Origin of the sequence: Delftia sp. Cs1-4 (assembly GCF_000214395.1) — a bacterium.
GTDB classification, from domain to species: Bacteria; Pseudomonadota; Gammaproteobacteria; order Burkholderiales; family Burkholderiaceae_C; genus Comamonas; species Comamonas acidovorans.
Window position 1 is genome coordinate 4,118,794 of the sequence record NC_015563.1, and the last position, 57,537, is coordinate 4,176,330.

46 protein-coding genes (2 of these 46 cut by a window edge) are annotated in these 57,537 nt (G+C 67.8%); 21 read left to right on the top strand and 25 right to left on the bottom strand.

All coding sequences use genetic code 11. The features are described from left to right. The 3 genes in view from DELCS14_RS17965 to DELCS14_RS17975 are tightly spaced (at most 20 nt apart) and all read right to left on the bottom strand, a layout consistent with a single transcriptional unit that may run on beyond the window. On the bottom strand, positions 1 to 808 hold the beginning of the coding sequence (locus DELCS14_RS17965; protein WP_013802938.1) for a hybrid sensor histidine kinase/response regulator. It extends 2,450 nt beyond the left edge of the window; the window shows 808 of its 3,258 coding nt (coding positions 1-808); the start codon lies at positions 806 to 808; the stop codon falls past the left edge of the window. A 20-nt stretch (positions 809 to 828) separates the two neighbouring features. Further along, a complete protein-coding gene (locus DELCS14_RS17970) occupies positions 829 to 2,040 on the bottom strand; it encodes an EAL domain-containing response regulator (RefSeq protein WP_013802939.1) in 1,212 nt (403 codons plus the stop codon). A gap of 4 nt (positions 2,041 to 2,044) precedes the next feature. Continuing rightward, positions 2,045 to 4,357 (bottom strand): ATP-binding protein, encoded by a 2,313-nt coding sequence (locus DELCS14_RS17975; RefSeq protein WP_157158298.1) that lies wholly within the window; start codon positions 4,355 to 4,357, stop codon positions 2,045 to 2,047. A 353-nt stretch (positions 4,358 to 4,710) separates the two neighbouring features. Between DELCS14_RS17975 and DELCS14_RS17980 the strand changes: the two genes are divergently transcribed. Further along, complete coding sequence (locus tag DELCS14_RS17980; RefSeq protein ID WP_228676788.1) at positions 4,711 to 7,080, top strand: Ig-like domain-containing protein; 2,370 nt, start codon at positions 4,711 to 4,713, stop codon at positions 7,078 to 7,080. Positions 7,081 to 7,114: 34 nt separating this feature from the next. On the opposite strand, the gene DELCS14_RS17985 is transcribed toward DELCS14_RS17980, so the two are convergent. The 9 genes from DELCS14_RS17985 to DELCS14_RS18025 form a co-directional block, all read right to left on the bottom strand. Continuing rightward, positions 7,115 to 7,432: a DUF3325 domain-containing protein gene (locus DELCS14_RS17985; RefSeq protein WP_013802942.1), complete on the bottom strand. Its 318-nt coding sequence runs from the start codon at positions 7,430 to 7,432 to the stop codon at positions 7,115 to 7,117. Continuing rightward, positions 7,425 to 9,098 (bottom strand): PepSY-associated TM helix domain-containing protein, encoded by a 1,674-nt coding sequence (locus tag DELCS14_RS17990; protein ID WP_013802943.1) that lies wholly within the window; start codon positions 9,096 to 9,098, stop codon positions 7,425 to 7,427. Before DELCS14_RS17990 ends, DELCS14_RS17985 begins: the two co-directional genes overlap by 8 nt. Before the next feature lie 17 nt (positions 9,099 to 9,115). Further along, positions 9,116 to 9,394 carry a hypothetical protein gene (locus DELCS14_RS17995; protein WP_013802944.1) on the bottom strand — a complete coding sequence of 93 codons (279 nt, stop codon included), beginning with the start codon at positions 9,392 to 9,394 and terminating at the stop codon, positions 9,116 to 9,118. A gap of 113 nt (positions 9,395 to 9,507) precedes the next feature. Then, on the bottom strand, positions 9,508 to 11,226 hold the full coding sequence (locus DELCS14_RS18000; protein WP_013802945.1) for an FMN-binding glutamate synthase family protein: 1,719 nt from the start codon (positions 11,224 to 11,226) through the stop codon (positions 9,508 to 9,510). Positions 11,227 to 11,363: 137 nt separating this feature from the next. Beyond that, complete coding sequence (hxsA, locus tag DELCS14_RS30100; protein ID WP_013802946.1) at positions 11,364 to 12,005, bottom strand: His-Xaa-Ser repeat protein HxsA; 642 nt, start codon at positions 12,003 to 12,005, stop codon at positions 11,364 to 11,366. Further along, a complete protein-coding gene (gene hxsC / locus DELCS14_RS18010) occupies positions 12,002 to 13,135 on the bottom strand; it encodes a His-Xaa-Ser system radical SAM maturase HxsC (RefSeq protein ID WP_013802947.1) in 1,134 nt (377 codons plus the stop codon). The genes hxsA and hxsC overlap by 4 nt, the downstream gene beginning before the upstream one ends. After that, on the bottom strand, positions 13,135 to 14,598 hold the full coding sequence (gene hxsB / locus DELCS14_RS18015; protein WP_013802948.1) for a His-Xaa-Ser system radical SAM maturase HxsB: 1,464 nt from the start codon (positions 14,596 to 14,598) through the stop codon (positions 13,135 to 13,137). The genes hxsC and hxsB overlap by 1 nt, the downstream gene beginning before the upstream one ends. A gap of 273 nt (positions 14,599 to 14,871) precedes the next feature. Then, positions 14,872 to 16,353, bottom strand: coding sequence for a HAMP domain-containing sensor histidine kinase (locus tag DELCS14_RS18020; RefSeq protein WP_013802949.1), 1,482 nt, complete (start codon positions 16,351 to 16,353; stop codon positions 14,872 to 14,874). Between the two features lies 1 nt (position 16,354). Beyond that, on the bottom strand, positions 16,355 to 17,071 hold the full coding sequence (locus tag DELCS14_RS18025) for a response regulator transcription factor (RefSeq protein ID WP_012204915.1): 717 nt from the start codon (positions 17,069 to 17,071) through the stop codon (positions 16,355 to 16,357). A 168-nt stretch (positions 17,072 to 17,239) separates the two neighbouring features. Between DELCS14_RS18025 and msrB the strand changes: the two genes are divergently transcribed. From msrB to DELCS14_RS18060, 7 genes are all read left to right on the top strand, one after another. After that, positions 17,240 to 17,740, top strand: coding sequence for a peptide-methionine (R)-S-oxide reductase MsrB (gene msrB / locus DELCS14_RS18030; protein WP_013802950.1), 501 nt, complete (start codon positions 17,240 to 17,242; stop codon positions 17,738 to 17,740). Between the two features lie 16 nt (positions 17,741 to 17,756). Continuing rightward, positions 17,757 to 19,586, top strand: coding sequence for a cytochrome c biogenesis protein DipZ (locus DELCS14_RS18035; protein WP_013802951.1), 1,830 nt, complete (start codon positions 17,757 to 17,759; stop codon positions 19,584 to 19,586). 34 nt (positions 19,587 to 19,620) lie between these two features. Then, positions 19,621 to 20,370 carry a peptide-methionine (S)-S-oxide reductase MsrA gene (gene msrA, locus DELCS14_RS18040; protein WP_013802952.1) on the top strand — a complete coding sequence of 250 codons (750 nt, stop codon included), beginning with the start codon at positions 19,621 to 19,623 and terminating at the stop codon, positions 20,368 to 20,370. Positions 20,371 to 20,441: 71 nt separating this feature from the next. Then, complete coding sequence (gene chrA / locus DELCS14_RS18045) at positions 20,442 to 21,800, top strand: chromate efflux transporter (protein ID WP_013802953.1); 1,359 nt, start codon at positions 20,442 to 20,444, stop codon at positions 21,798 to 21,800. 12 nt (positions 21,801 to 21,812) lie between these two features. Continuing rightward, entirely contained in the window at positions 21,813 to 22,640 is an 828-nt protein-coding gene (locus DELCS14_RS18050) for an AraC family transcriptional regulator (protein WP_013802954.1), read from the top strand. An 84-nt stretch (positions 22,641 to 22,724) separates the two neighbouring features. Then, positions 22,725 to 23,411, top strand: coding sequence for a phenylalanine--tRNA ligase beta subunit-related protein (locus tag DELCS14_RS18055; protein WP_013802955.1), 687 nt, complete (start codon positions 22,725 to 22,727; stop codon positions 23,409 to 23,411). Positions 23,412 to 23,730: 319 nt separating this feature from the next. Continuing rightward, a complete protein-coding gene (locus DELCS14_RS18060; RefSeq protein WP_013802956.1) occupies positions 23,731 to 25,890 on the top strand; it encodes a TonB-dependent siderophore receptor in 2,160 nt (719 codons plus the stop codon). Between the two features lie 54 nt (positions 25,891 to 25,944). Here DELCS14_RS18060 and DELCS14_RS18065 read toward each other — a convergent pair whose 3' ends face one another. Then, positions 25,945 to 26,895 (bottom strand): transglutaminase family protein, encoded by a 951-nt coding sequence (locus DELCS14_RS18065; RefSeq protein WP_013802957.1) that lies wholly within the window; start codon positions 26,893 to 26,895, stop codon positions 25,945 to 25,947. 227 nt (positions 26,896 to 27,122) lie between these two features. On the opposite strand from DELCS14_RS18065, the gene DELCS14_RS18070 reads away from it, so the two are divergent. After that, positions 27,123 to 27,809, top strand: coding sequence for a GntR family transcriptional regulator (locus tag DELCS14_RS18070; protein WP_013802958.1), 687 nt, complete (start codon positions 27,123 to 27,125; stop codon positions 27,807 to 27,809). Positions 27,810 to 27,821: 12 nt separating this feature from the next. Here the strand turns inward: DELCS14_RS18070 and DELCS14_RS18075 are convergent, their stop codons facing one another. Genes DELCS14_RS18075 through DELCS14_RS18085 form a run of 3 tightly spaced genes read right to left on the bottom strand, consistent with a single transcriptional unit; the run spans position 27,822 to position 32,063 of the window. After that, positions 27,822 to 28,241 (bottom strand): heme-binding protein, encoded by a 420-nt coding sequence (locus DELCS14_RS18075; RefSeq protein ID WP_013802959.1) that lies wholly within the window; start codon positions 28,239 to 28,241, stop codon positions 27,822 to 27,824. 37 nt (positions 28,242 to 28,278) lie between these two features. Further along, a complete protein-coding gene (locus DELCS14_RS18080) occupies positions 28,279 to 31,365 on the bottom strand; it encodes an FAD-binding and (Fe-S)-binding domain-containing protein (RefSeq protein ID WP_013802960.1) in 3,087 nt (1,028 codons plus the stop codon). Positions 31,366 to 31,373: 8 nt separating this feature from the next. Then, positions 31,374 to 32,063: a GntR family transcriptional regulator gene (locus DELCS14_RS18085; protein ID WP_012204897.1), complete on the bottom strand. Its 690-nt coding sequence runs from the start codon at positions 32,061 to 32,063 to the stop codon at positions 31,374 to 31,376. Between the two features lie 158 nt (positions 32,064 to 32,221). On the opposite strand from DELCS14_RS18085, the gene DELCS14_RS18090 reads away from it, so the two are divergent. The 4 genes from DELCS14_RS18090 to DELCS14_RS18105 all read left to right on the top strand — a co-directional run bounded on the left by DELCS14_RS18090 (position 32,222) and on the right by DELCS14_RS18105 (position 36,750). Continuing rightward, entirely contained in the window at positions 32,222 to 33,463 is a 1,242-nt protein-coding gene (locus tag DELCS14_RS18090) for an aminotransferase class V-fold PLP-dependent enzyme (RefSeq protein ID WP_012204896.1), read from the top strand. Between the two features lie 105 nt (positions 33,464 to 33,568). Then, a complete protein-coding gene (locus DELCS14_RS18095; protein WP_013802961.1) occupies positions 33,569 to 34,606 on the top strand; it encodes a tripartite tricarboxylate transporter substrate binding protein in 1,038 nt (345 codons plus the stop codon). An 11-nt stretch (positions 34,607 to 34,617) separates the two neighbouring features. Beyond that, on the top strand, positions 34,618 to 35,214 hold the full coding sequence (locus DELCS14_RS18100; protein WP_013802962.1) for a tripartite tricarboxylate transporter TctB family protein: 597 nt from the start codon (positions 34,618 to 34,620) through the stop codon (positions 35,212 to 35,214). 27 nt (positions 35,215 to 35,241) lie between these two features. Further along, on the top strand, positions 35,242 to 36,750 hold the full coding sequence (locus DELCS14_RS18105) for a tripartite tricarboxylate transporter permease (protein WP_013802963.1): 1,509 nt from the start codon (positions 35,242 to 35,244) through the stop codon (positions 36,748 to 36,750). 10 nt (positions 36,751 to 36,760) lie between these two features. Here the strand turns inward: DELCS14_RS18105 and DELCS14_RS18110 are convergent, their stop codons facing one another. From DELCS14_RS18110 to DELCS14_RS18140, 7 genes are all read right to left on the bottom strand, one after another. Beyond that, positions 36,761 to 37,978 carry a Fic family protein gene (locus tag DELCS14_RS18110; protein WP_013802964.1) on the bottom strand — a complete coding sequence of 406 codons (1,218 nt, stop codon included), beginning with the start codon at positions 37,976 to 37,978 and terminating at the stop codon, positions 36,761 to 36,763. Positions 37,979 to 38,072: 94 nt separating this feature from the next. Then, complete coding sequence (locus tag DELCS14_RS18115) at positions 38,073 to 39,116, bottom strand: transporter (RefSeq protein ID WP_012204892.1); 1,044 nt, start codon at positions 39,114 to 39,116, stop codon at positions 38,073 to 38,075. A gap of 145 nt (positions 39,117 to 39,261) precedes the next feature. After that, the gene (locus DELCS14_RS18120) at positions 39,262 to 39,879 is read right to left on the bottom strand and encodes a hypothetical protein (RefSeq protein ID WP_013802965.1); all 618 of its coding nucleotides are present in this window, start codon (positions 39,877 to 39,879) and stop codon (positions 39,262 to 39,264) included. 108 nt (positions 39,880 to 39,987) lie between these two features. Further along, on the bottom strand, positions 39,988 to 40,707 hold the full coding sequence (gene pdeM, locus DELCS14_RS18125; RefSeq protein ID WP_043796313.1) for a ligase-associated DNA damage response endonuclease PdeM: 720 nt from the start codon (positions 40,705 to 40,707) through the stop codon (positions 39,988 to 39,990). Positions 40,708 to 40,723: 16 nt separating this feature from the next. Further along, positions 40,724 to 43,612 carry a ligase-associated DNA damage response DEXH box helicase gene (locus tag DELCS14_RS18130; RefSeq protein WP_013802967.1) on the bottom strand — a complete coding sequence of 963 codons (2,889 nt, stop codon included), beginning with the start codon at positions 43,610 to 43,612 and terminating at the stop codon, positions 40,724 to 40,726. Between the two features lie 44 nt (positions 43,613 to 43,656). Then, positions 43,657 to 45,348, bottom strand: a complete 1,692-nt coding sequence (locus DELCS14_RS18135) for an ATP-dependent DNA ligase (protein WP_013802968.1) — start codon at positions 45,346 to 45,348, stop codon at positions 43,657 to 43,659. Next, a complete protein-coding gene (locus DELCS14_RS18140) occupies positions 45,345 to 46,385 on the bottom strand; it encodes a ligase-associated DNA damage response exonuclease (RefSeq protein WP_013802969.1) in 1,041 nt (346 codons plus the stop codon). Before DELCS14_RS18140 ends, DELCS14_RS18135 begins: the two co-directional genes overlap by 4 nt. Positions 46,386 to 46,574: 189 nt before the next feature. Between DELCS14_RS18140 and DELCS14_RS18145 the strand changes: the two genes are divergently transcribed. Next, positions 46,575 to 46,832: a DUF2789 domain-containing protein gene (locus DELCS14_RS18145; protein WP_012204886.1), complete on the top strand. Its 258-nt coding sequence runs from the start codon at positions 46,575 to 46,577 to the stop codon at positions 46,830 to 46,832. Between the two features lie 9 nt (positions 46,833 to 46,841). On the opposite strand, the gene DELCS14_RS18150 is transcribed toward DELCS14_RS18145, so the two are convergent. Next, positions 46,842 to 47,768: a TauD/TfdA family dioxygenase gene (locus DELCS14_RS18150; protein ID WP_343299543.1), complete on the bottom strand. Its 927-nt coding sequence runs from the start codon at positions 47,766 to 47,768 to the stop codon at positions 46,842 to 46,844. 222 nt (positions 47,769 to 47,990) lie between these two features. Between DELCS14_RS18150 and DELCS14_RS18155 the strand changes: the two genes are divergently transcribed. The 5 genes from DELCS14_RS18155 (at position 47,991) to DELCS14_RS18175 (ending at position 53,293) form a co-directional block, all read left to right on the top strand. Further along, the gene (locus DELCS14_RS18155) at positions 47,991 to 49,223 is read left to right on the top strand and encodes a SpoIIE family protein phosphatase (RefSeq protein WP_013802971.1); all 1,233 of its coding nucleotides are present in this window, start codon (positions 47,991 to 47,993) and stop codon (positions 49,221 to 49,223) included. A gap of 9 nt (positions 49,224 to 49,232) precedes the next feature. After that, the gene (locus tag DELCS14_RS18160; protein WP_013802972.1) at positions 49,233 to 49,805 is read left to right on the top strand and encodes a SiaB family protein kinase; all 573 of its coding nucleotides are present in this window, start codon (positions 49,233 to 49,235) and stop codon (positions 49,803 to 49,805) included. 68 nt (positions 49,806 to 49,873) lie between these two features. Further along, positions 49,874 to 50,275, top strand: coding sequence for a DUF1987 domain-containing protein (locus DELCS14_RS18165; RefSeq protein WP_012204882.1), 402 nt, complete (start codon positions 49,874 to 49,876; stop codon positions 50,273 to 50,275). Next, positions 50,275 to 51,015 (top strand): GGDEF domain-containing protein, encoded by a 741-nt coding sequence (locus tag DELCS14_RS18170; protein ID WP_012204881.1) that lies wholly within the window; start codon positions 50,275 to 50,277, stop codon positions 51,013 to 51,015. The genes DELCS14_RS18165 and DELCS14_RS18170 overlap by 1 nt, the downstream gene beginning before the upstream one ends. Positions 51,016 to 51,043: 28 nt before the next feature. Then, positions 51,044 to 53,293 (top strand): EAL domain-containing protein, encoded by a 2,250-nt coding sequence (locus tag DELCS14_RS18175; protein WP_013802973.1) that lies wholly within the window; start codon positions 51,044 to 51,046, stop codon positions 53,291 to 53,293. 35 nt (positions 53,294 to 53,328) lie between these two features. On the opposite strand, the gene DELCS14_RS18180 is transcribed toward DELCS14_RS18175, so the two are convergent. Further along, on the bottom strand, positions 53,329 to 54,816 hold the full coding sequence (locus tag DELCS14_RS18180) for a PLP-dependent aminotransferase family protein (protein ID WP_224986001.1): 1,488 nt from the start codon (positions 54,814 to 54,816) through the stop codon (positions 53,329 to 53,331). A gap of 232 nt (positions 54,817 to 55,048) precedes the next feature. On the opposite strand from DELCS14_RS18180, the gene DELCS14_RS18185 reads away from it, so the two are divergent. Next, positions 55,049 to 55,921, top strand: a complete 873-nt coding sequence (locus DELCS14_RS18185) for a carbon-nitrogen hydrolase family protein (RefSeq protein WP_013802975.1) — start codon at positions 55,049 to 55,051, stop codon at positions 55,919 to 55,921. A gap of 91 nt (positions 55,922 to 56,012) precedes the next feature. Beyond that, a protein-coding gene (locus DELCS14_RS18190) for an ornithine decarboxylase (protein WP_013802976.1) crosses the window boundary here: on the top strand, positions 56,013 to 57,537 show its 5' portion. 1,379 nt of this gene lie beyond the right edge of the window; the window shows 1,525 of its 2,904 coding nt (coding positions 1-1,525); its start codon is at positions 56,013 to 56,015; its stop codon lies beyond the right edge, outside the window.

Genomic DNA, 57,537 nt, shown 5'->3' on the forward strand with positions numbered 1-57,537 from the left:
GGATGGATCTTTCTATGGCGCTGATGCGCTGGCGGCTGAAAAGGATGGCAGCGTAGATCGGGCTTGTGGCGGCTTCGTCGCCGGCATCGATATGGCTTGAAAAGCCGGCTGCGACCATGCCGATCATCTTTTCCGGGAACTGGGGCGACCGGAACCAGACGATCTCCTGCGCCGGCGCCGTGGAGCCGGCGCCCGGCCGGGCATCGGCGGCCCTGGCCCGCAGATGCGCCTTGACGGCCGCAATCGTGCTGTCGAACATTTCCTGCGTGACGCTCTCGTTGCCGATGGGCACGTCGATGGCCGGCACGCCGATGCTGATCGCCCCATCCTCCTTGGTGAAGAAGGCAGCGGCTGCAGGGAAGTAGGAGCCTGCCCAGAAGGAGGAATAGCCCGCGGCCAGGGAGCTGCCCAGCGAGAAAAGCCGGTCCGGGAGCGTGTCGCAGGCCGCGCGCGCAGAGCATTGCAGTGAAAAGGGAATGCCGCCGATGGCCTCGCGGCCACGGAACATGCGGTAGTCCGCCTGCGCAGGAGCGGGCACGTCGACGATGGTGGCTACTCTCTGGTCCGGCAGCGCTTTCCAGGACTCGTTGCGGCCCTTGAGCCGCCGAAGAAAGATCTCCTGCTCGTCCAGCGAGCCGACGATGGCGGAGAAGTTCAAGGCCAGGCGGCCCTGCTCCTGCTCGAAGATCCTCTCAGAGCCCCACAGCAGCACGGCGATGAGGAAGATCGCAAGGGGAAGCACTCCAAACAGTACCCGGTTCTGCCAGCGTGTGGTGCGTGTGATCTTGCTGAACGGGGAGTCGGGCATGGACGCCTTGCGTGCTTGTGTCAGGTGGGGTTGCCTTGGTGTCGGGGTTCGGATGCCAGCATAAGGGCAAATTCGCTGGCGGGCACCGCGGCGGACAGCAGATATCCCTGCACGCAATCGCATCCGATGCTGCGCAGCAACTCCAGGTCCTGGGTGGTCTCCACCCCTTCCGCCGTCACCGTCAGGCCCAGTTGCCGCCCCAGCTGCACCGACGATGTCAGGGCCGCAGTGCGCACCTCGTCACCCGCGGCGCCGGCCACGAAGGCCCGGTCGATCTTCAATTCGGTGAAGGGCGTGGAGATGAGGCTGTACATCGAGCTGTAACCCCGCCCGTAGTCATCCTGGGCCAGGCCAAAGCCTTTGAGCCGCAGGCGGCTCGCGCACATGTAGTAGTTGGCAGGTATGCCGACGGCCTGGTCCTCCAGCAGCTCGAACGTGATGTTCTCCGCAGCGATGCCGCACCGGGCCGCCATGCCGTGCAATTCATCCGGCAGGCCAATATCGTCCAGCAGCGGTATCGGCAGGTTGACGGACACAGGCACGACATGTCCGGCACTGCGCCAGGCCAGGTGCGCTGCCATGGCGTCTTCCATCATCCGCACCAGCAAGGCATGGTCCAGGCCATGGAACCGGATGGCTGACATGAACGAGCCCGGCATCATGAAGCCGAACTGCCGATCGTTCCAGCGTGCCAGCGCTTCCACACCGACGGTGTGGCCCGTGAGCAGGGATTTCTTGGGCTGGAACCAGGCCTGTATGGTTTTCTCCTCCAGCGCCTGGATCAGGTGTGCCTTGGCGAAAATCGGCCGTTCCTTGATGCCTGGGGCGCTTTTCCTCTCGTAGGCACGCAAGGACCTGAGTTGGCTGGCCAGGACCTGGACATGGTCCGCACCGAGCGGCTTTTGAAACATCCCGACGACGGAAAAGCCGGACTCCTTGGCCATGAGACTGACACTGTTCATCAACCGGCGCGAGCAGGAGCTGGATATGACGAGCATGGGATGCAGGCCGCGCTGGCTCAGTTCATTGATGAACTGCAGGCCGTCCATGTCGGGCATTTTCAGGTCGGTGATGACGAGGTGGAATCCGCCATCGCGCAGCATTTGCAGGGCATCGCGTGCGTTGCAGGCAATGTGCGTGTCCACGATTCCCGCCTCCATGAGCAGGCTGCGCGTGTGCTCGCAGCACAGGGCGTGGTCGTCAAGAATGAGTACTTTGAATGTCGACAGCATGGGATCAGTTCCTGCATTGCTTGATGTGGTTCAGGGTGGTGCGCAGCACCGCCAACGTGAATGGCTTGCACAGCAGGCTGTCGAAGCCGGCCGGCAGTCCGTCGCCCTGCCCTTGCGCCTGCGTCTGCGTCTGCGGCTGCGGCTGCGGCTGCGCATTGGCCGTCAGCCCGACGATCGGGCGGCCGTAGCCACGCTTTCTGAGCGCACGCGCCAGGGCCAGGCCGTCCAGCAGCGGCATGTGCAGGTCGGTGAGAACGGCGTCGAATTCGAGCAGGCCGGGCATGGACAGCGCGTCCTGTCCATTGCTGGCCTGCTGGACCTCGCAGCCCAGCACCTGCAGTTGCTCTCGCAGGATGATTCTGTTGATGGGGTTGTCCTCGACGATGAGCACACTCAGCCCCATCGGCTCGTGGACCTGGGGAGCGGCGGCGTACAGGTCAGGGCGCGCGCCCGGCGCAATGCCCTGCTGGGCCATGCCCAGCGCCTGGCCCACGGCCAGTACGCCAGGCATGCTGGTTTCCCACACACGGGCCTGCAGGGTTTCGCGGGGGACCTCGCCCGGCGCCAGCGCCAGAACGCATTTGCCCGTCCATTGCGGACGGCGCACCGACCGTGGCCAGGCTTGCACCAGCACCGCCTGTTCATTGGGACCCTGCACCTGCTCCCGGTACGGCTGGGCCATCGCGCCCCAATGCCGCAGCCAGGCGCACAGGTTGTGCACGACTTCCGGAATGGCGCCATCCACGTAGACGGTGTGCGGCAACAGGCTGGGCACTGCCTCATAGCCTGCCGCGCTCTCGCGCGGCAGGCGCAGATCGAATGACACGCAGGTCCCCAGTCCCGGCTGGCTGGCGGCCGTCAGCCGCCCGCCCATCTCCTGGCTGAGGCGCAGGCAGATGGACAGTCCCAGGCCCGCGCCCTGGACCTGCTGCTGCGTGGCCGCATGGGCACGGAAGTACGGGTCGAACAGGAAGGGCTGCTGCTCCGGCTCGATGCCGATGCCGGTGTCCTGCACCTGGAACCGCAGGTCGGTGCCTTCCTCGCTTTCGCCCATGACCTGCAGGCGGATGGCCACATGGCCGGAGAACGTGAACTTGATGGCATTGCCCACCAGGTTGTCCAGGATCTGCCGCAGCCGCAAGGCATCGCCCACCAGCAGGGGCGGCGTTTTCACATCGGAGACGGCATACAGCTGCAGCCCCTTTTGCTCGGCACGCGACAGCAGGCCCGCGGCCACGCTGTCGAGCAGTTCGGTGGCCGAGAACGCATGGGCCTCCAGTTGCAGCCGGCCCGCCTCGATGGCCGACAGGTCCAGGCTGTCGTTGACGATGCGCAGCAAGGAGGCCGACGCCTGCTGCATGGCCCCCAGGTATCGGGTCTGTTCGGAAGGAGCCCTGGACAGCGCCAGCAGCTCCAGCGTTCCCAGGATGCCAAAGAGCGGCGTCCGTATTTCATGGCTCATGGTGGCCAGAAACTGCGTCTTGGCCTGGCTTGCCGATTCGGCGCGCAGCTTGGCATCGACCAGCGCTGCCTGCGCCTGCCTGAGCGCCGTCACATCGCTGACCAGGCAGAAAACCACCGGCTCGCCTGCGTGGCTGGTGTGCGTGGTGCGGACCTCCACCAGCCGACCGTCTCCCAGCACCAGCTCGCGCCGGCCCTGCTGCGCGCCCGCGGCAACGGCATGCTCGAACCACGAAGAATCACTGCACACCCACTGCCGCGCCAGTCCGTTGGACAGCAGCAGGCTGCGATCGCTGCACCGCACCAGCGCCAGGCCCACGGGGGCCGTGTCCAGCAGCTTTCGGCAGAGCGCATCACCGGCGGCGCAGGCGCCTGCCCGGCTCCAGGCCGAAGCCGGCACGCTGCGGCGCAGCCGGCGCACGCACCATGCAAGTGCAGCCATGAAGGCAAGTCCCAGCGACACGGACCCCAGCAGCAGCCAGACATGGGCCCTGACCAGCTGCCGCGCGGGCTCCCAGCGGCCTGCAAGCCATCCGGCGTTGTTCGCGGATTTGCGCAGCAACAGGGATTCGGGAAGCGCCCGGCCTGCCTGCATCAGTGAATGGAGCGGCCCGGGCTGGCCCTGCGGTGCGCTGGCGCGCCACGGCCAGGCATAACCGGCTTGCGTGTGGATGGCTGCGTGCGTGGCCCCCACCGCAGCGTCCAGCAGCAGGAAACATCGATCCATGAAAAACAACTGAATGTCTCGCACGGGCACATGGCCGAGGCTGCGCGACGGCGTCGCCGGGGCGGCGTCGTCCCTGCCGCCGTGACCGGCACAGGCCAGCATGGCCATGATCGCCAGTGCAAATGCCATCAAGTCACGCCGTGCCAGGGACAGGCACAGCCTGTGTTGTATCGATCTGGAAGAAAACAAGAGAGCTTGAAACTGGCGCATTGCCGAATCTTAGAAATCAAAGGGCGAATTTGGACTAAGAATTTTCTTAATACTGAAACCTCTTGCACGCCGCCTCTCCAAAGAGCGATTTCAAGCATCGATCCGCCATCGGAAAATCGTCAAATCTCTTTGAAAATGCCATTATTCCTGTCACTTTAAGAAAATTCTTAAACCAATATTCCGATGCCCTGGAGATCATTGCCGGATTGATTCATCGACGAAGGCTGCTCCGTTTCTGACCACCCCTGTGATATTGCACACAGACTTCGCGCATGCAGAATGCCAGCGCTATTTCACGTCCTGTATTGCGCAATATCCAGGATGCGTTTCGGCAGCCTCTTTCAGGGAAAGTAAAAATGGCAATGAGGATATACAGGCAACGATTCACTACCAGGCCGGCAAGCAGGCCGCTGCGCCTGCTCGCCCTGGCGTTGCTCTTGCAAGGCTGTGTCGCCACGGCCCATGCATGGACCGTCGTGGTGGACAGCGCCGCCGACGCAAGCGGCCCGTGCGCCAGCACTGGCCTGGGACCCTGCTCCCTGCGCGACGCCATCACCTACGCCAACGCCAACCGCAACAAAGGGGGCGACAACCGCATCGAGTTCAGCATCGGTGCGGGGGGAGAGCAGACCATCGTCACCCAAAGCAACTGGAATGGCAGGCTCATGCAGCCCATTGCACCGGCCACATCGCTCACGGTGGACGCCAGCACGCAACCCGGCTATGAGGACCACTTGCCACGCCGCCCCCTGATCACGCTGCAGGCAGGCAGCTCCGAGTTCGGTATAGGACTTGAGCTGGCAGGCGCCATCACGGTGCGCGGTCTGGCGATAGGCGGCTTCAGCACGGCCCTGACGGTGACAGGCGACGGCAACACCGTGCTGGGCTGCCATATAGGCGTTGACGCATCGGGAACGGTCGCCATGGGCAATCGCAGCAACATTATTGTCAACTCCGGCAACCGCAACCGCATCGGTAATCTGGATATTGGCGGACGAAATGTCATTTCCGCGGCGGAAAATTCCGGAATATGGCTTTCCTGGCCGGGCGTCGGTACAGGAAACATCATTCAGGGAAATTACATAGGCACCGATATCACCGGCAATGTGGCCCTGGGAAACCAGGGAAATGGCATCAGCGTGGCATCCGAATTTACCGACACGCTGATCGACAGCAACCTCGTCTCCGGCAATGTCAGGGAAACCGGTGGTTCATCCGGGATTTCCATTTCCGGCTCGCACACGCTGGTGACCCGCAACCGTGTCGGGACCAATGCAGCCGGTACGGCCATGATTGCCAACAATGGGCCAGGCATTGCCGTATTTTTTTCGCCGAAAGGCGGACATCGCATTGGCACAGGCCCTGAAGACGGCAACCTGGTTGCCGGAAACAAGGAAACGGCCATTGAATTGAATGGAAACTACGCCGCACGCAACTCGAATACCCTGATTGCCGGGAATATCGTGGGAACCAGCCTGGATGCCAGCACCATGCTGCCCAATCAATGGGGCATCGTCATCAAGGATTCGGACGAGGTGACCGTGCGCGGAAACATCGTCGGTGGCAGCAAGGCGTCCGGCATACAGTTCCAGGGCGCCGGCAAGAACAACCTCGTGCAGGGCAACTACGTGGGCGTCAGTCCCCAGGGAACCGCCCTGCCCAATGGGGAAGGCGTTTCCTTTTTCCAGAAGGCCCATGACACCCTGGTCGGCGGTGACGACGCGGCACATGCCAACGTGATTGCGCACAACAGGCTGTTCGGCGTGGGATTGCGGGGGGACGAAGTCAAGGGCGTCTCCATGCTCGGCAATGCCATCTACGGCAATACCGAGGGAGGCATCGCACGAACCAGCCTGGCCAACGGAGATCCTGCCGATCCGGTGCTGCTCACGGTGACGCCCGACGGCCTGTCCGGCACGCTGGACAGCGTCGCCAACGAGAGCATGCGCATCGAGTATTTCTCGACGCCCAGGCTGCCCGACGGGCTGGTGGAGCGCGCCGCCGGCAAGGTTCTGCTGGGCTCGCAGACCGTCACCACCGATGCCTCCGGCCATGCGCCCTTGGCGTTCAAGGGCGCCATGCCCCCGGGCGACCAGGCCGCTGTCACGGCGACCGCCACCCGGATTTCCACCGGCGACACCTCACGCTTTTCCAACGCAATGGCGGCCAACGCCGCCCCCGTGGCGCTGCCGCAAGCCGTCACGACGCCGCAGGATACGGCGCTGTCCATCACCCTTGCCGGCACGGACTTCGAGTCGGACCCGTTGCGCTTCGAGATCACCACCGGCCCCGCCCATGGCGGCATCAGCGGCTTCGATCCCCAGACGGGCACGCTGGTCTACACGCCGGCGGCCGGCTACTCCGGGCCCGATACCTTCGCCTTCACGGTATCCGACGGGCACCAGAGCGCTGCCGCACCGGCATCCGTGTCCATCGAGGTGGTCGCTGCCGATCCTCCCGATCCGGGCCCGGGCACCGATCCCGATCCAGATCCCGACCCCGGTCCGGGCACGGACCCAGGGCCCGGTCCCGGCCCCGGAAATGTCCAGGCCGTTCCCGGCCTGGGCAAGGGCGGCATGCTGGCGCTGCTGTGCTGCATGGCCTATCTGGCCAGCCGCAGGATGAGGAAAAGGCAGGCCTGAGCCTGCAGCGGGCGCAGAGGTCCCCGCAAAATCGTCAGGCCGGCAGCCAGCGTAGCCAGCTCGGCCGCCAGGTCAGCGTGAAGGCAATGGCCAGGGCGGCGGCGGCCAGCGTCATGATCCAGACCAGGGAGGCCATGGAGGCATGGTCCACCGCCAGGCACAGGCCCAGCGAGGCGGCCAGGCCTGAGGCGCCCAGCCAGCGCAGCAGCCTGACCTTGCCATCGGGCTGGGGCATGTCGCCGTGCACCTGCTCCCAGTGCACGTCCTTGGCCAGCGCAAACCAGCCCATGCCGGCCAGCGAGGCCGCAAAGGCGGCGGCCAGCAGCAGTGCGTCCATCAGTCCCTCAGACATGGGCCACCTCCGCGGCGCGCGAGGGCATGGCGGGCACGGCGCGCGTCTTGAGCTTGCGCGCCACCACCACGGCCAGCACGGCGCTGGCCAGCATGAACAGGTCCACGCCGGCCACCGGCCAGTAGCCCGCGCCCAGGGTCTTGAACAGGTGGTCGCCCGTGGTCAGCCAGTTCAGCAGCACGGCCGTGACGGCCATGGCGGCCACGGCCCAGCACTGCTCGCGCCATGCGGGGTTGGGCAGGCCCCGGGCCACGGGGGCGCTGCGCACAAAGGCATGCGCCATGGCCAGCAGCCAGGCGGCCCAGAAGAAATAGCGCTCCATGTCGCCCCGGCCCGGCCAGCCCTGGGGCATGGCCTCGGGCAGCAGGCGATTGGAAATCAGCATGCCCAGGGCGGCCACCAGCATGCCGGTGACGGTGGTGACGGCCAGGGCATCGACCACGCGCGCGCCCTGCACGCCTTGCTTGGCGTGCTGCTTCTTGCGCTTTTCCACGAAGAAGACGAAGCCGGTGGCAATACAGGCGCAGCCGGCCAGGCCTCCGAGCACGTACAGCCAGCGCAGCAACCAGTGGCGGAAGTGCTGCAGGTGCAGGCCGGTGAGGAAGGTGTTGAGGCTGTCCACGGCCGTGCGCGGCGGGTCTTCGCGCAGCAGCGCGCCGGTGCTGGCCTTGAAGTGGATGCCCTCGCCCGTGAGCGCGATGCGGTCGGTGCCGGCGCGGTAGACGCTGACGTAGCCATTGGCATCGCCCACATGGGTGACGGACAGGAAACCCACGTCGCCGGCCATGCCCTTGGCGGCCCAGCGGCGCTGCGCCTCGGCCACCATGGCGTCCACCGAGGCCACGGGCGCGGCCACGCCGGCGCGGTCGTGCGGCAGGCCGGTTTCCTCGGCCTCCATTTTTTCGTGCAGCTCGTGCAGCGGCTCCAGCTGGGTGTGGGTGATGGGGAAGTAGATGCCCGCAAAGATCACCAGCCCCGTGAAGGCGAAGAAGAAGTGGAAGGGCAGTGCCACCACGCCCGTCATGTTGTGCAGGTCCAGCACGCTGCGCTGGGTGGCCTTCTTCGGACGGAAGGTGAACAGCTCGCGGAAGATCTTGCGGTGCATGACCACGCCGCTGACCAGGGCCACCAGCATGATGAGTGCGGCAAAGCCCACGATCCAGTAGCCAAGGCCCATCCAGTTGAGCGTCAGGCTGTAGTGCAGCGGGTAGAAGAACTGGCTGCCGATCTTGAGGTGGTCGTCCGGCAGGGACTCGCCATTGCGCGGGTCGATGGTGCGCATGGCCCAGATCAGGGTCTCGGGCTTCTTGGCGTTGGCCACCTCGTAGCCGGCGAACAGGCCCAGCACCGGGTCGCGGTGCGTGGTGTAGGCGCCCCAGCGCTGGGGCGTGTCGAAGCGCTCGGGCAGCGGGCCGTTGACCTCGCCGCGCATGGCCTCGCGCGCCTGGGCGTTGGGCTGCATGGACTCGAAGACCGGCTTGAGGATCTGGTCGTACGAGGGCATGGGCGTGGGCTCGAAGCGCGAAGCCGGAATGGCCCAGCGGTCGATCTCGCGGTCGAACACCGACAGCGCGCCAAAGAAGAACGCGGCCATGAGCACGAAGCCGAGCACCAGCCCGAACCAGGTGTGCAGCCAGGCCATGGAAAGGCGGAAATTCTGGAACATGGGAAGCGATCTCCGGATCAGGGCAGCAGCATCTGCTGGAGCAGTGATGCGCAGCCGGTCATGACAATGCCGCCACCGGCCAGCACGGCCCAGACGCGCGGGAGGCTCTGCGCCGCAAAGGCCCAGAGGAACACCGTCAGAAACACCAGGAAGCCGAGGATGTAGCCCAGATGCTCGGCATCGTGGAACTCCATTCCGGCGGCAAACATCAGCACCACGCCCAGGGCGATGAAGCCCCAGGTGAAGGCATAGCCGCCGAAGACGGCAGCCGCAATGCGAACCAAAATAGTTTTCATTTACACAGAAAAATACAGTTGTGCACCAAGTTCTCGGGGCGCATTATCCCCGAGGGTTGTTAAAACCTGTAATCGGCTGTGGTCTGTGGCGCCTGTCTATCTGCGTGGCGGCTCTAGGCAGCCTGGCCCGCCGCCTGCGCCTTGGCCTGCGGCGCAGAAGGCTTGAGCGTGGGCGGCGCGAACTGGAAGGTGTGGGCGCTGGCGCCCGGCCAGTAGAGCTTGAACACGTTGTGCTGCTTGTCCAGCGGCCCCAGCAGCGCGCCGGGCTCCACGCGCAGGACCAGGTTGGCCAGCTGCCGCACCTCGGTGTCGGAGATGCGCCGCACGATGTGGTGGGCCGTGATGTCGCAGGGGTGCTCCAGGCCCGCAGCCTGCACCAGTTCCTGCAGCGCATGCAGGGTCTTGTCGTGGAAGTTGGCCACGCGCGTGGCCTTGTCGGGCACGACCAGGGCCTTCTGGCGCGCCGCGTCCTGCGTGGCCACGCCCGTGGGGCAGTGGCCGGTGTGGCAGTTCTGCGCCTGGATGCAGCCCAGGGCCATCATGAAGCCGCGCCCGGCGTTGCACCAGTCGGCGCCCAGCGCCATCATGCGCGCGATGTCGAAGGCCGTGATCACCTTGCCGGCCGCGCCGATCTTGATGCGGTGGCGCAGGCCCACGCCGATCAGCGTGTTGTGCACCAGCAGCAGCCCTTCCTGCAGCGGCACGCCCACGTGGTCGGTGAACTCCACCGGCGCCGCGCCCGTGCCGCCCTCGGCGCCATCGACCACGATGAAGTCGGGCGTGATGTCCGTCTCCTGCATGGCCTTGACGATGGCGAACCACTCCCAGGGATGGCCCACGCAGAACTTGAAGCCCGTGGGCTTGCCGCCCGACTTCTCGCGCAGGCGGGCGATGAAATGCATCATCTCCACCGGTGTCTTGAAGGCGCTGTGGCTGGACGGGCTGATGCAGTCCACGCCCACGGGCACGCCGCGCGCGGCGGCGATCTCGGGGGTGACCTTGGCGCCGAGCAGCATGCCGCCGTGGCCGGGCTTGGCGCCCTGGCTGAGCTTGATCTCGATGAGCTTGACCTGCGGGTCGGTGGCGTTGGCGATGAATTTTTCTTCGTTGAAGCTGCCATCGTCGTTGCGGCAGCCGAAGTAGCCCGAGGCCACCTCCCAGATCAGGTCGCCGCCGTGCACGCGGTGGTGCTGGCTGATGGAGCCCTCGCCCGTGTCGTGCGCAAAGCCGCCCATCTTCGCGCCCTTGTTCAGCGCCAGGATGGCATTGGCCGACAGCGCGCCAAAGCTCATGGCCGAGATGTTGAAGATGCTGGCGCTGTAGGGCTGGGTGCAGGGCGAGGCGCCTTCATCGGCGCAGCCGATGGTGATGCGGAAGTCATGCGAGGCCAGCCTGGTGGGCTGCATGGAATGGTTCACCCATTCATAGCCCTGGGCCGTGACATTGAGCTGCGTGCCCAAGGGGCGGCTGTCCGGGTCGCCCTTGGCGCGCTGGTAGACCAGGGAGCGCTGGGCGCGCGAGAACGGCAGCGCCTCATGGTCGGACTCGATGAAGTACTGGCGCATCTCGGGCCGGATGAACTCCAGCAGAAACCGCAGGTGGCCGATGATGGGGTAGTTGCGCAGCACCGAATGGCGCACCTGGGTCATGTCGCGCACTCCCAGCAGCGCCAGCGCGGCGCACACGCCAAAGCCCAGCCACCACCACAGCCCTCCCCACACCAGCGCCGCCACCAGCAGCCCCGCGCTGCCGACCAGGCTCAGGCAGAACGTGGTGTAGCGCAGCGGCACCCATGCGGGCAGGCGATGAACCGGGGAGGCAGACGTTGACATGGCGTGGGTCCTTGGGGGCGTGTTGACGATCTTGTGCATGCCGCGCCGTCGAGGGCGCGCTGTGCACAAGGGTAACGCAGCGACGCCGCGAATTCCCCGGCATGGCCGGCATCCTGGGCCGGAGCCGCCGACACACCTCAATTGACAGCAGGAATCCCCATGGCGTTGAGCGTGGGCGTCGTCATCGTGCCGGTTCTCTGCAGCCCCTTGAGGTCCTGGAAGTAGCGCAGAGCCGTGCGCGTTCCCTCGTTCATTACCCCGTCAATCGGCCCGTCATAGAGACCAAGGTTCTTGAGTTTGATCTGCACCCTCATGATCTGAAGCCGCAGCTTCTCGGGGTGCGTCAATTCCTCGCGTGACGACGCTGCCCCGGTAGTGCCTGGATAGGTCTGTGGTGCTTTGCTGGCGCCCGGAGTGTCCACCAGATGATTGGAAGTGGTGCCTGAGGATGGCGCATAGCGAGAAGGAGCGGGTGCCGAGTAAGCCGGTGCAGGCACAGGGCTGGGCGCCACATACGCCGGAGCCCGGTAGCTGGAGCTGCTGCCGCCAGAGCCTGAGTAGTGCGAACTGTGGCTTGAATGGGAACGATGGCTTGAATGCGAGCGGTGGCCCGCAAAGAGATTGTCCATTTCCCTGTTCAATGGGCGCAGCGGAACAGCGCCAGGGCCTTCCAGAGGCTCCAGCTCAACCGCCGTTGCAGGCGCGGCCGACAGGCTCTTGGTTGCCAGCAGCGGCAGTCCCGCGACGAACAGCGAGATGTTGCGGATAAATTTGCTCATGCGGTTACCTCGATAGCGTCCAACGCCTTCAGCGGCGCTGGCTTCCAGCCTTTCTCATGCCATGCAAACAGACCCGCGCAGCGGGACTTCACTGCGCATTCCGTGCACTCCGGGGCATATACGTTCTTCCAGTCGGAGATGCTGCGATGCGCGAGCGGCCACAGCGGCCTTGGCAAGACACAGAGCGGCAAATTCATGAACAGTTGGGGGACGCCATGCCGGCGAAGCACACGCGACGATTGCTCAAGGGTTGCGCCCCAATCGCTTAGATCCACTTCGCACAGCTGTCGATTGGCCAACGCAAAACCTGTCGGCTCGCAGCCCATCCATGCCAGTTCATTCACGAACGGCAGGTTGCGACCGATGAAGCCTGCCAACTCGGGAAGGATCTCCAGCACGGGCTCTATCAGTACGGTTCGCAACTGCACCTGTTGTCCATGGTCTTGAAGCGCCAGCAGGCCCGCGATTGTTTCGTCGAATGCGCCAGGAGACTGCACCACGAAATCATGGACAAAGTCCGCGTGCCCATAGAGTGGAATCAACCAGCGCACGGTCGTGTCCAGGCCGTCCAGGATGCTCGCTGCGGTTTGTGCATTGCTGAACAAGCGTCCATTGGTCAGGACTTCCACGCGCGTTTCGGGCAAATGGGCAGCAATGGCATCCAGAACACGCCTAAGGCCATGGCCCAGCAGCAGCGGCTCCCCTCCCGTCAGTCCCAGCACCCTTGGGGCGCGGCGCAAATGGCGGATGGCGTCAATCGCCTCATCCACCAGCCAGCTGTCATCCGCTGTTGTCGGCGGCTGCGAGCACATGAGACAGTAGCTGTTGCAGCGGTTGGTCATGAACAGCGCATGGTGCGAGTCTGCCTCTCTCAACAGCACCACAAGCTCGGCTCTGCTGGCATGCGGGACCACGACATCTCCGGCCTGCAGATCGCAGGCCTGCACCCAGCAAAGATTGGACAGGCCTGACTTTCCCAAGTCATCCACGCAGCGTCGCTCCTGCTCCGACTGCACAAGGACGAGAAAGCGCAAATGCGGCAACCACTGTGCCGCCACATCCTTGAAGCTCACCACCCGGTGCACCACAGGCTCGCAGCCCGGCTGCAGCAATGCCTTTATCCGGCGCATCAGGCCGCCCCCTCGCCGACAGGCTGCGCCCAGCGGTGCAGCAGATCCTGGCATGGCTCATCGGCGCCATGCAAAAGCCTGAACATGGCGTCGAACAAACCCATGTGACGCTGGCAATGCTCGGTGTCCTCGGCCGGCACCAACAACTTGCCGAACTGCGCCTGTGCGTCCACAGGATTGGGCGCACAGAACATGCTGTAGGCGCATTCGCGGCACGCCGCCATTGCCTGTGTCTGGCTGGATTCGACAAGGCTGCGCCGCACCTCGGTCTCCAGCAATGCGCTCATTGGCGTGCCTATGCGCCCCATGCGCAACGATGTATCGCCAGTCTCTGCAAGCATGCGCGCCTCATCGCTGGGATAGACATGGCCGTCATAGTTGTAGACCAGCACACTGCTGCCTGCGCCTGTGGGACTCTGCAGATCGACGTAACCTGCGTCGAAGGTGGAAAGAATCTTGTTGAGCAGGATGCTGGCATACACCTCCCTGATCTCGACTCCTTGCGCGTTCCAATGCAGAACGCGCGACAGGCCTTGTTGATAGAAGCGGAAGAACTCGCCCACGGAGTAGCCCAGCAAGGCCTGATTGCGCTTGGCAAAGCCATAGCTGCTCAATGGCCGCAGGAAAATCTCCTTGAAACCCAGCCGCACGTACTCGTCAACAATGGCATCGGCGTGTGCCAGCGATGCCTTGGTCGTGGTCATCAATGCGGATACTGAATCAGGCCCGATCAACCGTCTTGCCATCGCCACCCCGGCAAGCGTGCGCGCATGGGCGTTGCGCCCAGGAATTGGCCGATTGCGGTTGTGAATGCCAGGAGGCCCGTCGATGCTGGTGGAAAGGTATACGCCGTGCGTCTTGAAAAATTCACACATCGCCGGATCCAGCTGGTGCAGCGTCGAAGCGATGACAAACCGGATCTGGCGCCCCTCGGATGCATTGCGCTGATGGATGCGCACGATTGCGCGCTGGACCAGATCGAAACGCAGCAGAGGATCACCCCCCTGAAACTCCACGGTCAGGACACGGGAAGGACTTTCAAATACGGTGTCGCAGGCTGCATCCAGGTCAGGCACCGACATGGTGTGGCCCTGATCGTCCAGAGCGCGGCTGACTTGGCAATAGCGGCACGAGTGAGCGCATTGCAGCGTGGGAACAATGATGTGCAGGGCGGGCCCGCTGGAAACCGTCTCGCGCTTGGCTGCCCTGCGCGAAGCCAACAGCCTGCGCATACCCTTTGCGGACTCGTTGCTGCCCAGCAAAAATCGGGCCCGCAACTCGGCTTGGCGGCGCAAGGGCAGCGTTGATGGCCTTTGGTTAAATTGCTCGAATTCCGCTGCCGAGAAGAATGCATGGTCACCGCTATCTGCCGTAGCCACGATCACATCATCGGACAGGCGCCGGCTGCGAAACGCGAGGACTTGAGGTGCATATACTGCACCGTATGTGCCGCTATGGGACATGGCAAATTCGCATGCACGATGCATGCTGTGCATTGGTGCTTGCCAATGACCAAAACCTTGAATTGATGCTCATCGCCACGGCGTCTCCTTGTCAGTTTCTTTTTTCACACCATGAATAAACATTTTGCAACATCCAGGTGCAAGAGGTTTTTTCTCAGGAATTGGCAACGCAATGGATTGCGTATTGCCCGATTCCCATTCATGGATTGCGAAACTGTCAGAGACCTTGATCTGCCATGTGCTGGCCTCCGGTTTCCCGGACGCAATGGCCCATCAGACAGCGCGTGGCTTTGCCGCAGGCAGCACGAACCGGAAGCTCGCCCCCTGCCCCGGCTGGTCCACCAGTTCGATGCGGCAGCCGTGCAGCTCCAGCATGCGGTGGACGATGCGCAGGCCCAGGCCGCCGCCGCGGCGGGCGCCGCCCACGGTGAAGGGGCGCTCGAACAGGCCTTCGCGCAGATCGGCCGAGATGCCGGGGCCGGTGTCGGCCACGGTGACTTCGACCGCGTTGCCCGCTGCCGCCAGCGCCACCTGGATGCTGCCGCCGCCGGGCGTGTGGCGCAGCGCGTTGTCCAGCAGGTTGCCCAGCACGCGCTCGATCATGCCCAGGTCGGCCTGGACGACGGGCAGGCGGGGCGGGAAGTCGGCCCGCAGCGCCACCTGGCGCGCCTCGGCACGCAGCTCGAATTTCTGGAACACGTCCTGCACCAGGTCGGGCATGGAAAACGGCTCCGGCTCGGGCTGGACAAAGCCGTATTCCAGGCGCGCCAGCTCGAACAGGCTTTGCGCCAGCTCGCCCACCTTCTGGCTCTGGGCCAGGGCAATGCCCAGGTAGCGGCGGCGTTCGGTGGCGTCGAGCACGGCGTCCTTGAGCAGCAGCGTTTCCAGGTAGCCGTGCAGGGACGACAGCGGCGTGCGCAGGTCGTGCGAGACGTTGGCGATGAGTTCGCGCCGCTCCTGGTCCTGGCGCGTGAGCGCCCGCCACTGCTCGCCGATGCGCGCCACCATGCGGCGGTAGGCCGAGTCCAGCACGGCGATCTCGTCACGGCTGTCCTGTGCGGCGCCGGGCTGGGGGGCCGGCAGGTCCGGGGGCGCGCCATGGATGTCGAAACCGGCCACCTCTTCGGTGAGCCGGCGCAGCGGCCGCGTGATCAGCGCAAAGGCCACCAGGCCCGCCACCAGGCACAGCAGCGCCACCATGCCGATGGACCACAGCGCCGTGCTGAGCACCGAGTTGGCCGAGCCCTGCGCCACCAGCTGGTCATGCGCCTCGCCCTGCAGCACCACGTAGATGAAGCCCACGTCCTTGCCGTTGACGCGCAGCGGCGCCGCGCTGAAGACCTTGCGGCCTTCGACGCTGCGCGGGTCGTCGCCCAGGATGGGCAGGGTGCCGCCTTCCAGCAGCCGGTGCACGGGCGCCAGGTCCACGCGCTCGCGGCGCACGCGGCCGTCGGGGGCGGCATGGCCGGCAATGCGGCCGTCGGCGTCCAGCAGGTAGACCTCCACGCTGGGGTTGACCAGCATGAGCTGGTTGAAGAAGCTGCGCACGGCGCCGGGCATGAGGCCGTTGGCGTCGGTCAGCTGGGCATCGCGCGCAATGCTTTCGGCCACGTCGCGCGACAGGCCCTGCACCACTTCCAGCTCGTGCATGCGGCTGGCGCGCAGCTGCATCCAGGCCGAGGTGCCGCTGCACACCAGCAGCAGCACGGCAAAGACCAGGGACAGGCGCTGGGTCAGTGTCAGGCGCAGCTTCATGTCAGGCGCCCTCCCCCGCCTCGGCGAACTTGTAGCCGCGCCCCCAGACGGTGAGGATGCGCGCGGGCTGGGCCGGGTCGGCCTCGATCTTGGCGCGCAGGCGGTTGATGTGGGTGTTGACGGTGTGCTCGTAGCCTTCGTGCTGGTAGCCCCAGACGGCGTTGAGCAGGTCCATGCGCGAGAACACCTTGCCGGGCTGGCGCGCAAAGAAGTACAGCAGGTCGAACTCGCGCGGGGTCAGGTCCAGCCGGGCACCATGAAGCCGGGCATCGCGCGCCACGGGGTCCATGGCCAGGCCGGCGATGGTCAGGCTGCCGGACTCCAGCCGGGCATTCTGGGCCAGCGCCTCCACGCGGCGCAGCAGCGCCTTGACGCGCGCCACCAGTTCCAGCACGGAAAACGGCTTGGCCAGGTAGTCGTCGGCGCCGATCTCCAGGCCCAGGATGCGCTGCACCTCGCTGGAGCGCGCGCTGATGATGATGATGGGCGTGTAGCGCGCCATGGCGCGGGCGCGGCGGCAGATCTCCAGACCGTCCACGCCGGGCAGCATGATGTCCAGCACCAGCGCGTCCCAGCCGCCGCGCTCCAGTTGGCGCAGGCCGTCGTCGCCACGCGCGCAGTGCATGACTTCCAGGCCTTCGTCGCGCAGGTGCAGCGTGAGCAGGTCGGCGATATGGGCGTCGTCCTCGACGAGAAGTACGCGGCGCGTGGCGGTCATCGGATGCGGTTTCCTGGAAGTGGCGGGAGTGGCTGCCATTGTGCGCAATACCGGGGCCGGGAGTTATCACGAATCTTTGAACTCTGCGTGAAGACTTCGGGAGGCCGCCGCCCTAACCTGACTGGCATCGCATCGTTTTCAGACGCAAAGAACCTTCAGGAGCACACCATGACCACCAGACGCCATCTTCTGTGGACTGCAGGCGCCGGCACCACCGCCGTGCTGGCGGCCAGCCTGTTCCCGCGCCGCGCACCGGCCGCCGCCTCCAGCGAAATCTTCGAGGTGAGCTACAGCGACGCCGAGTGGCGTGCCCGGCTCACGCCCGAGCAGTACCAGATCCTGCGCAAGGAAGGCACAGAGCGCGCCGGCACCAGCCCCCTGAACAAGGAGCACCGCGCCGGCACCTTTGCCTGCGCGGGCTGCGCGCTGCCGCTGTTCTCGTCCAAGACCAAGTTCGACAGCGGCACGGGCTGGCCCAGCTTCTGGCAGCCGCTGGACAAGGCCGTGGCCACGCGCCAGGACCGCACCTACGGCATGCTGCGCACCGAGGTGCATTGCCGCCGCTGCGGCGGCCACCTGGGTCATGTCTTCGACGACGGCCCCAAGCCCACGGGCCTGCGCTACTGCATGAACGGCCTGTCGCTGACGTTCACGCCCCAGCCTGCCTGAACCCGGGAGCCACGCCATGCTGCTAATCGTCCTGGCCTATCTGGGCGGGGTGCTGACCATCGTCAGCCCCTGCATCCTGCCGGTGCTGCCCTTCGTTTTTGCACGCGCCGACCAGCCCTTCGCCAAAAGCGGCCTGCCGCTGCTGGCGGGCATGGCGCTGACCTTCGCGCTGGTGGCCTCGCTGGCCGCCGTGGGCGGCGGCTGGGTGGTGGCCGCCAATGAATACGGCCGCTGGCTGGCCCTGGGCCTGGTCGCCGTGTTTGCGCTGACCCTGCTGTGGCCCGGCCTGTCCGAGCGGCTGACGCGGCCGCTGGTGGCGGCGGGCTCGCGCCTTTCCGAGCGTGCCCAGGGCACGGACGGCGGCGCCCGCCCCGGCGCCTCGCTGCTGCTGGGCGTGGCCACGGGCCTGCTGTGGGCGCCCTGCGCCGGCCCCATCCTGGGCCTGATCCTCACGGGCGCCGCACTGCAGGGCGCCAACACCACCTCCAGCCTGCTGCTGCTGGCCTATGCGGCCGGTGCGGCCACCTCCATGGCGGCGGCCCTGCTGCTGGGCGGCAAGGTGTTTGCGGCGCTCAAGCGCATGCTGGGCGCGGGCGAATGGGTGCGGCGCGGGCTGGGCGCGGCCATGCTGGCCGGTGTGGGCGCGATTGCGCTGGGGCTGGACACGGGCGTGCTGGCGCAAGTGTCCACGGCCTCCACCGGCGGCCTGGAGCAAAGGCTGGTGGACCGCCTGAGCGGCAGGCCCGAGGGTGGCGCCATGGCCATGCAGGCAGGTCCCGCAATGATGGCCGCCGTGGACAGGGGTGAGGGTGCTGGCCCGGCCATGATGGCCGCAGGCGGCGCCATGCGCATGGCCGGTGGCCCGTCCCGCGCCGCCCTGCCCGACGAAGGGCTGGCCCCTGCGCTGGACGGCGCCACCGACTGGCTCAACTCCACCCCGCTGACGGCCGAACAACTGCGCGGCAAGGTGGTGCTGGTGGATTTCTGGACCTATTCCTGCATCAACTGCCTGCGCACCCTGCCCTATGTGAAGGCCTGGGCCGAGAAATACCGCGACCAGGGCCTGGTGGTGGTGGGCGTGCATGCGCCGGAGTTCGCCTTCGAACGCAAGCTGTCCAACGTGGAAAAGGCCATCAAGGACCTGGGCATCAGCTACCCCGTGGCCGTGGACAACGGCTACAAGATCTGGCGCGCCTTCAACAACCAGTACTGGCCGGCGCACTACTTCATCGATGCCCAGGGCCGCATCCGGCACCACCACTTTGGCGAGGGCGGCTATGCCGAGTCCGAGCGCGTGATCCAGCAACTGCTGCAGGAAGCCGGATCGAAGCAGGTGGACCAGGGCCTGATCGACGTGCAGGCCAAGGGCGTGCAGCAGGCAGCCGACATGGCAGCCGTGCGCTCGCACGAGACCTACCTGGGCTATGAGCGCGCCGAGCAATTTGCTGCCACGCCTGCCGCCGTGCACAACCAGGCCACCGCCTATGCCACGCCCGAGCGCCTGCCGCTGAACGCCTGGGGCCTGAGCGGCCAATGGACGGTGGGCCCGGAAAGCGCCACGCTGGACGGCGCCACCGGTCGCATCACCTACCGCTTCCAGGCACGCGACCTGCACCTGGTGCTGGGCCCCGGCAGCGATGGCAAGCCCGTGCGCTTCAAGGTGCTGATCGACGGCAAGGCGCCCGGCGCCTCGCGCGGCATGGACGTGGCCGCCGACGGCAGCGGCAGCGTGACCGAGCAGCGCCTGTACCAGCTGGTGCGCCAGGACGGCGGCGCAGCCGAGCGCACCTTCAGCATCGAATTCCTGGACCCCGGCATCTCCGCCTATGCCTTCACCTTTGGCTGATCCCTGGCCACTTCACTTTCACCGGAGAGACACCATGACCAACGATTCCACCCTCGCCACCGCACCCCGCCGCCGAGGCCTTCTCCAACTGCTGACCGGCAGCGCCGTGCTGCTGGGCGGCGCCCTGCTGTGGCAGGGCAGCAACCTGCAGGCGGCCGAGCAGGCCGTGCGCATTCCACCACCCGCGCAGGATGCGACCGCCACGGGCCAGGGGCCGCAGAAAGCCATCTTTGCGGGCGGCTGCTTCTGGGGCGTGCAAGGCGTGTTCCAGCACGTCAAGGGCGTGCAGCGCGCCGTCTCGGGCTACAGCGGCGGCACGGCGGCCCAGGCCTCGTATTCGGCGGTGAGCAGCGGACGCACCGGGCATGCGGAGTCGGTCGAGGTCACCTATGACCCGGCCCAGGTCAGCTACGGGCAGCTGCTGCAGATCTACTTTTCCGTGGCCCATGACCCGACCCAGCTCAACCGCCAGGGGCCGGACACGGGCACGCAGTACCGCTCGGCCATCTTCGCCACCGACGCCGCCCAGCTCAAGACCGCCCAGGCCTATGTGGCCCAGCTGGACGCGGCCAAGGTCTTCGGCAAGCCCATCGTGACCCGGCTGGAGGACAAGCCCAGCTTCTTCCCGGCCGAGAACTACCACCAGGACTTCATGACGGAGAACCCGCGCCACCCCTACATCGTCATCAACGACCTGCCCAAGGTGGAGCAGCTCAAGCAGCTGTTCCCGGGCAGCTACCGCGCCGAACCGGTGCTGGTCAAGCAGGCCGCCCGGCAGATGTAGCGTCTGCGGTGCGGGTGCGGTCCAGGTGCCTGCAGGCGTCGGCGGTGGCTGCCGTATGAGACATTTGCGGCATGCCTCCCAGTTCGCTTGATGCACCCGCTGCCCCCCTCCCGCCCACCCGCGCCGAAGCCCTGCGCTACTGGCTGAAGCTGGGCTGCATCAGCTTTGGCGGGCCGGCCGGGCAGATCGCCATCATGCATGAGGACCTGGTGGAGCGGCGGCGCTGGATCTCTGAGGGGCGCTTCCTGCATGCGCTCAACTACTGCATGCTGCTGCCCGGCCCCGAGGCGCAGCAGCTGGCCACCTACATCGGCTGGCTGCTGCACCGCACCTGGGGCGGCATCGTGGCCGGCGGGCTGTTCGTGCTGCCTTCGCTGCTGCTGCTCATCGCCCTGTCCTGGATCTATGTGGCCTTCGGCCATGTGCCGGCCATTGCCGGCATCTTCTACGGCATCAAGCCGGCCGTGACGGCGCTGGTGGTGCAGGCGGCCTGGCGCGTGGGCTCGCGCACCCTGCGCAACGGCTGGCTGTGGGGCATTGCCGCGGCGGCCTTCGTGGCCATCTTCGCGCTGAAGCTGCCGTTTCCGCTGATCGTGCTGGCGGCCGGCGCACTGGGCTACCTGGGGGGCAGGCTGGCGCCGCGCCACTTCTCCCCTGCGGGCGGGCACGGCCCGCGCGGGGGCAGCCACGGCCCGGCCGTCATCGACGATGACACGCCCACACCGGCCCATGCACGGTTCCGCTGGCGCTTTTTCAGCCAGGTGCTGGCGGCCAGCCTGGGGCTGTGGGCGCTGTCGCTGGGCCTGCTGGCCGCCGCCTTCGGCTGGCAGGGCGCGCTCACCCAGATGGGCTGGTTCTTCACCAAGGCGGCACTGCTGACCTTTGGCGGCGCCTACGCCGTGCTGCCCTACCTCTACCAGGGCGCGGTGGACCACTACCACTGGCTCAGTGCCGCGCAGATGATGGACGGGCTGGCCCTGGGCGAGACCACGCCGGGGCCGCTGATCATGGTGGTGTCCTTCGTGGGCTTCCTGGGCGGCTGGAGCACGCAGGTGTTCGGCCCCGATGCGCTGCTGCCTGCCGGCGCCGCCGCCGCCCTGGTCGTGACCTTCTTCACCTTTTTGCCGTCCTTTGCCTTCATCCTGCTGGGCGGCCCCTTCATCGAGTCCACCCATGGCAGGCTGGGCTTCACCGCGCCGCTGACGGGCATCACGGCCGCCGTGGTGGGCGTCATCGCCAACCTGGCCGTGTTCTTTGCCTGGCACGTGCTGTGGCCCCAGGGCTGGGCGGGTCCCTTCGACTGGCCGTCCGCACTGCTGGGCCTGGCTGCGGCGGCCGCGCTGCTGCGCTGGAAGGTGGGCGTGATCCCCGTGGTGGTCGGCGCGGGGCTGGCCGGCCTGGCGATCACGCTGGCGCGCCAGGGTGGGTAGAAAGGCTGCGGCATGGTATCGACCACGGATGGGCATTTCATCTGGCTGCGCTGCCGCACCGCAGGCGTGGAGGCCGTGGCAGCAGACACGGCGAGGCACTTTGGGCGGCACGCCCACGAGCAGTACGGGATCGGCCTGATTGAGCGTGGCGCGCAGAAATCCGCCAGCGGGCGAGGTCTGTACGAGGCCGGGGCCGGCGACCTCATCATGGTCAACCCCGGCGAGTTGCATGACGGAATGCCCCTGGGCGATGGCGGTCGCGCCTGGCGCATGCTTTACCTGGAGCCCTCGGTCGTGGCCGGGCTCATGGCGGACATGGATGGCGCGGGGCCGGCTGCCGGCTTCGAGTTCCGCCAGCCCGCCGTGCGCGACCCGCGCCTGGCCGCGTGTTTTCAGGCTCTGTACCGCAGGATGACCGGCAGCGGCGAGGCAACGGACGCCCTGGACCTGGACGAAGCCCTGCTGCAGCTGCTGGGCGGCATGCTGCAGCCCCCTGCCCCGGCGCCCCGCGCACCGGCCCCCATCACACTGGCCCGCGCCCGGATGGACGACGATCCCGGTGCACCGCTGACCCTGGGCGCCCTGGCGCACGAGGCGGGCCTGAGCCGCTACCAGTTCCTGCGTGCCTTTGCGCGCGCCACGGGAATGACGCCCCATGCCTATCTGCTGCAGCGGCGCCTGCACCAGGCGCGCAGGCTCATCGCCAGCGGCATGCCGCTGGCCGAGGCCGCCGCGCACAGCGGCTTTGCCGACCAGAGCCATATGACGCGCCTGTTCGTGCGCAGCTTCGGCATGGCGCCCGGCTTCTACGCCAGGGCAGCCAAGGCCTGCGCTGCGTGACGCGCTGCAATTTCCTTCAAGACCACGCAAACCGGCCTGGCGAGGATGGAGATCACATCCCCTCTCCACTCACAAGGCCTGATCTTGCAGTTCTCCTACTCACCCTCCATCCCCCGCGACTTTCCTGAACTGGCCTCGCAGACCTTGCTGCTGCGCGGCCTGTCACCCGACGTGCCCGCACACGCCGTGATCGCCCCCTTCATGGCACAGGCCAGGCAGAACCTGGCCTGCACCCCGGAAAGCGAGATGCCATCCATTCAGGCCTGGCGGCGCGGCTTTGCCAGGATGGGCCTCAAGCCCACGCAATACCGCTGCGCCGCCGAGGCCCTGCTGCGCCGCTTGCGCAAGGAAGGAGATCTGCCGGGCCTGCATCCGCTGGTGGACCTGTGCAATGCGGCCTCGGTGGCCTTTGCCATTCCCGTGGCCGTCTTCGACCTGGACCGCATCAGCGGCTGCCTGCAGGTGCGCCCCGCAACCGGCAGCGAGGTCTACGAGACCTTCTCGGGCGAGATCGAATATCCCGAGCCCGGCGAAATCATCTTCGCAGACACGGCTGGCCGCGCCCACGCCCGGCGCTGGTGCAACCGCCAAAGCGGCCACTCGGCAGTGCGCGAATCCGCCGTCAACGCGCTGATCGTGACCGAAGCGCTGCACGCCACGGGCAAGGCGGATACGCGGCAGCTGGTGGAAGCATTGCAATCGGCGGCCGGGCGGCTGTGGCCCGAGGCCGTTTCACACCCAGGCAACCCCTTGCAGGCCGCCCTGGCCTGAGGCGACCGGGGCCGTTGGCGCCCCGGCGTGAAAGGGGCTACACGCTGCGCGGACTTCCCGCAAGCAAGACCGCACGCGTATCGCACCGCCCTGCACATCGACTCGCAGATCTCTTCAAGACATGCTTTGTTGCTATCAAAATGATACTAATGCGTTGCATGCTACACACAAATAAAAAGAAAAAGCAATCATTCTCATTGTCATTCTAGAATCCGCACCCGCCATGACAGGCTGCGCCGCTGGCCCCAGGCCGGCAGCAGCGCCGACGCACCCAGAGCACGCCCCACGGCACAGGTTTCCCAGCTCTCGACCATTGACCATGCTTATCCAAAAACTCTCGCGCACGGCAGTTGCGCATGCCGCCCTGCTTGCCCTGTGCGGCGCAGCCCACGCGCAGGCCCAGCCTGAAAATGTTCCCGAGGCCACGCTCGCCCCGGTCACCGTGAACGCAGGCACCGAGAAGGAAAATCCCACCGGAGCCGTGGTGGGCTTCACCGCAAAGCGCGCCATCTCGGCCACCAAGACCGACACGCCGCTGATCGAGACGCCCCAGGCCATCAGCGTGGTCACGCGCGACCAGTTCGAGGCGCAGGGCGTACAGACGCTGCGCCAGACCACGGCCTACAGCGCGGGCGTGGTGTCCAACTATTTCGACAGCCGGGTGGACAGCTTCTCGGCACGCGGCGGCAGCGTGAGCCAGTACCAGGACGGGCTGCTGCGCACCTACGGCACCTACAACACCAGCCGCCCCGACCCCTACACGCTGGAACGCGTGGAGTTCCTGCGCGGCCCCTCTTCCGTGCTCTACGGCCAGGGCAGCGTGGGCGGCGTGCTCAACCTGACCAGCAAGCGCCCGCAGGCCGAGGCGCTGCGCGAGGTGCAGGTGCAGATGGGCAGCTACGGGCGCAAGCAGATCGCCACCGACCTGACCGGCGCCGTCACCGAAGACGGCCAGTGGCTGTACCGGCTGGTGGCCGTGGGCCGGGAAAGCGGCACCCAGGTGGACCATGTGAACGATGACCGCCTGGTCATCGCGCCCAGCCTGACGTGGCGGCCCAGCGCCGATACCTCGCTCACGCTGCAGGCGCTCTACCAGAAGGACAAGAGCGGCTCGCTGATCGGCTTCTTCCCCTGGCAGGGCACGCGCCTGCCCAGCCCCTACGGCCAGATTCCCACCAGCACCTTCATCGGCGAGCCCGGCTGGGACTCGTTCGACACAGAGAACAAATCCTGGGGCTACCTGTTCAGCCACCGCCTGAACGCGGACTGGACCGTGCGCCAGAACCTGCGGCGCACCATCAGCGACGTGGACTACCGCTCCATCTACACCAGCTTCACCGCCATCCCCGGCCAGGGCCGCCCTGCGCGCCCGGTCTTCAACCCCGACAACCGCAGCGTCTACCGCGATGCCTCCTGGCAGGTCAACGGCGGGCGCATGCTGGTGATCGACACGCAGCTCGAAGGCAAGCTGCGCTGGGGCACGGCCGAGCACACCGTGCTGGCCGGCATGGATGCGCAGCGCAACAGCACCAGCCAGTCCACCTGGCGCGGACTGACCGCGCCGTTTGACGTCTACAACCCCGTCTACGGCAACTTCACGCCGCCCACGGCCTCGCAGCTGGTGCGCCAGCCGGGCGTGTCGCAAAAGCAATTGGGCTTCTACGCCCAGGACCAGATCAAGTGGGGCCGCTGGACCGCCACCCTGGGCCTGCGCCACGACAGCGCCCAGACCGATACCGAAGGCCGTCCCGCCGCCGCCGTGGACGAGAAGGCATGGACCAAGCGCGCAGGCGCCACCTACCAGATGGACGGTGGCTGGGCGCCCTACCTGGGCTACTCCGAGTCCTTCCAGCCGCTGGGCGGCGTGGATGTCTACGGCACGCCCTACAAGGCCCAGCGCGGCGAGCAATGGGAAGCCGGCGTGAAGTGGCAGCCACCGGGCCAGGGCCTGTCGGCCTTTGCCGCCGTCTACACGCTGCGCGAGAAGAACCGCAAGACCACCGACCCCGCCAACCCGCTCAACAGCCTGCAGATCGGCGAGGTCAAGGTCAACGGCTTCGAGGCCGAGCTCACCGCCAGCCTGGCCCGCCACTGGGACGCCACCCTGGCCTATGCGTACACCGACGCCGTCATCTCGCGCAGCAATGGCGGCGACCAGGGCCAGCGCGTGACCAGCGTGCCGCGCCACACGGCATCGGCCTGGCTGACCCACCGCTTTGCCAGCGAAGGGCGTGGCGGCTGGAGCCTGGGCGCTGGCGTGCGCTACACGGGTTCGCAGTGGACGGGCACCAGCCTGGTGGACACGCCTTCGGCCACCCTGCTGGATGCCATGGTGTCCTATGACGCCGGCCCATGGCGCCTGGCCTTCAACGTGGTCAACCTGACCGACAAGGTGCAGATCACGCAGTGCCTGGCACGCGGCGACTGCTTCTACGGCCAGCGGCGCACCTTTGCGGTGACGGGAACGCACCGCTTCTGAGGACCGCCGCCGCGCGCCTTTCACAGCGCAGGCATTTCACGCAGCGCAGGCAGCTCAGGCAGGCAGCTGCCTGAAGCTCCTTCGGTCCGCCGTGCTGCCAAACGATGCGCAGCCCGACAGCACGGCGGGCGAAGGCGCGGTGGTCGACAGCGCCTCGCTGCACAGCCGGGGCAGCTGGCTGTGCTCGTCTTCCAGGGCCTGTGTCTGGATCATGGGGGCCATGGCCACCACGTTGCCGAAGATGGTGGCAAAGGCCACGTCGGCCGCGTCACGGCCCGTGCCAAAGCGCATGAAGCCCATGGGAATGGCTGTGCCCGATGCATCGAACAGATACCACCTGTCGCCCAGGTAGGCTTCCACGTAGGCATGGAAATCGGGCGGGCCCAGTGCAGGATCGGCGCCGTAGTCCGTGCCGGTGGCGATGCGGGCGGGAATGTTCAGCGCACGGCACAGCGCGATCATCAGGTGCGTGAAATCGCGGCACACGCCCACCTGCTCCACCAGGGTATCGACGGCCGAGGTGGACGAGTTGCTGGTGGCCGAAGCGAAGGTCACCAGCTCCTGCACCCACTGCTGTATGGCCAGCACGCGCGAATAGCCGGGCGCCAGTTGGCCGAAATTGCGGAAGGCCAGCTGCATCAGCCGGTCGGACTGGCAGTAGCGGCTGGGGTAGATGTACGGCAGGACCTCCAGCGGGATGCAGCGCACCGGAACCTCGCCCAGCGCCGCCGGATCCTCGCGGTGGTGCGCGATGCAGACGGTGGCCGTGTAGGTCAGGTGCAGGGGGCCTGGGTTGGCATGCAGGCGCATGAAGCGGGTGGAGGTGGCGGGCTCGGTGGCAATGTCGGGCTCCACGGGCTGGCTGAGCACCAGACGCTCGTTCTCCACCGTCTGGTGCGAGGTGTGGGCCGCATGGATGTTGAACACGAAATCGGCCCCGGCCGGATCGCGGATGTCATAAGCAAGATCCACCTGGATCTGCAGCCGGATCGCTGCGTTGGCCATTGTTTGTCCCTGGTTGGTGTGTCTGATCGCCACCATGGTGCGGGCAGCCACGCCCGCAGGCCGTAGGCCCCTGCTGAAAAGCCTGTAGTGCTTGGCAGGGACAGCGCGTGCGCCGGGCAGGAGGCCCGCCTGGGGTGCAAACTCGGCTAACATCGGCGCCGCCCCGCATGGCGCAATGCCTGTGGCGGGGGCATCCACCAGCCAGGAACAGCCAAGGAGACCGCTAGATGGCGGAGATCATCGAGATATCGCGGGCGGCGCTGCACGAGCAGGTGGCGGACCGTTTGCGGTCCATGCTCATCGAGGGGCGCATCGCCCCGGGAGCCAAGCTCAACGAGCGCGAGCTGTGCGAGCAGCTGGGCGTCTCGCGCACGCCGCTGCGCGAGGCCATCAAGCTGCTGGCCGCCGAAGGCCTGGCCGACCTGCTGCCCAACCGCGGCGCCATCGCCGTCAAGCTGAGCGAGGCCGATGTCATGCACGCCTTCGAGGTGCTGGCCGGAATCGAGGGCCTGTCGGGCGAACTGGCCGCGCAGCGCATCACCGACCAGGAATTCGCCGAGATCCGCGCCCTGCACTACGAGATGATGGCCAGCGTGGCGCGCGCCGACGTGTCCGCCTACTACCGGCTCAACGCCGCCATCCACGCGGCGCTGAACAGCGCCGCCAAGAACCCCGTGCTGACGGAGACCTTCCAGCGCATCAACAACCGCGTGCAGTCGCTGCGCTTTCGCACCAACCTGGACACGGCCAAGTGGAAGCAGGCCGTCAAGGAGCACGAGGCCATGATCGAGGCCCTGGGCGCACGCGACGCCACGGCCCTGCGCGAGCTGCTGGTCACCCACCTGCACCACAAGCGCGATGCCGTGCTGGCCATGCTGCGCGCCGAGGCCCTGCAGCCGCGCAAGTCGCGCTGAAGCCCAGGGCCGCTACCGCTGCGGCGCGGCCCCCAGCGCCGCAATCCCCGCCCGCGCCACCTCCGCATCCTCTGCCGGCTTCACCCCGCTGACTCCCACGGCGCCCAGGCAGTGGCCCTCACTGGTGATGGGCACGCCGCCTTCCAGCAGGCCCTGCAGCGCGGGCACGCTCAGGTAGGCGGTACGGCCGCCATTGATCATTTCCTCATAGAGCCGGCTTTCCTTGCGGCCCAGTGCTGCGGCGTGGGCCTTGGCCGGCGCGATGTGGGCCGAGGCCGGTGCCGCGCCGTCCAGGCGCTGCAGCCACAACAGGTGGCCGCCGTCATCGGCGATGGCGATGCTGACGGCCCAGCCGCGCGCCGTGGCATGCGCCTCGGCGGCCTGGGCGATGGTCTTGATGTCCTGGAGGTCCAGGCAGGGCTTGTGCTTCATGGGAGTGCCTTGTCTTGTGCGGTAGGGAGGATGGCAGTCAGCGGGCGTCCAGCAGGCTTTCCAGCAGCCGCGCCACATGCACGGCTTCGCGCGCCGCGCCGTCGGCGATCTGGTGGCGGCAGCTGGTGCCGTCGGCCACGACGATGGCTTCGGGGCGCTGGCGGATGGCCGGCAGCAGGGCCGCCTCGGCCATGTCCATGGAGACCTGGTGGTGGCTGGCCTCGTAGCCGAAGCTGCCGGCCATGCCGCAGCAGGAGCTTTCGATGAGCTCAGGCTGGGCGCCGGGAATCAGCCGCAGCACGTCCAGGATGGGGCTGACGGCGCCAAAGGCCTTCTGGTGGCAATGGCCGTGCACGAGGATGGGCGCCCCGGCGGCGCGCAGCGGCAGCGCGAAGCGGCCGGTCTTCACTTCACGGGCAATGAATTCCTCGAACAGCAGGGCCTGGGCGGCAACGGCCTGCGCAGGCTCGCCCAGGCCCATGACCAGGGCTTCGTCGCGCAGGGTCAGCAGGCAGGAGGGCTCCAGGCCGACGATGGGGATGCCGGCCCGGGCCAAGGGCGCCAGGGCGTTGATCAGCGCACCGGCGCTGGCCTTGGCCTGCTCGACCATGCCGGTGGCCAGGTAGGTGCGGCCGCAGCAGTGGTGGCCGCCGCCTTCTTTGGCGGACTTGCTGGCGGTGTGCAGCGCATAGCCGGCCGCCTGCAGCACGCGGGCGGCGGCCAGGGCGTTTTCGCTTTCGAAGGTGCCGTTGAAGGTGTCCACGAAGAGCACGGCCACGCGCTCGCCGGCCGCCGCGCGGGCCAGGGCCTGGTCGCGGTCAAGAAAGGCATGTGCTTCGGGCGCGCGCCAGAAGGTGTCGCTGCGCCAGGACGGCAACGAGCGCCTGGCGGACAGGCCCAGCAGTTTTTCGCCCAGTTGGCGCAGCACGGGCAGGCGGTTGCGCAGGTTCAGCAGCCAGGGCATGCGGCTGGCCGTGGCGGCGTAGCGCGGCAGATGGGCGACCAGCCGGTCCTTGAGCGTGTGGCCATGGCGGGCCTTGTAGTGGGCCAGGAATTCCACCTTCATGCGGGCCATGTCCACGCCCGTGGGGCAGTCGCGCCTGCAGCCCTTGCAGCCCACGCACAGGTCCATGGTGTCGTGCATGGCCTCGCTGGTGAAGGCGTCAGGCCCCAGCTGGCCCGAGATGGCCAGGCGCAGGGTGTTGGCGCGGCCCCGCGTCAGGTGCTGCTCGTCACGCGTGACGCGGTAGCTGGGGCACATGGTGCCGGCGTCGAACTTGCGGCAGTGGCCGTTGTTGTTGCACATCTCCACGGCCTTGGCAAAGCCGCCGGTGACGTCGCCGCCCGTGCCGGGCGCCGTGGTGATTTCGGTGACCGGGTCGGCCTGCACGTTCCAGGCCGACCAGTCGAGCACGGGCGTGATGGGAATGCGCCGGTAGGGCCGGGGCGCATCGGCGGGCGCGAAGCGGAACAGCCGGCCATCGTCCATCCTGGGCGTATCGATGATCTTGCCGGGGTTGAAGAGGCTGTCCGGGTCGAAATGCTGCTTGATGGCGCGCAGGGCCTCGGTGATGGCGGGCCCGAATTGCCAGGCAATCCACTCGCCGCGGCACAGCCCGTCGCCGTGCTCGCCGCTGAAGGCGCCCTTGTATTTGCGCACCAGTTCGGCCGCTTCCTCGGCAATGGCGCGCATGCGCGCCGCGCCGTCGGTGCGCATGTCCAGGATGGGCCGCACATGCAGCGTGCCCACGGATGCATGGGCATACCAGGTGCCCCGGCTGCCATGGCGCGCGAACACTTCGGTGAGCGCATCGGTGTACTCGGCCAGGTGCTGCAGCGGCACGGCGCAGTCCTCGATGAAGCTCACGGGCTTGCCGTCGCCCTTGAGGCTCATCATGATGTTCAGCCCCGCCTTGCGCACTTCCCAGAGGTTTTTCTGGGCCGCTTCCTCGGGCATTTCCACCACGCTGCCGGGCAGGCCCAGCTCGCCCATGAGTTCCACCAGCTGGCGCAGCCGCGCCAGCAGCGCGGCGCGGTCGTCGCCGGCGAATTCCACCAGCAAGATGGCAGCCGGGCGGCCGATGAGCGCGGTCTCTATGGTGGGCTTGAAGGCCGGGTTGGCCAGGCCCAGCTCGATCATGGTGCGGTCCACCAGCTCCACGGCCGTGGGTCCCAGCTTCACGATGTGCTGGGCCGAGTCCATGGCCGCGTGGAAGGTGGGAAAGTTCACCACGCCCAGCACCTTGGCGCGCGGCAGCGCGCTCAGTTGCAGGGTGAGCGAGCGCGTGTAGGCCAGCGTGCCCTCGGCGCCTATCAGCAGATGGGCCAGGTTGACGCTGCCGTCGGCCGTGTAGGGCCGCTCGCTCTGGTTGTCGAAGATGTCGAGGTTGTAGCCGGCCACGCGGCGCATGACCTTGGGCCAGTGGGCGTGAATGTCCTCGCGGTGCTGTTGCGCCAGCCCGTGCACGAACTGCGCAATGCGCGCCGCGCGGCCCGTGGCCTGGGCGACGGGGCCGAAGTCCAGCAGCTCGCCATCGGCCATCCAGGCGCGGGCGCCGCGCACGTTGTGCACCATGTTGCCGTAGGCAATGGAGCGCGAGCCACAGGAATTGTTGCCCGCCATGCCGCCCAGCGTGGCCTGGGCGCTGGTCGATACGTCCACCGGATACCACAGGCCGAGCTTCTTGAGCCGGGCGTTGAGGTGGTCCAGCACCAGGCCGGGCTCGACCTCGGCCGTGCCTGCATCAGGGTCCACCGAGAGGATGTTGCGCAAATGCTTGCTGTTGTCGATGACCAGGGCCGCGCCCGTGGTCTGCCCGCACTGGCTGGTGCCGCCGCCACGCGGCAGCACGGGCACCTTCAGCTCGCGGGCGATCTGCAGGGCCGTGGCAATGTCCTGCTCGCAGGTGGGCACGAAGACGCCCACCGGCATGATCTGGTAGATGGAGGCGTCGGTGGCATAGCGCCCGCGCGAGGCGGCGTCGAACAGGACCTGGCCGCGCGTGTCCGAGCGCAGGCGGCGCGCCAGCATCTGGCTGACATCGTTGGGCGGCAGCACGGTGCCGGGGGCGGTCACGGTGTCGTCGGCGGAAGCGGCAAGGCGGTGCGTGGATTCCATCAGCATGGCGGCTCTCATTCGTTCATGGTTCGTGGGTAGATCTGGCCTGCCTTGAGCAGGGCGATGACGGTGTCGCGCTTGTGCTCCAGGTGGGCGACCAGCACCTGGCGCAGCGCGGCGGCGTCGCGCGCCTGCAGCGCCTCCAGCATGCGTTCGTGCTCCTGGACGGCGCGCTTCCACTTGGCCGCGTCCTGGTTGGTGCGAAAGCGCAGCGACTGCACGCGGGCGTTGATGCGGCCATAGGTCTCGGCCAGCACGGGGTTGGCGGCGGCGCGGTTGATGGCCGAGTGGATCAGCGCATTGAGCCGGTAGTAGCCGGACAGGTCCTGGCGCGCATGGCTGGCCAGCATCTCGAAGTGCAGGGCCCGCACCTCGGCCAGCTGCTGCTCGCTGATGCGCTGCGCGGCCAGCTCGCCCGACATGCCCTCCAGCCCCGCCAGCACCTCGAAGGTCTGCAGCACATCGGCCTCGCCCAGGCGCACGGCCACGGCGCCGCGGTTGGGCACCAGGTCCACCAGCCCTTCGGAGGCCAGCAGCTTGATGGCCTCGCGCAGCGGCGTGCGCGAAACGCGCAGCTGCTCGCACAGCGCGCGCTCGTTGAGCTTGGCACCGGGCGGTATGCGCCCCTCCACCAGCCAGGTGCGCAGCCGCGCCGCCACCTGGTCATGCAGGGCAAGCCGCGAAATCTCGATGATCTCCGCCATGGATTCTCCTGGTCGAATGAATTTTGCATTCATTTTTACGCAAGCATTTCTCAAGTCATTCATGGTTATCACCAAGGCATTTATGAATTTTGAATGCAAAAATTCGCAAACACCCTCCCCCGCAGACCGACCTGGCATTTCCTTGAAAAGGACGCACCATGCTCACGCTCGACAACCATCCCACGGGCCGCCACTTCCTCCAGATCCCCGGCCCCAGCCCGGTTCCCGACCGCATCCTGCGGGCCATGAGCCTGCCCACCATCGACCACCGGGGGCCGGAGTTCGGCCAGCTCGGCCTGAAGGTGCTGGCCGGCATCCAGCAGGTCTTCAAGACCCGGCATCCGGTGGTGATCTATCCGGCCTCCGGCACGGGCGCCTGGGAGGCAGCCCTGATCAACACGCTCAGCCCTGGCGACCATGTGCTGATGTTCGAGACCGGCCACTTCGCCTCGCTGTGGCAGAAGATGGCCACGCGCCTGGGCCTGTCGACCGAATTCCTGTCCTATGGCGGCAGCGACGAGCACCTGCCCCAGGCGCCGGGCTGGCGCCATGGCGTGCAGGCCGGCCTGATCGAGGCGCGGCTGCGCAAGGACACGGAGCGCCGGATCCGCGCCGTGTGCGTGGTGCACAACGAGACCTCCACGGGCGTGACCTCGGACATCGCCGCCGTGCGCCGCGCCATCGACGCGGCGGGCCACCCGGCCCTGCTGCTGGTGGACACCATCTCGGGCCTGGCCAGCGCCGACTACCGCCATGACGAATGGGGCGTGGACGTGACCATCAGCGGCTCGCAAAAGGGCCTGATGCTGCCGCCCGGCATCAGCTTCAACGCGCTGTCGCCACGCGCGCTGGAGGCCGCCAAAAGCGCCAAGCTGCCCAAGTCGTTCTGGGCCTGGGACGAGATCGTGGAGATGAACCAGACCGGCTACTGGCCCTACACGCCCAACACCAACCTGCTGTACGCCCTGTCCGAATCGCTGGACATGCTGCTGGCCGAAGGGCTGGATACGGTGTTTGCGCGCCACCAGCGCTGGGCGGCCGGCGTGCGCGCCGCCGTCCAGGCCTGGGGCCTGCCCATCCAGTGCGCCGATCCGCAGGTCTACTCGCCCGTGCTCACCGGCGTGATCACGCCCGAAGGCGTGGATGCCGACGCCCTGCGCCGCCTGATCCACACGCGCTTCGACCTGTCGCTGGGCGCGGGCCTGGGCAAGCTCAAGGGCCGCATGTTCCGCATGGGCCACCTGGGCGACAGCAACGACCTCACGCTGCTGGCCATGGTGGCGGGCGTGGAGATGGGCCTGAAGCTGTCCGGCATCCGTCTGGCCGGCAGCGGCGTGCAGGCGTCCATGGATTACTTCGCGGCCCACGCCGCAGCCGGTGCGCTGCGCAAGGCCGCCTGAACCCATCGGCGCCGCGCCGAAAACCCTTGGCAGAGCCGGAGCACATGGCTCGCCCCCTTGATCGTGGATTGCACCAATACCAGGAAATAACAGGAGACAAGAGACATGACATCGCCCCGCAACCGCCTGGCGGCAACCGCCGTCGCCACCCTCGCCGTCACCGCCGCCATCACCCTGGCCGCCCCTGCCGCCTGGGCGCAGTGGAAGCCCGCCAAGTCCGTCGAACTCGTCGTGCCGTTCTCGGCCGGCGGCGCCTCGGACCAGATGGCACGCGTGATCCAGGCCATCGTCACCAAGCACAAGCTGATCGAGCAGCCCGTGGTCATCCTCAACAAGGCGGGCGCCTCCGGCGCCGAGGGCATTCTGGATGTCAAGGCCTCGCCGCGCGACCCGCACAAGCTGCTGGTGGCCTCCACGGCCATCTTCACCCTGCCCATGGCCACGGCCCTGCCCTTCCAGTGGCGCGACCTGAATCCCGTGGCCATGATTGCCCAGGACCAGTTCGTGCTCTGGGTCAATGCCGAGACCGGCTACCAGACGCCCGCCGACTACCTGGCCGCAGCGCGGCAGGCCGGCGGCAAGTTCAAGATGGGCGGCACCAGTTCCAAGCGCGAGGACCAGATCATCACCGCCAACATGGAACAGGCCGCCGGCGTGAAGTTCACCTACATCCCCTACAAGGGCGGCGGCGAGGCCAGCACGCAGCTGGTGGGCAAGCACATCGACTCCAACGTCAACAACCCCAGCGAGTCCATGGCGCAGTGGCGCGCGGGCCAGGTGCGGGCGCTGTGCGTGTTCGACACGCAGCGCATCGAGTACACGGCCAAGGTCACGGGCAGCCAGGCGCTGTCGGACATCCCCACCTGCAGGGAGCAGGGCCTGGACGTGCAATACACCATGCTGCGCGGCTTCTTCCTGCCGCCCGGCACCACGCCCGAGCAGGCGCAGTTCTATGCGGGCGTGATGCACAAGGTGGTGGCCACGCCCGAGTGGAAGGAGTACCTGGAGAAAAACGCGCTCAAGCCCGAGTACATGACGGGGCAGGCCTTCGTGGACTTCCTGGCCAAGGACGAGACGCGCCACCTCGACATCATGAAGAAGGCCGGTTTCCTGTCGGCCAGCGTGGCCGCCGCCGCCAAGTGAGGAGCCGCGCCATGGACACCGCCATCCACCTTGCCCCGCCCTCCTCCAATGCAGCGGCAGCAGCAGCAGCAGCAGCCCCGGCCCAGCCCGCCAGCGCGGCCACCGAATCCATCCCCGCCACCGAAGCCCAGGCCCCCGGCCTGTCACGCCGCCATGTGGAGTACGGCGTGGCAGCCGTGCTGCTGGCGCTGGCCGTGCTCGTGGTCTGGGACAACCAGCGCATTGGCGCGGGCTGGAGCGACACCGGGCCGCAGGCCGGCTACTTCCCGCTGCGCGTGGGCGCCGTGCTGGGCATCTGTGCCATCGCCGTCTTCGTGCAGGCGCTGCGCAGCCGCAGCCAGGAGCAGTTCGCCAGCTGGCTGCAGCTCAGGCGCGTGGCCCAGGTACTGCTGCCGCTGACGGCCTACATCGCCGTGATCGCGCCGCTGGGCATCTACGCGGCCTCGGTGCTGTTCATCACGGGCTTCATGGTGTTTGCGGGCCGCTATCCCTGGTGGAAGGCCGTGGCGCTGTCGGGCTTCACCAGCGTGCTGCTGTTCTACGTCTTCGAGATCCAGTTCAAGGTGCCCCTGCCCAAGGGTCCGCTTGAAGCCTGGCTCGGCTATTGACCCCTGTCGCCGCCACGGAGCAACACCATGGACGAACTCCAATACCTCGCGCACGGCTTCGCGGCCGTCACCACCTGGCAGAACACGGGGCTGATGCTCACGGGCATCCTGCTGGGCATCGTGGTCGGCGTGCTGCCGGGCCTGGGTGGCCCCAACGGCGTGGCCATCCTGCTGCCGCTGACCTTCGGCATGTCGCCCACCTCGGCCATCATCCTGCTGTCGTGCATCTACTGGGGGGCGCTGTTCGGCGGCGCCATCACCTCGGTGCTGTTCAACATCCCGGGCGAGGCCTGGTCGGTGGCCACCACCTTCGACGGCTATCCCATGGCCCAGCAGGGCCACGCGGGGGCCGCGCTGACCACGGCCTTCACGGGCTCGTTCATCGGCGCCATCTCGGGCGTGATGCTGATCACCTTCCTGGCACCGGTCGTGGCCTCGTTCGCGCTGCAGTTCGGGCCGCCGGAGTTCTTTGCGGTCTTCTTCCTGACGTTCTGCTCCTTCATCGGCATGGGCAAGGAGCCCAAGGCCAAGATCGTGGCAGCCATGGCCGTGGGCCTGCTGCTGGCGGCCGTAGGCATGGACACCATCTCGGGCGACCTGCGCATGACCTTCGGCTCCACCGAGCTGCTGCGCGGCTTTGATTTCCTGGTGGTGGTGATCGGCCTGTTCGGCATCAGCGAGATCCTGATGACCATCGAGGAAGGCCTGGCCTTCAAGGGCAAGAAGGCCTCCATCGACCTCAAGGTGGTGTTCAGGACCTGGGCCCAGCTGCCGCGCTACTGGCTGACCATGCTGCGCTCGGCCCTGGTGGGCTGCTGGATGGGCGTGACGCCCGGCGGCGCCGTGGCGGCCAGCTTCATGGGCTACGGGCTGGCCAAGAAGTTCTCGCGCGACCCCGACAGCTTCGGCAAGGGCAACCCCGAAGGCGTGCTCGCCCCCGAGACCGCCGCCCACGCGGCCGGCACCTCGGCCCTGCTGCCCATGCTGGCCCTGGGCATTCCGGGCTCGGCCACGGCGGCCGTGCTGCTGGGCGGGCTGATGATCTGGGGCCTGCAGCCCGGCCCGCTGCTGTTCACCGAGCAAAAGGACTTCGTCTGGGGACTGATCGCCAGCATGTACCTGGGCAACATCGCCGGCCTGGTCATCGTCATGGCCACCGTGCCGCTGTTCGCCGCCATCCTGCGCGTGCCGTTTTCCATCGTAGCGCCCATGATCCTCATGGTCTGCGCCATCGGCGCCTTCACCGTGCACGGCAATGCCACGGACATCTGGCTCATGCTGGTCTTCGGCGTGGTCGGCTACGTGTTCAAGAAGCTCGACTATCCGCTGGCGCCCATGGTGCTGGCCATCGTGCTCGGCGACCGCATGGAAGACGCCTTCCGCCAGAGCATGCTCTCCAGCCAGGGCGAGCTGGGCATCTTCTGGCACAACGGCCTGTCGGGCACCATCACCACGCTGGCCCTGCTGATGCTGGTGTGGCCGCTGCTGGGCAAGTTGCGGGCGATGGCGTTCGGGGCGAGGGCTGTGGCGGCCTGAGAGGAGCCGTCTACAGCGAATCAGCCTCTGCTTCCGGCCAGAGGCGGGGGAAGTAAAAACGCAGGGCGTGCAGCGGCACGCCCAGGCGCACTCTTCCATACGGTGAATCCGTCTCCAGCAGGCCGCGCTTGAGCAGTGCCGATACCTGGGCGGTGGCCAGCCGGTCACCCAACCCCAGCATGGCCTTGAAGTCGGCCCGATCCATCTCCGCCTGGGCCGCAAAAAGATAGTGCAATGCGCGCAATGCCTCGCTGCGCACGCCTTGGCGCACCACCCGTTCCTCATAGGCAAGGCATGCCGCCATGCGTTCCTTCATGCCGTCCAGCGACAGAAGTCCCTCCATGAAGCTCACTTGGTCCATGCACAGTTCCAGCACGTATGCGATCCAGTCGATCAACCCCAGTTCGGTCAGATTGCCACGGCCATCAAGGTCACCACGGCGCGGCTCGTCTGCGGCGGCAAGCAAGGCGTAATAGCGCTCCTGCGACCGTGCGAACCCCCTCAGGGGGGACCACAGACCATTGCTCAGGCCCATGTGGGTTAGTACGAGATGTGAATGCAGCCGGGCCACGCGCCCGTTGCCGTCCCGGAACGGATGGATCCAGGCCAGGCGCTGGTGCGCAGCGGCCATGGCCACCAACTGCAACTCGCCACGGCGCACGCCGGAGTAGAAGCTCGACCAGCGGTCCAGAAAAAATGGCAACTGCCCCGCTGCAGGCGCCGCATGCCTGCCCACGCTAACCTCCCGCGTGCGCCATCGACCCGGCTCGATGGCATCGTCGCCAAGGGCGCCGGCCTCCAGATCGGCCTGGGGCAGACGGGCGAAGAGATCCTGGTGGATATCGGCCAGCATCTGGGGGGTCCAGACCTGCGCATTCGTCCATTGCGTGGACCTGTACTCCAGTTGCTCTTCAGTGGCCATGTGCGCCAGCGCCAACCGCTGACGGCGGGCCTGGTCTTCGTCCTGCGCATAGTCGTTGTGCAGGGCGCGCTCGATATCCAGCGGAAAGGTGTGCTGCCCCTCGATCCTGTTCGAGTAATACGAGTTCATGGCCCGAAGCAGCCGGCGCAGGCCTGGCAATGTGTCTGGTCGGTAGCGGCCGGCCAGCCGCTCACCCAACCTGATCAGGTCATGGGAGAGCTCCAGCAAAGGGCCCAGCTTGTGTTCCCCCGGCAGCAGCGGCTCCATCTGGGCAGGATGGTCGTAGAGCAGGAATTCTTGCGACATTGATCACCTATATAAGTAGCTGATTTATATAGATGAAATCCGTTTGGTGCGAGATATTTTGCGAGTTCTTCTGCAAGATTCCCTGACACGTCCCCTAATCCCTGTACCGCTTCTTGCGAAACGCCAGCCAGGCGGCGATGACGGTGAAGGCGATCACGATGGACACCACGATCCAGAAGCCGTGCTCGTGCTCTGCCAGCGGTATGCCGCCCACGTTCATGCCGAACAGGCCGGCCAGGATGTTGATGGGCAGGGCCAGCACGGTGACCACGGTCAGAACGAAGAGGCTGTTGCTGTTGTCCTCGTTCACGGCGGCGGCCACTTCTTCCTGCAGCAGCTTGATGCGGTCCTGCAGGGTTTGCATGTCGCGCAGCATGAGCGAGAACTCCTCGCTGGCGGCGGCCAGGCCGCGGCGGTCGTCCTCGCCCATCCAGGCGGGGGGCTGCTGCAGCAGGCGGAACAGCGCGGCCGGCTCGGGCGCCAGCAGGCGCTGCAGGCGCACCAGCAGCCGGCGCAGCCGGCCCAGGTGGGCGCGCGGATGGTGGTAGCGCTGCGCGATGATGGCGTCCTCGATGTCGTCCACGCGCGCCGTGGTCTCGCGCACCACCTTGACCAGCACGTCGGCCTGGGTGCGCATCAGGTGTTCCAGCAGCTCGGCCGTGCTGGCGGGGCTGTCGCCCTGGCGCACGCCGGCACGCAGCGCATCGACCGAGCGCAGCGGCTGGGTGCGCGCGGTGACGACCAGGCGCTCGTCCAGGCAGATCCACAGCGTGGCGATGTCGGCCGACTCGAAGTTGAACTCGAAATTCACATCGTTGAGCACGGCGACCAGGGAGTCATCGGAGCGCTCGATGCGCGTGGAGGCCAGGCCCTCGCGCAGCGTGGTGTAGAAGACTTCGGGCAGCGCGGCGTGGCGCTGCAGCCAGCGCAGGGACTGGGTATTGGCCAGGTTGAAGTGCAGCCACAGGAAGTCGCGCCGGCCCGGCTCGGTGAGCGGACGCTCTGCACCCAGCCACTGCGCGGCCGACTGCGCCGTCATGGCCTCCACACGCCGCTGCGTGTCGCAGAAAAACCGCCAGCCGCAGATCAGGCCTGCGTCTTCATTGGCCTGGGCCAGGGGGGAGGCTGCGTCAGTCATGGATGGGTGGGGCACCTGCGGGGAGTGGCCTGCGCGGGCCGGACAAGTGCGGGATTCTTGGCCGCCTCCATGACAGAGGTGTGACAACTGTCACGGAGTCGTCATCCGATGTGCCTGCCCCCCATTCGGGGCTGCGAGGCAGGCCTCAGCACATCACGACGTTCTCCAGCGTGAACGAGAACGGCGTGGACCCGGCGCCCGCACCGCCGCCTCGCATCACGATGTCGGCGCGCGAGATGCCCAGCAGGGAGATCTCGGTGTTGATGTCGCCCAGGATGGCCGAGTTCATGACCTGGCCCTGCTCGATCTGCGAGACCACGCCGATCCAGATGGTGGGCTTGAATTCGAACACGGCCTTTTGCTGGGGGGCAATCGCGGTCTTGACGGCCAGCAGCCGGCCGTCCTTGTAGCAACTGGCATTGATGGCGCCCCGGGGCAGCGAGTTGAGCACCTGCACTTCGTTGGAGCTTGCGCCATAGCCTGCGGGCGCCAGGCGATCGCCGCTGCTGCTCAGGGACAGCTGGAACTGCTGGCCGAACTGCGCCTCCAGCTGGGGCGTGTGGTTGCCATAGCTGTCGCTGGCACCGACCTGCAGGCCCAGCGGGAAGGTGAACGGGTGGTTGTCGCCCTGGCCGCAGTACTTGATGACCCGCCACGCCACGGCCAGTTCCTCGAAATCGCTGGCAACGTTTTTCTGGAAGATGACGATCTGCGAGTTGTTTGCGTCGTTCGATTGATTGACGAAGTTGAGTTGAACGCCCATGCATCTCTCCTGAGGGATCAAAAAAGCGCTGCGGCGCTTTCTGCTGCCCCGCCGTGCGGGCGCAAGCGCACTGTAGGGAACAACGATCCTTCAGAAAATTACGCCTGATTACATCCCGCCCCCTCCACCGGGAACGGCCCAGACCCGCCCGCCGCCCACGGCAAAGCACTGAAGGCCAGGACCGAGCGGCAGGCTGGCCATGCCGGTGAACAGGCCGAAGGCCGGCAGCAGGGTAAAGCCGGGGTGCACGGCAAAGCACGGCAGGCGCAGGGCATCTCGCCCGGGGCCGCGCAGCACGACGGCGGGGTGGACATGGCCGGCCAGCACATGGCAGGCAGGAGCCTCCTGCGGGTAATGGCAGCCCGCGAATGGCCCCAGGCGCCAGGGTTCGTCCACCACGCCGATGCCCAGCGCGGACGGCGGGTCGCCCGCATGGCTGTCGTGGTTGCCACGCACCAGCACCACCTCCAGCGCCGCGTGGCGGCGTCGCCAGTCGGCCAGGGCGGCCAGCACGGACGGCGTGCGGGCCTGCGCGGCATGCAGGAAGTCGCCCAGAACGACCAGCCTGCGCACCGGCAGGCCCTGCAGCAGCGCCGACAGCCTGTCCAGGTTGCCCTGGGTGGTGCCGGCCGGCACGGGAATGCCGCGCGCGCGGAAGGTGGCGGCCTTGCCCAGGTGCAGGTCGGCAATGAACAGCGTGCCCTGGGCGGGCCACCACAGGGCGTGCTGGGCCAGCAGGTGGACGGGCTCGCCCGCCAGGAGGATGCCCAGGCTGCCGGCCAGGGCGTCGGGGGAAAAAGGACTTGGCAACGGTGCGTGGCCTTTCATCAGCGGTGCAATGGTTCTACAGCAGCGGCAAGGGCCGCGAGGGCTTGCGCACGCGGCGCGGGCGGCGGCTGGCGGCATCGGCCTCGGGGCTGTCGGTGGCCTGCAGCGAGAAATCCAGCGTGCGGCGCACGGCGGCCGTGTCCTCGTCCACGGCGGGGGGCTGGTCTGCCTTGGTTTTTTTCCGTGGACGCAGCGGTGGATCGGGCGGGACCAGGTCCTGCGTGCGCGGCTCGCTGGCTGCACCGCCGGCGTCTGCCGCCTCGTGCAGCTGGGCCAGCATGCGCGCGATGCGGTCGGCCAGGTGCTCGTTGGTGAGCTTTTCGCGAAAGCGCTCCACCATCAGCGGAAAGGCAAACGGGCTGGGCCGGCGCAGCGCGCTCACCACCAGCTGCTGGGCCTGCATGCGGCGCAGCGCGGCCAGCAACTGGGCGACATCGAGTTCCTGGCTCAGGACTTCCTCATCGGCCTGGCGCAGCAGCAGGTTCATGTCGTCGTACTTGCGAAAGACCTCGAAGAAGAGCTGGGCCGAGGCCTGCAGCTGGCGCGCGCTGCGGCGCTCGCCCGGGTGGCTCTGGAAGATCAGGCCGGACACCCGCGCTATCTCGCGGAAGCGCCGCCTTGCCATCTCGGTGGCGTTGAGGCTGGCCAGCACTTCGTGCAGCAGGGCGTGGCGCGCGTCATCGCCCGCCAGGTGGGCGTCGTCGGCGGCCTGGTCCCAGTGGCGGTCGGCATTGGCGGTATTGCGCATGGCGCCCGCATCCGTGGCAGAGACACGTCCGGGCGCCGCCACGGCCTGCACCGGCTCGGCGCGCAGCAGTTCGGGCAGCATGGCGGCCCAGTCACGCTCGGTGGCGCTCAGCAGCTCCAGCCCGTAGTCGTTGACGGCGATGGAGAAGGTGCCCGTCTCGCCCTGCGCGGCGCGCCAGGCCAGCAGGCTGGCCAGCCCCGTATGGGCATGGCGGCCCGCAAAGGGGTAGAGGAAGAGATGCCAGCCTTCGCGCGTGCGCAAGGTTTCGGCCAGCAGCGTGCCGGGCGTGGGCAGGGCCGACCAGCGCTGCTGCACCTCCAGCAGGGGGCGCACGCAGCGCAGCTCGGGCGAGTGGTAGTCGCCCGCTGCCGCCAGCGCCAATTGCTGCACCACGAAGTCGGCCAGCACGGTGGACAGCGGCATGCGCGCGCCGGCCCAGCGCGGCACGGTGGGCCGCGTTCTGGCGGCGCGGCGCACATAGGCGGTCATGTCCTCGATGCGCACCAGCTCCAGCACCTGGCCCGCGAAGACAAAGGCATCGCCGGGCGACAGGCGCGACAGAAAGCTCTCTTCCATGCTGCCCAGCCGCGCGCCGTGCAGGATCTGCACGCTCATGCTGGCGTCGCTGACGATGGTGCCGATGTTGGCGCGGTGCCTGCGCGCCAGCCGCGCATCAGGCATGCGCCAGATGCCCTCCCCGTCGGGCCGCACGCGCTGGTAGTCGGGATAGGCGGCCAGCGAGGGGCCGCCGCGGTGCACGAAGTCCAGGCACCACTGCCAGACCGCAGGCGCCAGCCCGGCGTAGGCGACGGTGCGGCGCACTTCGGCATACAGCTCATCGGGCACGAAGCCGCCGCCCAGGGCCACTGTAGCCAGGTGCTGCACCAGCACGTCCACGGGCTGGCGGGGGCTGGCGCGCATTTCCACCTGCTGCGCGCGCACGGCGGCGCGGGCGGCGGCGGCCTCCACCAGCTCCAGGCTGTGCGTGGGCACCAGGGTGATGCGCGAGGGACGGCCCGGCGCATGGCCCGAGCGGCCCGCGCGCTGCAGCAGCCGTGCAATGCCCTTGGCCGAGCCGATCTGCAGCACGCGCTCCACAGGCAGGAAGTCCACGCCCAGGTCCAGGCTGCTGGTGCAGACCACGGCCTTGAGCGTGCCGGCCTTGAGCCCGGCCTCCACCCATTCGCGCACACCCCGGTCCAGAGAGCCATGGTGTATGGCCAGCAGGCCGGCCCAGTCGGGCCGGGCCTCCAGCAGCGCCTTGTACCAGAGCTCCGCCTGCGAGCGCACATTCACAAAGACCAGGGTGGAGCCTGCCGTGGCCTCCAGCTCGCGCACCACGGCCGGCAGCATGGCCAGGCCCAGGTGGCCGGCCCAGGAAAAGCGCTCGGGCCGGTCGGGCAGCAAGGTGTCCACCACCAGGCGCTTGTCCACCTGGCCCTGGACCAATACGCCGGGCCGCGGCTGGCCATGGTCGTCCAGGCCCAGCAGGGTCTGCATGGCTTCGTCCAGATTGCCCAGCGTGGCCGACATGCCCCAGACGCTCAGTTGCGGGCTCCAGCCGCGCAGCCGCGCCAGGGCCAGCTGCAGTTGCACGCCGCGCTTGTTGCCCAGCAGCTCGTGCCATTCATCGGCCACCACCAGGCGCACGGAGCCCAGCAGCTCGCGCGCATCGGCCCGCGCCAGCAGCAGGGACAGGCTCTCGGGCGTGGTGACCAGCACGGTGGGCAGCTGGCGCGACTGCGCGCTGCGCTCGGCGCTTCCCGTATCGCCCGTGCGTGCGCCCACGGTCCAGCGCGCCAGCGCGGGATGGTCCTGGGCCAGCGCCTCCAAGGGCGTCTGCAGCGCCTTGAGCGTGTCGGCCGCCAGGGCGCGCATGGGCGTGATCCACAGCACCGTCAGCGGCGCGGCGGCGGGTTTTCTCCTGCCGGATGGGGCTTGGGCAGGGGCCTGGGCAGGCGCCTTGGAGGCCTGCGCAAGGGCCTGCAGCGCGCCCAGCCAGACCGCATAGGTCTTGCCTGCGCCCGTGGTCGCATGCAGCAGGCCGCTGTGGCCCTGGGCCAGCGCCTTCCACACGGCGCGCTGGAAGGCAAAGGGCTTCCAGCCCCGTGCGGCAAGCCAGGCGGTGGCGAGGGGGTGGGCGGAACGAGTGGCCATGGCGCGGTGCGTCAAGGGTGGGTCACGGGTCGGTCATTCATCGGTCACGGGTCGGAGTGCGGCAGCAGGGCGGCCAGCGTGTCGATGGAGTCGGCCTCCTGCACAGGCTTGTCCTCGCGCCAGCGCAGCATGCGCGGAAAGCGCACGGCAATGCCGCTCTTGTGGCGTGCGCTGCGCGCAATGCCCTCGAAGCCCAGCTCGAACACCAGGGTGGGCCGCACGCTGCGCACGGGGCCGAAGCTCTCCACCGTGGTCTTGCGGATGACGGCGTCCACGCGTGCCATTTCTGCATCGGTCAGGCCCGAATAGGCCTTGGCGAAGGGCACGAGGGCGCGGCCCTCGGTGCCGGGCGGCGCGTTCCAGACGGCAAAGGTGTAGTCGCTGTAGAGGCTGGCGCGACGGCCGTGGCCGCGCTGTGCGTAGATGAGCACGGCGTCCACGCTCAGCGGATCGATCTTCCACTTCCACCACACGCCGCTGTCCTTGGTGCGGCCCACGCCGTAGGCGGCATCGCGGGCCTTGAGCATCATGCCCTCCACACCCAGGGAGCGGGCCTGCTCGCGAAGTTCGGCCAGGGCCTGCCAGCTGTCGCCTGCCAGCACGGGGCTGGCCAGCAGTGCCGGATGCGCCACGGCGGCCACCAGCTGCTCCAGCCTTGCGCGCCGTTCATGCTGGGGCAGCGCGCGCAGGTCCTGGCCGCCCTCCTCCAGCAGGTCATAGGCCAGCAGCACCACCGGCAGCTCGCGCAGCAGCTTGGGGCCCAGGGTCTTGCGGCCTATGCGCTTTTGCAGGTCGGCAAAGGGGCGCACATGGGCGGGCGCCTCGCCCTGCTGCGCAGCCCAGACGACGATCTCGCCGTCGATCACGGTGCCCGCAGGCAAGGCATCGCCCATGGCCTGCAGCTCGGGGAAGCGCTCGCTCACCAGTTCCTCGCCGCGCGACCAAATCCAGGTGCCCAGCGCGTCACCGCTGCCGCGCCGCACGATCTGGGCGCGTATGCCGTCCCATTTCCACTCCACCACCCATTGGGACGGCGGGCCGAGCACGGCGTCGAACTGCTCCAGCGGCAACTGCAGCGGATGGGCCAGGAAGAAGGGATAGGGGTGGCCACGGGCTTCGCCCGAATGCGCGTCATCGCCCTCTTCCTCGCCTGCCACCAGCCGCAGGTAGTCGGCCGCCCCGGGCCGCGCGCCGATGTGGGTGTAGCCCATGAGCCGCTGGGCGATGCGCTTGGCATCCACGCCGCTGACGGCCGCCAGCGCCTGCGTGACCTGCAGCCGCGACACGCCGACCCGGAAGGCGCCGGTGATCAGCTTGAAGTAGACCAGCCGCTCATCGGCCGCCAGCCGCGCCCATTGCATGCGCAGCGTGTCCGCCAGCGCTTCGGGCGCCATGCCGCGCAGCGGCAGCAGGTGGTCCGTGACCCAGGCGGCCAGGCCCAGGTCGTGCGCGTCACCGGGTGGCGGCAGCAGCAGCGCAATGGTTTCGGCCAGGTCGCCTACGGCCTCGTAGCTTTCGTCGAACAGCCATTCGGGCAGGCCGGCAGCCTCGCGCGCCAGCTCCTTCAAAACCTTGGTGGGCACCAGCTGGCGCGGCTTGCCGCCGGCCAGGAAATAGACGGCCCAGGCCGCATCGGCAGGCGCGGCGGCGCGCAGATAGGCCTGCAGCGCGGCCTGCTTGTCACGGCTGGCGGTGCTGGCGTCCAGCGCGCGGTAGAGGGCGGCGAAATCCTTCATGGGGCCGGCGCCTCGTCCGGTGCAGCCTGGGCGGCGGCAGCCTCGTCCTCATCACCGTATTCGGTCTGGAAGGCTTGCGCATCCAGGCCCTGCTCTCGCAGCCAGCGCACCAGCACCGCCACGCTGCCATGCGTGACGAAGACACGCTCGGCGCCCGTGGCACCTATGGCGTACTGCAGGCCGGGCCAGTCGGCATGGTCGGACATGACAAAGCCCCGGTCCACGCCACGGCGGCGGCGCGTGCCGCGCAGCTGCATCCAGCCGCTGGCAAAGGCATCGGCATGGCCGGGAAACCGGCGCATCCACGGCGTGCCCTGCGCCGAAGGCGGCGCCAGCACCAGGGCGGTCTTGAGCAGTTGTGCATCCACGCCGGGGTCGGTCACGCGCAGCGTGGGCGGCAGGTCCACGCCCGCTGCGCGGTATACGGCGTTGAGCGGCTCCACGGCGCCGTGCACGACGATGGGGCCGATGCGGCGGTCCACCCCGTGCAGGATGCGCTGGGCCTTGCCGAAGGCATAGCACAGCAGCACCGAGGGCCGGCCCTGGGCGGCGTTGGCCTGCCACCAGGCGTTGATGTCGGCCATGAGCTCGGGCTGGCGGGGCCAGCGGTAGATGGGCAGGCCGAAGGTGGATTCGGTGATGAAGGTGTCGCAGCGCACGGGCTCGAAGGGGGTGCAGGTGCCATCGGCCTCGGTCTTGTAGTCGCCCGAGGCCACCCAGACCTGGCCGCCATGCTCCAGCCGCACCTGGGCCGATCCCAGCACATGGCCGGCCGGGTGCAGGGAGATGCGCACGCCGTGGTGATCGATGGCTTCGCCATACGGCAGGGTCTGCAGCGTGATGTCCGCGCCCAGCCGTGCGCGCAGCACGCCCTCGCTGTCGTCATGGGCCAGGTAATGGGCGTGGCCGGCGCGCGCGTGGTCGGAGTGGCCATGCGTGATCACGGCCCGGTCCACGGGCCGCCAGGGGTCGATGTAGAAGTCGCCGGCCGCGCAGTACAGGCCTTCGGGGCGGGCCACGATCAGGTCGGCGGGCATGCGGAATCAGGGGCGGGAATGCTCATGGCCCCATGCTAGTGGGGCGGTCGCCGCGCGCACGCTGGCCCGGAGCGCGGCAGGCTGTCAGCCTGCACCTACCCGCGCAACGAATGACCGCAACCGGTCCGCAGGGCCGGTCAAATCGGGGAAGATAGCGCCCTCTCATCCCACACACATCCACACGCCTTCATGAACAACTCCGTCGTACGCATGTCCAATCTCTTCCTGCAACTGGGCCTGGATGCCAGTGACCAGGCCATTGCCGATTTCATCCGCGCACACCAGCTGGCCGCCGATGTGGATGTGGTGGATGCGCCCTACTGGAGCGATGCGCAGCGCCAGTTCCTGGCCGAGCAGCTCAAGGCCGATGCGTCGTGGTCCATCGTCGTGGATCAGCTCAGCGAGTCGCTGCACGAAGACGCGGTCAGGCAGCGCGCTGCCCGATAGCACGGGCAGTCAGGCCGCCAGCGGCTCGGGCACCGTGATGTCCACGCTGTGGCGGCCGTCCACGCTGGTGGCCACGGTGCCGGTCACGGTGACGCGGCGCACCACGCGGTGGGCATCGCCGTAGTCGTTGATGGCGTAGTGCTGCGTGGCGCGGTTGTCCCAGATGGCCACGTCGCCCTGCGCCCACTGCCAGCGCACGGTGTTCTCCAGCCGGATGATGCGTTCGTTGAACAGCTGCAGCAGCGCCGTCGATTCATTGGCGCGCAGGCCCTTGATGCGCTTGGCGAAGTGGCCCAGCAGCAGCGCCTTCTCTCCGGTCTCGGGGTGCACATGCACCAGCGGCTGCTCCGACTCGATGGTCTTGCGCGTGAACACCTTGCGGTAGCTGGCGCGGCCTGCGGTCTCGGTCTGGCTGGCCGCGTTCTGGCGGAAGTTCTCGGCATAGTCGTAGTCGTTGCCATGCACGGCCCACAGCTGCTCGGCCAGTTGCCTGAGCGGCTCGGGCAGGCCCTCATAGGCGGCCACGGTATTGGCCCAGACGGTGTCGCCGCCATGGCCGGGCAGCGTGACGGCGCGCAGCACGCAGACCTTGGGAAAGGCCGCCTTGAAGGTGACGTCGGTATGCCAGGAATCGGCGCGGCCGCCATGCTGGGAATTGAGCTCCAGAAAGGCCGTGCCGTCCGGGGCAGGCACGGTGGGGTGCGATTCGATCTCGCCGAACAGCCGCCCGAAGGCCTGGTGCGATGCATCCGTCAGATGGTGCTGGCCCCGGAAGAACAGCACGCGGTGGCGCAGCAGGGCCGCATGGATCTGCGTGAACTGTTCGGCCGCCAGCTCGCCCGACAGCCTGGCGCCGTGGACCACGGCGCCTATGCGGCCGGACAGGGGATGGATCTGCAGCGGCTGTTGCCGGTCCTGCTCCAGGTCTTGGGCCACGGTGCTCAGGTGGCTGGCTTCGGTGACAGCGTTCACGGCGTCTCTCCTCAGTGCTTGCATGGGTGGAAGCCCCCATGCTAGGAACCGCCCTGCCACGCCACAACGAAGCTTTTGGCGCATGGTTATGCGCAAGACAAGTGCATGCCAACCAGGGCCGTGCGCGTCACAAAACTGCAACAAGGAAGACGTAACATTCCTTAACAATTTTGCGATGTGCCTTCCATGGATGAGTCCCGCGCCTACCTGAGCGATTCCAGGCCACGTTTCCGCCCACCCAGCGCTGCGGACCTGTGTACCCCCGTTCCCTGCATGACCGCCGACGAGACCAACGAGAAGGTGCTCGAGGTCTTCACGCGCCACCGGGACCTGATCAGCCTGCCCGTGGTGGAGGGCAACCGCCCCATCGGCCTGATCAACCGCAGCATCTTCCTGTCCCAGTTCAGCAAGCCGTTTCGCATGGAGCTGTACGGCAAGAAGAGCTGCATCGCCTTCATGGACAAGGAGCCGCTGGTGGTCGATGCCTCCACAGACATCGACACCCTGACCGTGAAGACCGTGGAGTACGGCGAAAAGGCGCTGACCGATGGCTTCATCATCACGCGCGACGGCCTGTTCGCGGGCGTGGGCAACGGTCTGCAGCTGATGCGCGCGGTGGCGGACATGCAGGTGGCGCGCAACCGCCAGATCATGCACAGCATCGAATACGCCAGCGTGATCCAGCAGTCGCTGCTGCGCAGCTCGCGCGACTCCCTGGCCCGCGCCTGCCCCGGCGCCGACCTGGTCTGGGAGCCGCGCGATGTGGTCGGCGGCGACTTCTACCAGTTCAGCCAGGACGGCGATGGCTGGTTTGCCACCGTGGCCGATTGCACGGGCCACGGCGTGCCCGGCGCCTTCATGACGCTGATCGCCACCAGCAGCCTGAGCCAGGCCATCAAGGAGCACGGCCCGCGCGACCCGGCCGCGCTGCTGGGCCATGTGAACCGCAGCGTCAAGCAGATGCTGGGCCAGCTCGATGGCAAGGACGGCACGCCCGGCTCCGACGACGGGCTGGACGCGGCCTGCTTCTGGTTCGAGCCCGCGCACCGGCGCCTGCGCTTTGCAGGCGCGCGCCTTGCGCTGTTCGTGCTGCGCCCCGGCGCCGAGGCGGTGGAGGTGCTCGATGGCCAGCGCAAGGGCGTGGGCTATGTGGACAGCGAGTTCGACTTCGCCTGGAACAACATCGACCTGGAGCTGCCCGCCGCCACCCTGGTCTTCATCACCACCGACGGCCTGATCGACCAGGTCGGCGGCCCGCGTGGCATCACCTTCGGCAAGAAGCGCGTGCGCGAGCTGCTGCTGGAGCAGGCCGGCCGCACGCCCGCCGAGATCAACCGCGCCCTGCTGGCCGCCCTGCAGACCTGGCAGGGCGAGCACCACCGCCGCGACGACCTGACCTTTTTCTGCTTCAGAACCTGAATGCCTCCCATGCCCTCCGCACAGATCGCCGACAAGTACGGCAGCTTCTTCCACCTGGCGCGCCAGCACCAGGTGATCTTCTACTACGTGGGCTACTTCTCGCAGAACATCGTCGCGGCCATGGCCGAGGCCGTGCGGCTGCAGCTGGAAGTGGCCGGCGTGCCGGGCCCCACGCGGCGCAAGCTGTTCTCGTCCTTTGTCGAGATGGCGCAGAACATCATCCATTACTCGGCCGATGCCCTGACCCCGCCCCACCAGGACGATGGCGAACTGCGCCACGGCGCGGTCTGCATCCGCCGCGAGGACGACGGCAGCTTCGTGCTGCTGTGCGCCAACCCCATCGAGCCGGGCATGGGCGAGGCGCTGCGCGCCAAGCTCGACGCCCTGCGCAGCATGACGCTGGACGAGATCAAGAAGGCCTGCCGCCAGTCGCTGCGCGATGACGCGCCCGAAGGCAGCAAGGGCGCGGGCATGGGTTTCCTGACCCTGGCCCGCGATGCGCGCGAGCCGCTGCAGTTCGACTTCGATCCCGCCCAGACCGTGGACGGCCGGCCCGTCTTCTACCTGAAAGCCACGCTCTGAGCCGTCGCTCCGGCACCAGGCCTGGACAGGCCCGGCCCGCAGGCACGGACAACGCACCGAGATCACGCATGGACAACCTCTACATCGCACCGACTCCCAGTTCCCCGGAAGTGGACTTCCAGTTCGACACGCACACGCTGCACCTGCGTGGCGAGTCCTATCCCGAGAACGCCGCCGCCTTCTACGGCGGCATCCTGGCCCGCCTCAAGGACTACCTGGCCCAGCCGCAGCCGGCGCAGCAGCAGGCGCGCATCGAGGTGCACATCGCGCTGGCCTACTTCAACAGCTCCAGCACCAAGATGCTGTTCAACCTGATCGAGGCACTGAGCGGCGCGGCCGAGGCCGGCCGCCCCGTGGCCCTGCACTGGTACCACGACGAGGAAGACGACACCATCTGCGAGTTTGGCGAGGAGCTGCGCGACGACTTTCCCGCCATCGCCTTCACCGGCCACCCCGTGAAGGCGGCGTGATGGACACCGTGGCCGCTCCCGCGGACCTCTTCGATGCCGAGCACCAGGCCCTTTTGGCGGCCCGCGCCGCCCACGACCGGGGCGAAGAGGCCGGCGCCCAGGCCTGCCACCAGGCCCTGGGCGTGCTGCTGACCGCCTATGAACGCCTGCTGCGCGAAACGCGCCGGCTGGTGCGCCGCAGCGACCGCGCCGAGCTGGAGATGACCCAGCTCAACCAGCGCCTGCAGGAGCTGGCCGGCGAGCTGGAATACCGCGCCACGCACGACCCGCTGACCGGCGTGCTCAACCGCGCGGCCATCATCGAGCGCGTGAACCGCCACTTCACCCAGCAGGGCCTGGCCCTGATCGTGCTGGACATAGACCACTTCAAGCGCGTGAACGACAGCTTCGGCCACCCCGTGGGCGACAGCGTGATCCTGGGCGTGGTGCGCTGCCTCAAGGCCGCCGTGCCGGCCACGGCCCATATCGGCCGCGTGGGCGGCGAGGAATTCACCGTGCTGCTGCCCCAGCACGACAGCGACGGCGCCGTGTGCGTGGCCGAGCAGGTGCGCGCCGCCATCGAGGCCCATCCCTTCGGCCTGCCCGACGCCAGCTGCATCACGGCCAGCTTCGGCGTGAGCTGGCGCCCGAGCGGCGGCCGCTTCGACGACGCCTACAGCCTGGCCGACGAGGCGCTGTACGCCGCCAAGCGCAGCGGGCGTAACCAGGTCGTGCGCGCGGCAGACCATGCCACGGCCTGAGCGGCGCGGACAGAGACAGGGCTGAGGCATGAGTTTCGTGATGCGCGCACGGGCGCCCAGGGCGCCCGCCCCTGCTTCCGCCCTCCTGCAGCCGGCCCTGCAGCCGCCCCCGCCATCGCCCGTGCCCGGGCCTGAATGGCGGGTGCTGATCGTGGACAGCGACCCCGACGTACACGCCGCCTTCCGCCTGGCGCTGGAAGGCCACACCTTGTTCGGCCGGCCGCTGGTGTTCCTCTACGCCCGCTCCGGCACACAGGCGCGCAATCTGCTGCGCAGCGAGCAGGACCTGGCCGTGGTGGTGCTCGACGCCGTGACCGACGGCACGGGCGCCGGGCTGGACCTGGTGGATTTCATCCGCTACACGGCCGGCCTGCGCAACAGCCGCATCGTGCTGCGCACCGGCCGCCCGGGCCAGGCGCCCGATCTGGAAACCCTGCTGCGCTACGACATCAACGACTGCCGCACCAAGACCGAACTCACGCCCGACCGGCTGCTGGCCATCGTGGTGACCGCCGTGCGCTCCTACGAGCAGCTGTGCGCCATCGAGGCCAACCGCCGCAGCCTGGAGCTGATGGTGCGCTCCAGCGCCTCGCTGCTGGAGGAAACCAATCTGCACGCCTTCGCGCGGGGCGTGATCACCCAGCTGGCCACCTTGCTGGGCGTGGCCAGCGAAGGCCTGGTCTGCTCGGAGGGCACGCACCCGGCCGAGCCCTACCGCGTGCTCGCGGCCACGGGGCCATTCGCCCGGCTCATCGACCAGCCCATCGCCACCGTGCTGGCCTCGCGCGGGCTGCGCCTGCTGCGCCAGGCGCTGCAGACCCGCCGCAACATCTACGGCGTGCAACGCGGCGTGGCCCTGTACATCGGCCGGGGCGACGAGCAGGACATGGCAGTCTTCATCGATGCGCCAGCCTCGCACAGCGCACTGGACCGCCAGCTGCTCGAAGTCTTCTGCGCCAACCTGCGCACGCTGCTGCACAACCGCGGCCTGCTGGAGCGCCTGCACCAGTCCGCCTACTTCGACCCCCTGGTCTGCCTGCCCAACCGCGCCCACTTCGTGGAAAAAGTGGACGAATGCGTGTGGCGCGGCACGCGTGACCATGTACTGGCCCTGGTGGACATCGACGACTTCAGCGCCACCAACGACGTGATGGGCCACCGCTTCGGCGACCGCCTGCTCGAAGCCATGGCCCGCCGCCTGGCCAGCGCGCTGCCCGCAGGCGTGCTGCTGGCGCGCGTGGGATCGGACACCTTCGGCATCCTAGGCCCCACCGACGAGGTGGCCCTGGCCCAGTTGCTGGACTGCGCCCGGCAGCCGCTGGCCGTGGACGGCGTGCCGCACAAGGTCTCGCTGACCTGCGGCTACGTGTACCTGCCCCATGAGCGCCAGGCCGGCACCGACCTGGTCAAGGACGCCACCATCGCCCTCAAGCGCGCCAAGCGCGATCACCGCGGCCAGCTGCTGGAGTACTCCGAGCAGATGGGCATGGAGGCGCGCGACCGCGCCCTGCTGCTGTCCGACCTGCGCGCCGCCATCGACGGCGCCCAGCTTTTCCTGGTCTACCAGCCCCAGGTGGACCTGGAAACCCATGCCCTGGTCGGCCTGGAGGCCCTGCTGCGCTGGCGCCGGCAGGACGGCAGCTTCGTGCCGCCCGACCGCTTCATTCCGGTAGCCGAACATTCGGGCCTCATCGTGCCGCTGGGCCAATGGGTGCTGGCCACGGCCTGCCGCACCATGCGCGAACTGCTGGACGCCGGCCGCGCCCCCAGGCGCATGGCCGTCAATGTCTCCACCGTGCAGCTGCAGGACCCGGGCTTTCTGCAGACCGTGAGCAACGCCCTGGCAGAGCACGGCCTGCAGGGCGCGCAACTGGAGCTGGAGATCACCGAGTCGGTGGCCGTGCTGCCCACCCAGCTGCTGCAGGCCACGCTCAGCGCCCTGCGCACGCTGGGCGTGACCATTGCCATCGACGACTTCGGCACCGGCTACTCCTCGCTGAGCTACCTGGAGCGCCTGCCGCTGGACCGCATCAAGATCGACCGCAGCTTCGTGCGCCAGCTTGGCGAATCACAGGAGGCGCGCATCGCCGAAATGATCGCCCAGCTGGGCCGCAAGCTCGGCCTGCAGGTCCTGGCCGAAGGCATAGAGGACGCCAGCGCCTGGCAGGCCCTGCGCGCCATGGGATGCCAGGAGGGACAGGGCTATCACGTTGCCCGGCCCATGGACAAGGCGCAGTTGCTGGGCTGGCTGCACCGGCGCACTGGCGCACCGGAGTGAATGGCGCGCCGGAGTGAAGACGCCCTGTCGCCCGTTCACGGCAGATGGGGCGCGATCACCTCGGCCAGCAGGCCGAAGCTGTGGCGGATCTCCTGCTCCGTCACGGCTCCGTAGCCCAGCACCAGGCCCCGGGCCGGATCGGGCCTGAGCGAGTACAGGGACAGCGGCCGCGTGAGCACGCCCAGCTTGCGTGCCTGCCGCGCAATGGCGTCATCGTCCGAGCCGGGCGGCAGGCCCAGCACCAGGTGCAGCCCCGCGTCTCCGCCCTGCACGGTCACCGCCGTGCCCAGGCGCTGGCCTATCTCGTCGATGAGCACGCGCCGGCGCTCGCCGTAGACCTGGCGCATGCGGCGGATGTGGTTGACGTAGTGGCCCTGCCGCATGAACTGCGCCAGCACGATCTGCTGCATGATCTGCCCCTCCCGGAACAGCTCGCTCAGCGCGCGCGCAAAGCTGTCGGCCAGGTCGCTGGGCAGCACGAGGTAGGCCAGCCGCAGCGAGGGGAACATGGTCTTGGAGAAGGTGCCCAGATAGATCACGCGGCCGTGCTCGTCCAGGCCCTGCAGCGCCGGCAGCGGGCGCGAGGTGAAGCGGAACTCGCTGTCGTAGTCGTCCTCGACGATCCAGACCCGCTGGGCCACCGCGTAGTCCAGCAGCTGGCGCCTTCGGCCATGGCCCATGAGCACGCCGCTGGGGTACTGGTGCGAGGGCGAGATGAACATCAGCCGCGGCGGTGTCTTCAGTTGCTGCGGCGTGGGCGCCAGGCCCTCGCCGTCCAGCGCGATGGGCTGCAGTTGCAGGCCGGCCATGCGGAACACGCTGCGTGCGCCCCAGTAGCCGGGGTCCTCCAGCCAGACGGTGTCGCCAGGATCGGCCAGCAGCTGGGAAATCAGGTGCAGCGCCTGCTGGGCGCCGCTGGTCACCAGGATCTGGTCCGCGCTGCAGGCCACGCCGCGCGTGCCCTGCAAGTGCTCGGCAATGGCTTCGCGCAGCGCGGGATGGCCCGCACCCGTGGCATAGCTCAGTTGCAGCGGGTTGTGATCGCGCCAGGCCTGGGCGTGCAGGCGGCTCCATAGCGCGGCCGGAAACTGGCGCAGCTCGGGCACGCCCGGCGCGAAGGCGCCCCACTGCAGGTGGCTGGCCCTCGCCCCGCCCACGATGGCGCTGCCGCGCCGCGACAGCGGCGTGCCACGGCGGCGCGGCAACGGCGGCTGGCTCACGAAGGCCGGCGCCACCTCGGCCACATAGGTGCCCCGCCCCACGCCGGCCTGCACCAGGCCCTCCAGCGCCAGTTGCTCATAGACCTGGACGATGGTGTTGCGCGCAATGCCCAGCGTCTGCGCCAGCTCGCGGCTGGTGGGCAGCCGCGAGCCCGCCGGCAGGGCCTTGCGCAGGATGCCTTCCTTGACGATGCGGTAGAGCTGGCGGTGGTTGTACTCGGCATCGCTACGTTGGAAATGCCGATTGACAAAGTCCGGCAGCGTGGAGTTTCCAACGCGGGAAATTGGTTCTCTCTTGTTCACGGTATTTGGTTCTTTTGTTGGGATCAATGTGAACATAGACTCGCCCCCATGTATAGCTATCGAAGGCGTGAAAGCCGAATATTTTTTCAATGATCCGCCTCCAGACACTTCAAAGACCTGTGCCCACCGCCCGGTTCTCCCCGCCCCTCAGTCAGCCTATGTCCTTGAAGTTGAATGCTTTTCGTTGCGGCACCCTGCCGGCCCGGCAAGCCGCCTGCCAGGAGGTGCAGCCATGAGCACAGCCACCACCTTCGGCATTGCCGGCGTCCAGATGGAGGTTTGCGCCTTCGACAGCAACCTGGAGCGCATGGCCGGCTACCTGCGCCACATCCGCTCGCGTTTTCCCTGGGTCCGCATGGTGCTGTTCTCCGAGCTGGCGGCGCTGGGCCCCAAGCACGACAGGGCCGAGCCGCTGCCCGGCCCCACCGAGGACCGGCTGTGCGGGCTGGCCCGGGAAACCGGCCTGTGGCTGATTCCCGGCTCGCTGTTCGAGAGCGTGGCCGGCCCCGATGGCACCGTGGTCTACAACACCACGCCCGTCATCAACCCGCAGGGCGAGGTCGTCACGCGTTTTCGCAAGCTCTTTCCCTTCAGGCCCTATGAGCGTGATGTGGCCGGCGGCACCGGCTTTTGCGTGTTCGACGTGCCTGGAGCGGGCCGTTTCGGCGTGTCCATCTGCTACGACATGTGGTTTCCGGAGACCACGCGCACGCTGGTGGCCATGGGCGCCGAGGTGATCCTGCACCCCACCATGACGGACACCATCGACCGCGATGTGGAGCTGTGCATCGCGCGCGCCTCGGCCGTCACCAACCAGGTCTATTTCTTCGATGTGAACGGCGTGGGCGACGGCGGCGTGGGCCGCTCCATCATCGTGGACCCCTCGGGCTACGTGCTCCACCAGGCCGACAGCGGCGCCCAGATCATGCCCATCGAGGTCGACTTCGCCCGGCTGCGGCACGAGCGCGAACACGGCCTGCGCAGCAACCTGGGCCAGCCGCTCAAGAGCTTCCGCGACCGCGACTGCGATTTCACCGTCTACCGCAAGGACGGCACCGACTTCCCCTACCTGCACAGCCTGGGAGCACTGGACAAGCCCCAATGACCTGACACGCCCCTTTTCCCAGCGATCGACATCAAGAGCACCACAAAGCCGCAAGCCACCGGGCGATGCGGCAAAAAACCAGGAGACAACGATGACATCCCGCCCCCCGACCGAAACGCGCGCCCGTGCCTCCCTCAGCCGCCACCGCAGCGTCTGGGAAATGCGTGCCGATGGCTGGATCAGCCTGGTGGACGATCTCAGCCGGCTGGCCATCCTGGCGCCCGAGCACCCCGAGCGAGCCAGCCGCCTGGCCCATGTGCAGACCATCATCGACGCGCTGGCTCCGGTCGAAAGCTACTGGGCCTTTCCCGGGGGCCGGGTCTTCGGTGAGCTGTGCCAATGGATAGAGCGCGAGGAGCTGGCACGCGCCCACCAGGCGGCGCGGCGCATCCACCGCGTGCTGGCTGCGCGCACCTACCGCCATGACGCCAACACGCTGGACAACGACAACGAACTGCCCTCGCAGATAGAGACCGACAGCGAGCGCCAGGCGCAGTTGACGCGGCCTTACTTCGAGGTGCTGATCGTCGACGAGATGTCGGCCAGCGAGGAAGACGCGCTGCGCCGCCGCGTGCAGCGCAAGCGCAGCGCCGACGATGATTTCGTGTTCGACATCGTGGTGGTGCCCAGCTTCGAGGATGCGCTGATCGCCACCCTGGTCAACTTCAACCTGCAGGCCGTGGTGATACGCCATGGCTTTCCATTCCGCTCGGTCAACAGGAACGGCATGCTGCGCCGCTTCCTGGAAGGCATGGACGACAACAGCGAGGCCATGCCCGAGTTCGAGCGCGGCCCGCTGCTGGGCCGCCAGATCGCGCAGCTGCGCCCCGAGCTGGACCTGTACCTGGTCACCGATGTCAGCGTCGAGGAGATCGCCGCGCGCGTGGGCGAGGTCTTCAAGCGCATCTTCTTCGGCGAGGAAGACCACATCGAGCTGTACAGCGCCATCATGAAAGGCGTGGGCGAGCGCCACAGGACGCCCTTCTTCCACGCGCTGCGCGACTACGCCAAGCAGCCCACGGGCGTGTTCCATGCGCTGCCGCTGGCGCGCGGCAAGTCCATCATGAACAGCAACTGGATCGGGGACCTGGCCCAGTTCTACGGCATGAACCTGTTCATGGCCGAGACCTCGGCCACCTCGGGCGGGCTGGACTCGCTGCTGGACCCCGTGGGCCCGCTCAAGCTGGCCCAGGAGTACGCGGCCCGCGCCTTCGGCGCCAGGCGCACCTACTTCGCCACCAACGGCACCTCCACCTGCAACAAGATCGTGGTGCAGGCCCTGGTGCGGCCCGACGACATCGTGCTGGTGGACCGCAACTGCCACAAGTCCCACCACTACGGCCTGGTGCTGGCCGGCGCCCAGGTGGCCTACCTGGACTCCTATCCGCTGGACCAGTACTCCATGTACGGCGCCGTGCCGCTGCGCCACATCAAGGAGACCCTGCTGGGCTTTCGGCGCGCGGGCACGCTGGAGCGCGTGCGCATGGTGCTGCTGACCAACTGCACCTTCGACGGCATCGTCTACGACGTGGAGCGCGTGATGACGGAATGCCTGGCCATCAAGCCCGACCTGGTCTTCCTCTGGGACGAGGCCTGGTTCGCCTTCGCGCGCTGCC

Coding starts and splice junctions, on each gene's coding strand:
- DELCS14_RS18065 (WP_013802957.1), bottom strand. CDS start 26,895: ATGGCCAACGCAGCGATCCGGCTGCAGATCCAGGTGGATCTTGCTTAT.
- DELCS14_RS17985 (WP_013802942.1), bottom strand. CDS start 7,432: ATGTCTGAGGGACTGATGGACGCACTGCTGCTGGCCGCCGCCTTTGCG.
- hxsB (WP_013802948.1), bottom strand. CDS start 14,598: ATGTCCCATAGCGGCACATACGGTGCAGTATATGCACCTCAAGTCCTC.
- DELCS14_RS18175 (WP_013802973.1), top strand. CDS start 51,044: ATGAGTTTCGTGATGCGCGCACGGGCGCCCAGGGCGCCCGCCCCTGCT.
- DELCS14_RS18020 (WP_013802949.1), bottom strand. CDS start 16,353: ATGAAGCTGCGCCTGACACTGACCCAGCGCCTGTCCCTGGTCTTTGCC.
- DELCS14_RS18185 (WP_013802975.1), top strand. CDS start 55,049: ATGAGCACAGCCACCACCTTCGGCATTGCCGGCGTCCAGATGGAGGTT.
- DELCS14_RS17990 (WP_013802943.1), bottom strand. CDS start 9,098: ATGTTCCAGAATTTCCGCCTTTCCATGGCCTGGCTGCACACCTGGTTC.
- DELCS14_RS18095 (WP_013802961.1), top strand. CDS start 33,569: ATGACATCGCCCCGCAACCGCCTGGCGGCAACCGCCGTCGCCACCCTC.
- hxsA (WP_013802946.1), bottom strand. CDS start 12,005: ATGAGCAAATTTATCCGCAACATCTCGCTGTTCGTCGCGGGACTGCCG.
- DELCS14_RS18025 (WP_012204915.1), bottom strand. CDS start 17,071: ATGACCGCCACGCGCCGCGTACTTCTCGTCGAGGACGACGCCCATATC.
- msrA (WP_013802952.1), top strand. CDS start 19,621: ATGACCAACGATTCCACCCTCGCCACCGCACCCCGCCGCCGAGGCCTT.
- DELCS14_RS18060 (WP_013802956.1), top strand. CDS start 23,731: ATGCTTATCCAAAAACTCTCGCGCACGGCAGTTGCGCATGCCGCCCTG.
- DELCS14_RS18165 (WP_012204882.1), top strand. CDS start 49,874: ATGGACAACCTCTACATCGCACCGACTCCCAGTTCCCCGGAAGTGGAC.
- DELCS14_RS18135 (WP_013802968.1), bottom strand. CDS start 45,348: ATGAAGGATTTCGCCGCCCTCTACCGCGCGCTGGACGCCAGCACCGCC.
- DELCS14_RS18100 (WP_013802962.1), top strand. CDS start 34,618: ATGGACACCGCCATCCACCTTGCCCCGCCCTCCTCCAATGCAGCGGCA.
- DELCS14_RS18080 (WP_013802960.1), bottom strand. CDS start 31,365: ATGCTGATGGAATCCACGCACCGCCTTGCCGCTTCCGCCGACGACACC.
- DELCS14_RS18090 (WP_012204896.1), top strand. CDS start 32,222: ATGCTCACGCTCGACAACCATCCCACGGGCCGCCACTTCCTCCAGATC.
- msrB (WP_013802950.1), top strand. CDS start 17,240: ATGACCACCAGACGCCATCTTCTGTGGACTGCAGGCGCCGGCACCACC.
- DELCS14_RS18105 (WP_013802963.1), top strand. CDS start 35,242: ATGGACGAACTCCAATACCTCGCGCACGGCTTCGCGGCCGTCACCACC.
- DELCS14_RS18155 (WP_013802971.1), top strand. CDS start 47,991: ATGGATGAGTCCCGCGCCTACCTGAGCGATTCCAGGCCACGTTTCCGC.
- DELCS14_RS17975 (WP_157158298.1), bottom strand. CDS start 4,357: ATGGCATTTGCACTGGCGATCATGGCCATGCTGGCCTGTGCCGGTCAC.
- DELCS14_RS18170 (WP_012204881.1), top strand. CDS start 50,275: ATGGACACCGTGGCCGCTCCCGCGGACCTCTTCGATGCCGAGCACCAG.
- DELCS14_RS18070 (WP_013802958.1), top strand. CDS start 27,123: ATGGCGGAGATCATCGAGATATCGCGGGCGGCGCTGCACGAGCAGGTG.
- DELCS14_RS18130 (WP_013802967.1), bottom strand. CDS start 43,612: ATGGCCACTCGTTCCGCCCACCCCCTCGCCACCGCCTGGCTTGCCGCA.
- DELCS14_RS18160 (WP_013802972.1), top strand. CDS start 49,233: ATGCCCTCCGCACAGATCGCCGACAAGTACGGCAGCTTCTTCCACCTG.
- DELCS14_RS17995 (WP_013802944.1), bottom strand. CDS start 9,394: ATGAAAACTATTTTGGTTCGCATTGCGGCTGCCGTCTTCGGCGGCTAT.
- DELCS14_RS18120 (WP_013802965.1), bottom strand. CDS start 39,879: ATGGGCGTTCAACTCAACTTCGTCAATCAATCGAACGACGCAAACAAC.
- DELCS14_RS17980 (WP_228676788.1), top strand. CDS start 4,711: ATGCAGAATGCCAGCGCTATTTCACGTCCTGTATTGCGCAATATCCAG.
- DELCS14_RS18085 (WP_012204897.1), bottom strand. CDS start 32,063: ATGGCGGAGATCATCGAGATTTCGCGGCTTGCCCTGCATGACCAGGTG.
- DELCS14_RS18035 (WP_013802951.1), top strand. CDS start 17,757: ATGCTGCTAATCGTCCTGGCCTATCTGGGCGGGGTGCTGACCATCGTC.
- DELCS14_RS18145 (WP_012204886.1), top strand. CDS start 46,575: ATGAACAACTCCGTCGTACGCATGTCCAATCTCTTCCTGCAACTGGGC.
- DELCS14_RS18115 (WP_012204892.1), bottom strand. CDS start 39,116: ATGACTGACGCAGCCTCCCCCCTGGCCCAGGCCAATGAAGACGCAGGC.
- DELCS14_RS18050 (WP_013802954.1), top strand. CDS start 21,813: ATGGTATCGACCACGGATGGGCATTTCATCTGGCTGCGCTGCCGCACC.
- pdeM (WP_043796313.1), bottom strand. CDS start 40,707: ATGAAAGGCCACGCACCGTTGCCAAGTCCTTTTTCCCCCGACGCCCTG.
- DELCS14_RS18075 (WP_013802959.1), bottom strand. CDS start 28,241: ATGAAGCACAAGCCCTGCCTGGACCTCCAGGACATCAAGACCATCGCC.
- DELCS14_RS18140 (WP_013802969.1), bottom strand. CDS start 46,385: ATGCCCGCCGACCTGATCGTGGCCCGCCCCGAAGGCCTGTACTGCGCG.
- chrA (WP_013802953.1), top strand. CDS start 20,442: ATGCCTCCCAGTTCGCTTGATGCACCCGCTGCCCCCCTCCCGCCCACC.
- DELCS14_RS17970 (WP_013802939.1), bottom strand. CDS start 2,040: ATGCTGTCGACATTCAAAGTACTCATTCTTGACGACCACGCCCTGTGC.
- hxsC (WP_013802947.1), bottom strand. CDS start 13,135: ATGCGCCGGATAAAGGCATTGCTGCAGCCGGGCTGCGAGCCTGTGGTG.
- DELCS14_RS18110 (WP_013802964.1), bottom strand. CDS start 37,978: ATGTCGCAAGAATTCCTGCTCTACGACCATCCTGCCCAGATGGAGCCG.
- DELCS14_RS18000 (WP_013802945.1), bottom strand. CDS start 11,226: ATGTCAACGTCTGCCTCCCCGGTTCATCGCCTGCCCGCATGGGTGCCG.